This is a genomic window from Colwellia polaris (genome assembly GCF_002104515.1).
GTDB lineage: Bacteria > Pseudomonadota > Gammaproteobacteria > Enterobacterales > Alteromonadaceae > Cognaticolwellia > Cognaticolwellia polaris.
In genome coordinates, this window is record NZ_NBOE01000004.1 from 173,015 (window position 1) to 230,685 (window position 57,671).

Sequence of the window (57,671 nt, forward strand, 5' to 3'; positions counted from 1 at the left end):
ATATAAAATTTGAAAATGAAAATATCGAACTACTTGCCGGATTAAGAACATCTAGATTTATTGATGAAGTTAAAAACGATACTCAATTAATTGAGAATCCATTTCTTGCAGGATGGATTGCTGAATCTTTTATAGGGTGCTTGATCTGTGAGGCGGTACTGTCGCAATGTACAATAGAAGAAGCCATTTTAGCTGTCAGTAAAAAGAACACAAGGATACCTTTAGTTGATGTACCGCATTTAATATTTCAAACTCTTAGCTTTGAGGAGTCAGAAAGTAGCGATCAAGACTTACAGCTAAAGTTAAAAGAATTGCTTTTGAATGAAAGTGTTGTTTTAGGGTTACTTGAGTGGGCTAAAATCCTGTGGAGTAAGCCCGATGATGATTGGAATGATTGGTTAAATATCACTTATAGCACTACGTTAGGTGCTGCGCTTCAACAAACTATATACCAGATATGCCCTGAGGCAGGAGAAGATTCATTAATTGTTGACTTAGATGTTGGCCCAACACAACAAGCAAAGGTGCCAGAAGACACTCTTGAAATATGGGTATCAGAAACTGATATTGGAGGAGGAGGTATATTAGAGAAGTTTCAACGTGCATACTCTGAAAATCCAAGACGATTTTATGAGTTATTGGAGTCTAACTTACGGCCTTGTGATTATGAGGTAATGGATTTTAATTTATCTACATTATTGAGTGATATAAATGAAACCCCAACCTTTGCTCACCTTTTTCATTCTATAAGAAGTTCAGAGTCCCATGAACAATACTTCAACAACTATAAAGAATTGATCGAACAATGCAATTCGAAGGGACTAATGACAAATCATTCACTCTTGTCAGCTATTAATACAAGAATTTTAAAAGCAGGTAGCAATGAAAATAGTGATAAGTTACTGCATTTGTTGATATCTGAATGGAAGCAGCAAGAATTAAGGTTAGGTATTGAGTTACCACAGCGTGTTTTTACATTTATTAAGAGCTTGAGTAATGACTTAGACAAACTCATCGGTGTGTCAATTGATACTCAGCGTTCAGAGCAACAATGGCGTTTCAATTTATTTAACAGTCTAATGTGGCCTAGAGGCTATGAAGTTAGAGACAGGTCTTTGACCTTTTATAATCCGTTTTCATATGCTAAATCTACAGAAAAGCTATTATTAAAAACATTTTTGCAAGCAGGTGCTCAAAGGGTAGAGCACGGTTCTAACTTGTGGTTTGAAGACGTTCATGCAGCTCTGAGAGTAGATGGTCGATGTGATTTGATTATCGACAAGGGCATAGAGATGAAAACCGCGATATCAAAATTAATAGCAGAACCTGTAGATACACAAGGATTACATTTTTACCCAAGAATCAAAGGTGTAATTAAAGAGCAGAAAAAGTTAATTATTATGCTGGAAATAGCTGAGGCTATACAATGAGTCAAAGAAGAATATTCAAATCAAAAATGTATAGAAAGCAAGAAATTAAAGATGTTTTGAAATCTATTTTTGTATCTGAAGTTATCCAACCAAGCCCTATTCTTTGGATAGTATCTCCTTGGATTTCGGATATAGAAATTATTGATAATACATCTGGTAACTTTGATTTTATTGAACCAGCATGGGGTCATCGTAATATTTATTTATCAGAAGTTATTATTAAATTTTTACAAAACGGTGGAAAAATAAATATAGTTACTAGTAATGATGAGCATAATAACTCCTTTATAAAAAAGGTAATGAAACTATCTGATTCTGAAGGCGAGCAACAAAATATCCGAATTAAAAAAGTAGAAAAACTCCATACAAAAGGTATTTTAAGTAATTGCTTCTATTTACATGGTTCGATGAACATAACCTTTAATGGAATAGATATAAATGATGAGCAAATTAACCTTGAGACATCTAAAGAAAGTATTGCAGACGCATCTTTAGCTTTCAAAAGTTTTTATAAGGGAATGTTATGAACCTACCCAAAAAACATGATTTTTTAGAGATATTTTTTGGTGTTGGTAATCAATTGAAATGGATTGATATTGTTACTAAAAGGCTTCCTAAATCGTCAACTGATAAATTTATTCCTTGGGTTAATAGTTATTTAAATGGCTCTAAACTCATTGTTATTCCTAGAGTATATGAGAGTGGAGATACTTTTTGGTATGCTATGGCTTCTGACTCAAAAAAATTCGTGGAACTTAGAGAGTTATTAAATGCAGCAGTAGGTTGTTCATACTCTGATTTTAACGGAATACCATACAATCTAGACTTATCCGACCCCATTGAAAATGCAATAGAGTGTTACTTTGGTAATTCAGTGTTTCGTTTTACAACCAATTCCTTATCATCAAGTTCAACTGACAAAGCCGACATTATAGATGCTTTATTACTAATGAATCAGCAGTCTTTAATTAAGCCTCAAAGTACGAGTCATTTACAAAGAGACCGAGGGTTGATTTTAGGTGATATAACAAGCGCACTATATTTAAAAGACTCTGTGAAAGCCCTGAGTTATCTTGGAGAGTTAAGGTCTTCAGGTGGCGTAGGTTATCAAAATGAGTTATTTATTGAAATTCGCGCTTTCGATTGCTCAAATCAATGGGATAAAATATTTAAGCATAATGATTTCTCACAACTTGTTGATTTACCTCGACCAGCGTTGGTAACGGAAGCTTTATTAAAGGCTATTTATAATCATCTTTTTTTGTCCTACGAACTTAATAATGATTTTGAAGGGCAAATAGAATCATTCAAATCATATATTAAAAAGGGAAATCAAGGCTTATTTCGAGTATTAAAAAGCATTAAATCCGCATCATCTCTCAAAATGTGGTTGCTTTGGTTCTTACTCGAAGATCAAGGTGATTTGAAAAAATCTGAAAAATTGATTCAATCGGTAAGAGGTTTAAATGATACTGATCATGTCTGGATTCATAGGTTATTAGAAAGGATTAGTCCTAAGAATGTAACAGAAATTCCATTAAACATAATTCAGAATCAGGAGTTTTTAGAAGAAAGGAGTCTTGTGGTCAGGGCTGAAAATGATCCTTTGCAGTTCTTAAGTAATTTGACTAATGAAAATGTAAGTAAAGAGGTTGCTTCATTGTCATTAAAATGTGCTTGGTTAGTTGGGACTCTAGACGCAGCAGTTTTATGTGTTGATTTTCTGAACAAACTTGATGAATTTGACTTATCACATATGCTCAAAAACGCTGTGTTTTCGAAGTATTATTCAGAGATAACAAACCTGATTCCTAAAGATGGTATTAATATCTTAAATTGGAATGATTGGATTAAAAAAATCATTGAAGATATAAATTGGTCCTCATGTATCAATGTTGCCGAGGAGGGTTCGACGACTTGGTCAGCAGCATCATTTGATTTAACCTTATTTCGTAACCAAGTTTCTGAAATAATTAATTTAAAGTCAGAGTTAGCATCAAAGAACTTTAGGACTGTTGTACCGTATATATTAAATTGGGTTGATGAAAGTGAAGGTATTATTAGTTATAAGGAGTTATGGTCTTCCATTATAGAGTTTTTAGCTCTTGATGATTTAAACTCCAAAGAGGATATTTTTCTTGCACAAGAAATTTTACCTAGGTTTTTAAACTGCTCTATTACTTCTATTGAATATAGCGAAGTACTGGAGTGTTTAAATATTTTATTAGAATCTACCGGGGCTGAAAATATTGATCAGAGGATTGATATTTTAGAGTTGTTAGTAGTTAATAATTGTTATAACCAAGAGAGTAGAAACGCATTATTCAATAAAACATTTAACATATTATGTATAAACCCTACTCGATATCAAATTCATGAGTGGAGCTTATTTTTACTAATAGCTGAAGAAGGGCATCTAAAGTTTGATTTGCCTAGTGTTATTACAGAAAATACACTGTCAGAACGTGATACATATCATTACACAGTTGACTTAAATACTTATAAGATAGGTATATACACGTTAACTGAATCTGTCGGTCTAAGGGTTAAGAAGCAACTCCTGAAATTATTCCCTAAAGTAAATGTGCAACTAAATTCAGATAAGACATCTACTACATCATTAGTCGCTTTAGCAAGAAATGCAGATTTATTTATATTTTCTTGGAGAAGTGCTTCCCATTCTGCTTATGATGCTATTAAAGCAGCACGCGGAACTCGCCCTTTAATTCAACCTGAAGGAAAAGGTAGTTCAAGTATGCTTAAGGCAATATTGGACTTTGATTGATACCTATTGGGTAGAGTGCTAAGTAATAGGGTCCTTGAGATTATTCTTCTCAAAAGCTTCTAATCTTTCACCACATGAACCACATGTTCCACAGGCTTTTTCTTGTCCTTTGTAACATGTCCATGTTTTTGAATAATCTAGATCCATTTGAATGCCATCCTTGAGAATTCCTATTTTATCAGTTTCTAAATAGGGAGCATGTACATGAACAGGTTCAAAGTTTGCAACTTTAGAAGCTTGATCCATTACCTTTACAAACTCAGGTCGACAATCTGGGTAAATCATATGATCCCCAGAGTGAGCACCATACCAGACACCCTCCGCTTCAATATCTACAGCGTAGCCAATCGCTAATGATATTAAAATCATGTTACGGTTGGGTACAACAGTAGATTTCATATTTTCCGCCTCATAATGGCCGTCAGGAACGTCTATATCATCTGAAACAAGTGACGAACTTGTAAAAAGACTTGATATAGTTTTTATATCTAAAATTTTATGTGGAATACTAAGCTCATTACATACTTCTTTTGCGCATATTAGCTCTTTATTGTGCTTCTGGCCGTAGTCAAAAGATAAGGCATATACATCAAAGCCTTCTTTTATTGCTTTGTTTAAAACAGTAAAAGAGTCCATACCACCTGAATATATGACAACAATTTTTTTCATGTGTTTAGCCCCAAACTTCTACTCTATATTTACGCATTAGGTAATTAGTCAGCTTTTGAATGTCTCTAGCGATATTTTGTAGTTCATTCCACTTCACTTTATCTTCTGAGCCGAAATCCCAAAAGCCATTTGTCCAATGGCAAAATGGTTTCATAGCTTCTAAATCTGCTTTAAATTGCTCATAAGTAACAATTTTATCCCGATCACTTGTATGATATCTATCAAAAATTGCATCCATCAAGTGGCCAAGTGCTGTCATGCCAGCCCCATGCATTAACCGAGAGTCTTTAGGCTTTTTTCCCCAAGCTTCTGGAAATACGTCTCTTACAGCACCCCAGTAATTTGATAAAACCTCTACCATTTTTTTATCATCACCTTTACCCGTAGAAGGATCTCTATAGTTATACAAGGCTCCCTCTGAGAGACTAGCTTCAATTAGCTTTAAGATCGAGTTATCTTTTACAACTCCAGCAGGGTTCGTTGCAGTTTGAATTATTTGATAAAAAGGAGAAGACTTTTGATGGTTTAAATCATCAAGTAACTTGGCAGGGAACCTTCTTTTTTGTAGCCCCGAAGAAAGTTTAGTCTCTGTATAGGGTAATAACTCATAAATTAATCCTTTTGGTAAAGGCTTAGTTGAGTTAACCAATATAAATTGTTCTCGCTGTTCTTGGGCATCATCTGTTATGAAAGCACTTACCGGCATTTGGAATGTATCAATGTCTGCTGCTCTTAAAGCAGCAGCTCTTTGCTGACCATCTACAATTAGTCCGGGCTTTTCATCTTCATTTTCGACTAAAGGGATCTTTAATGTTCCAAATTTAGTACTATCTTTAGATGTTAAAAAATTAGTATTATCTTTAGATGTTAAAAACTTAACATCTGTACTAAAAGCGATCACTAAAGCATTTGGGATCATCGGATTTTCTGACTCTAAATAGCGTTGAATATCTCCAATGTGATTTGACACTTCGGGTCTTTGATATCCAACTAATTCATCTTCATGACGCTTTACCCGAGAAATAGAAGCGATCGACTGTATTTGTTTGCCGTTAATAGCAAAGCTAAAAAGTGCTCTTCCGGGGCCTTGTTCTATTTTAATTGCGGGTACTTCTATATATTTCATTTTGAGTCCTACTGAATTTTCTTTAATTCTTCTTGGAGTTTTTCATAAGCAATGTAGAGGTTATGAAATCCTCTTCTTCGATTTCTAGCTGCTGCTCTTTTTAATACAACATGAATCCCTATATCTTGACAAATATCACATGGACACTTTTTCCAAGGCTTATCTGTTAAAACTTTATCCATCAATTCGATTCTGGAAGCTTTGGGGTTGTAGATTTTTTCATATTTGACTAAAGAGTTTAAAACTATGTCTTTTGATGTCGTTCCTTTATCAAATGCTATTACGGCATCTAGACATTCTCTTTCAAGGTCAAATGCCTGATTTTGATTAATAGCTCCAGTTTGTACTAATTTTCGCATATTATTATTGGCATCAACCTGAGGCAAACCTATTGATGTATAGTCTTCACCATGTGTGTGGTAGTTAAATTTGTCATCTTTTAAGCCTTTCATAAGAGGAGATGTACTATCAAATGATGTGACGCCAAAATTTGAAAATTCAGTTATATGGTTTAACCTGTTTATGCCTAAAAGGTGAAACTGAGTATCGTTGTTCCTAATTTCATTCACGTGTTTAAGAACTGATAATATTTCAGGGCTTTTTAAGGGGATCATGCCTCCTAATGCGATAGTGCGATATCCCATTTTTTGTAACGCTTTTACTGATTCTGCATAAGACTCTGGACTCCACCCATGTGCAACACCATATGGAGTGAAATGAAGTCCTTTATTGGATTTTAAGAATTCCTCTGCTAGTGTAAGAGTAATATCTTGCCTTCTTTTGCATTCAATTAATTGCTCACCCGTTATTTTTCTTTTTGGTGTTTCAAAATCAAATATAATATGATCCAGTGATATGCCATGGGTAAAACCAGAATTTGAATAAAACTCATTAACTTCATCTATTGTATATAGTGGTTCATACTCTTTAGCGTAGCTAAAAGCACCACAGTCACCCATAGTTTGATAGAACTTAGGCAACCTAAAAAATTTGTATATTCCTTCACGGAAAAAACGTTGTCTTTGGGCGACAGAATACCTGCCTTTCACACCATTTAAGCCATCAACTACTGCTTTAGAGACGAGAATACCATCGTAAACTGGTTTACTAAAAAGCTCATGTGCGTATTTGTCATCTCGTTGAATAACACGATGTTCGTTGTGTGTCTCTTTCTCAAAGTCGAAAGTAGGATCTACAAAGTCGTGGCTATCAGGGAAATAAAATTTTACTTTTGACAAACTAAATACTACCTATAAATTTTTGATCAAACTTTGCTTCAATAAATTCTTTATATAACTTACCAAATCGCTTTTGTTCACACGCCATCCCCTTACTTCTTAAAGCTCTCAATAGCTTAGAAGCGGATGACTTATTGATCCCCGAACTTTCTAATTCTTCTGTAATGAAATGAAAAACGTCTTCATCCGTCATTTTTTTTCTATTGAACTTCTCAGCGGGGGGGGAATTTTTGAGTAATTCATTGTACAAATTTTCCACCTGAGGGGCTACTGCTCTTTCAAGGGTTAATCTTTTCATAATGTAGTTAGCTAATCTGATATTTAGGGATATTCTACTTCCCCCTAAGTGCTTACAGAAATTGTCTTTTGCTTGAAAATAGAAATTTTTTAATGATGGATTTAAGTTTTGTTTACTAGAAAATATAAATGTATTTTCTTTATGTACAATTCCACTAGAGACCAGTTTTTGTAATTCAGGCTCTAAAACCTTTAAATAATTAGGAGGAACAACTATGAAAAATAAATCAGAAGTATGCTTTTTATAAAGACCTTCTATTGGACCATATTCCTGACAACCATTTGTTTCCTTTATATTGATCTCATTCCACCAACTAATATTTTTTTCTGCTAGGTTCTCACCAGAAAAAAATTTTGAAACAGAATTTTCATTGTTACCGTTAAAGGTTGCATTGTAAGAGGAGATTTCCTTCTTAGCAGATATTAAGCCATATCCAGCAGACACAACCCAGACAGGGAAAGCTAAATTATATATCTCATTCACTTTAGACCAATGATCACCAACATAAACATCTATAGCAGCAACTAAGTCTTTTTGGCTTTGTAATTTATAAAACCAGCTTTTAGTGGGCGAACAAGACTCTTCATTGATGTCTTTAATTTTAACATCATGTTTTAATTTATTGGATTTACTGCTGGTGCAATTAGTAATCAAATGGATTTTCAAAAGTTAATTGCCTTTATAAACTACGCCACATGTACAAGTTTCCATCAATTCAATTGCAGAGAGTTCTGATAATGATGGTTTTAACTCTTCCCAAATCCATTTTGAGATTACTTCGGCAGTCGGGTTTTCTAGCCCTTTGATATCGTTAAGGTAGTTATGATCTAACTGGTCATAAATGGGTTTAAAAATTGACTTTACGTCAGAAAAATCTATAAACCAGCCTGTATCTTTATTTACAATTCCCTCTAAATGAATTCTAACCTTATAAGAGTGACCATGGAGTCTCCCACACTTATGTCCAGCAGGAACGTTGGGTAATTTATGTGCTGCTTCAAACATGAAGTCTTTGTAAATAGCTGTCTTCATAGAACTTTCGATATTTTCTCACTGTTAATATAGACAGCATTGTACACTAGATTTTTGGCGTCAGCCACTACTATCGATTGTTTAATCTTTGGAGGTTGATATAGTTAACAGGTCACAAAATCGATTGGTGAAAATATGGAATTTGAACATAAAAAAGTACTCGCTAAAATTATCTTAACTTTGCAAAGTGATCATCATGGTTGTAAAGAAGAAGCTATCAATATTGCAAAAGAAGCGCTTGGAATCGAAATTGAGCATAACTCAATACGTGAAATGATAAATATAGTAACTGAAGAGCAAGTTGGAAATTTTCTAGATTTGATATAAAGGATTTGTAAAACATGGAAGTACTTGAAATTGATATACCGTTTGAATATCGCTTTAAATGTTGGTTTTGTGGGGAGGACTCACATACTTATATAGAAGTGAATCATTCTGAAATCAATGGAGGACTCAGTCTGATTTCTATACCAACTTGTGATGAATGCCAATCATACGGGTGTCACCTATCGGTTATTACTTTAGATGAACTTAGGCCACTTATTAAAGATAAAATTATTATTCGAAGTAGTAAAGAATTATCAATAGGAGCAAATTGGACAGAAAAAGAATTGACGGAATCTGATTTTACTGGCAATGCCTTTGAAGGGTTTAAGAGAAGTGGTTGGGAAATGTTTCTTATTGCTAAAGAAAGAGTTAATTTCAAAGCATGGGATTTATGTATTGACGGTATACCGATTTCTGAAGTTGTAAATGAAGAAATCTTTGAATTCGATGGGCTTACATTTTCCAACTTTAATAGTATGTTAGATTATTTAAGCAAAACATTTTTTTTAGATAAACCTTTTTTAAAACGAGTGCTGACTTTATATGGTAATGATAGAACAATTGAAGCTGTCAAATTTTGTAGATTAGTACCGCATGAAACTGAAACAGAACGTGAAATAGCATTTGAAGACCTTGTCGAGTCTTTCCGAGAAAAGGATGCCCTCGCCTTAAACAATAAGATACTTGATAAATTAGTACTATACGTAGATATTGATTCTATAGTGCCTGTTCAACTTAAAAATAATACTATACCTGCTCTATCTATCCAATGGGCAATGCAAAACGGCGTTATTAATTTTGAAACACTGGATAGATTAGAAGATAATTTTTTTGATACATTTTCATCCGAAGGCGATGAAAAAGCTTTTCAGTTATTTAATGCTTTAGAAATATATTTAGATAAACGCTTATCTTCTCTATCATGGCGAAAAAATCAAGATCCCAACTTTGCTCTTTGGGAGTATGTTGAATCTCAATGTAAATTAATTAGAACTAGAGGTAATAAGTGAGTATAGAAAAAAACTATCGAGCGATCCTTGAAGAAATTGGCGAGGATGTTAATAGAGGTGGTCTCATAGATACACCTAAGCGTGCAGCAAAGGCTATGGAGTTTTTAACTCAAGGGTATAACCAAAATATTGATGATGTCGTAAACGGCGCTTTGTTTGATTCTGATGCCGACGAAATGGTTGTGGTAAAAAATATAGAATTATATTCAATGTGTGAACATCACATGCTCCCTTTCATTGGGAAGTGTCATATTGCCTATATTCCAAGTGGTAAAGTTTTAGGATTATCAAAATTTGCTCGAATTGTTGATATGTATGCGAGACGACTGCAAATTCAAGAGAATTTGGCTAGAGAGATTGCTCAAACTATACAAGATATAACAGGATCTATTGGTGTTGGTGTAATAATTGAGGCACAACATCTATGCATGATGATGCGTGGAGTGGAAAAGCAGAACTCCTCTATGACAACATCAGTAATGCTGGGTCAAATGAGAGAGAATGCTTCTGCGAGACAAGAAATGTTATCACTGGTCAAATCCTGAACATTTCTAATATTTGTGAAATGAATTAGTAATCTCATATGACTATGTATTCAAAAGATAATTATTATATTTACGATGAACGTGGAAAGATTCAACTCGACAAAGTTGAGTCTCTTTTAAGAAAATCTTATTGGGCTAATGAAAGGGATATAGACACCATTAAGTTATCAATCAATAACAGTGTTTGCTTTTCTCTTTTTTACAAAGAGATGCAAATTGGCTTTGGCAGAGTCGTTACAGACTTTGCAACAGTCGCATATTTGTCTGATGTAATTATTGATGTTAAATATCGTAGGAAAGGCCTTGGAAAGTGGTTAGTTGGTGTAATGCTAAACGAACCAAGATGGGCAAATATTCTTCAAATTCTTGTTACAGATGATGCACATTCTTTTTATGAAAAATTTGGTTTTACTAGCAATAAACAACTAATGAGTACCAAAGTTACTAATATTTAGATGAATTATTAAGCTAATCTTAGTTAGAACTGGTTAAGTTAACTCTCTACACTTTTTCGCTCAATAAACATATTTAAAAACCATAATGTTTATATATCAGGTGCTTAATAAACATCTGACGAATTATTCTTGAAAACCTTAGCCGATAAATACATAATTAAATATGTAAGCTTTAGACCCCAGTAAAAAAACATCACACCTCTATATTCTCTACAGAAAACTTAAATTAAAAGCGGTAAGCTTTTGAATTTTAATAGGTTCATGCTATTGGAAACTTTCTAATGGTACTGAAAACACCACTTTCATTAAAAATCAGCCCATTCGCTTATGTATTAAACAATAAAATCTTGCGTTTACTCTAGGCCTGTATACAATAACAGTAATACTGTTTAAAAATACAGGCTTAACCATCAGTCGCTTAAGGAATGAAAATGCGCCCTTTAACACCTAGACAACAGCAGATATTTGATCTGATCAGAGAGAAAATCGCCGATACAGGTATGCCGCCAACACGTGCTGAAATTGCGACTAATTTTGGTTTTAAGTCAGCCAATGCCGCAGAAGAGCATTTGAAGGCACTGGCGAAAAAGGGCTATATAGAGATGTTGCCTGGTACATCGCGTGGTATTCGCCTTGCAGAAGAGTTTATGGAAGAAGATGGTTTACCGCTTGTTGGGCGTGTGGCTGCCGGCGAACCTATATTGGCGCAAGAGCATGTAGAGCAACATTATAAAATTGATGGTAGTTTATTTCATCCTGCTGCAGACTATTTATTGCGTGTTAATGGCGAAAGCATGAAAGACATTGGGATATTAGACGGTGATTTATTAGCCGTGCACCAAACAACTGATGTGCAAAGTGGCCAAGTTATTGTAGCCAGGGTTGAAGACGATGTAACCGTTAAGCGCTTTAAACGTGAAGGCAACGTGGTTTATTTGCATGCTGAAAATGAAGACTTTGAACCTATTAAAGTGGACTTACGTTCGCAGCAGTTCAATATTGAAGGGTTGGCAGTCGGTGTAATTAGAGCTGCCGATTGGATGTAATTGTTATAAAACGTTAAGTTTTTCGATAATTTTAAATCCTGCAACTTTAAATCTTACAATATAATACAGATTAAACTCGTTTGTTTTGTTGAAATCATTCGGTTTAATCTGTTTTTTTTATCTATTTTTCCCCGTCATTTTTATCTTATTTTTGTTAACGACTAAAATACACATTTCACTTTAAATTTTCGTGTGTTGTAGGTTTTTTATACAGCTTTGTTGTGGTGTTGATTATTTATTATTCAGTGTAAAAAAAGCCAGCTGAACAATAAATAAACATTCAGTATATCCTTTTAGAAATGGACCTTTCACTCAGTTTAGGGTTATTACTCTATTGTATTTATTGGTTTTTATTTTCAATGCTTTTGAAATTTTAAATTGACCCCGATCAACTTTTAAGTAATTCTAGTCTAGAAAACGTACAAATATAACAATAGGGCGTACTTGACCGTTGTCGAATAATACGTCACTTAAATAATAATAAATGTATGAGTAAAACAGCCGGGATTTATGATAAAACCGTGTTGTTTTGCCTTAAAAGGGTGAAAGGAGATGTCGAGTGAAAAGACGTAACCTAGGTTTGTTGTTGCTAGGGGGCTTGTTGTCTAGTTCAGCTTGGGCAGATATGCCCCTGAATTTGACCAAAGGCGTTACGGATGTCAGTAGAGACGTATATGATTTACATATGCTGGTGCTCTATATCTGTACTGCTATTGGTGTTGTAGTATTTGGAGCCATGTTTTGGTCTATGGTATTTCACCGTAAATCAAAGGGCTTTAAGCCAGCAACCTTCCATGAAAGCACAAAAGTTGAAATTCTCTGGACGGCAATCCCTGTCGTCATACTAATCGCTATGGCTGTTCCCGCCACGATAACGCTCATTGATATGGAAAATAACGATGATGCCGATTTAACTATTCAAGTTACCGGCTCACAGTGGAAGTGGCATTATAAGTACTTCGATCAAGATATCGAATTCTATTCCGTACTTTCTACACCGCGTGAGCAGTACGAAAATCAAGATGGTACTTCAGCCGATAAAGGCGAAAATTACCTGCTCGAGGTTGATCGCCATTTAGTGATTCCTACTAACAAAAAAGTACGCTTTGTTATTACCTCTGATGATGTTATTCACGCTTGGTGGGTGCCAGCATTTGCAGTTAAACAAGATGCTAACCCAGGTTTTATTAACGAAGCTTGGACTAAGGTTGATGAACCCGGTATTTATCGCGGTCAGTGTGCTGAGCTATGTGGTAAAGATCATGGCTTTATGCCGATTGTTGTGGAAGTTAAGTCTGAAGCAGATTACGCCATTTGGCTTGACGAACAAAAGCAACTTAAAGCTAATGCTGCCGCTGCTGAAGCTGCGTCATTAAATGCTTCTGTACCTTTAGAAGAGTTAATGCAACTGGGTGAAACCACTTACACAGCTTATTGTGCGGCTTGTCATCAAGTGAGTGGCCAAGGTTTACCACCAGCATTTCCAGCACTTAAAGGCAGTGCCATTGCAACTACAGGCCCAGTTAGTGAGCACATAGATATTGTGTTCAATGGTAAAGCGGGCACAGGTATGCAAGGTTACGGCAAGCAACTTAGCTTAAAAGAAATTGCTGCAGTGGTTACCTACGAGCGTAATGCTTGGGGTAATAATACTGGCGATGCGGTACAAGCTGCTGATGTTAAAGCTGTATCGGGCGGTGAAGATGCAAGTATCTTAGGCGCTGTTGAAGATGCCGTTGAAAATGTTACAGAACAAGTAACAGAAGTAGTTGAAGAAATTATACCTGCCGAAGATTTAGCCAAGGTTTATAGCGAAGCTGAATTAATGACCATGGGTGAAGAAGTTTACATGAATGCTTGTGCTGCTTGTCATCAAGCAAATGGAACAGGCATGGCACCGGTATTTCCTGCACTGGTAAATAGCCCAATTATTAAAGGTGACGTAAAAGTACATCTCGACATGGTATTGAATGGCAGTAAGAAAAATCCAGCGATGGCGGCATTTGCTAGCCAATTAACTAAAACGCAAATTGCTGCGGTTGTAACTTATGAGCGAAATGCTTGGGGTAACAACACCGGTGATTTAGTCCAGCCAGCAGATGTTGCTGCTAGCGCGAAGTAGGGAGGCGTTAAAATGACTACAGATGTAATTAATGATCAATCAGAACATGATCCACATGACGGTGATCACCATGATCATAAAATGACCGGCCTGAAACGCTGGTTATATACTACTAACCACAAAGACATCGGGTCGATGTACTTATGGTTCTCATTTATTATGTTTTTAACTGGCGGAGTTATGGCGCTGGTTATCCGCGCAGAGTTATTTCAGCCCGGTTTACAAATAATTGAGCCTGACTTCTTTAACCAAATGACGACTGTACACGGTCTTATCATGGTTTTCGGTGCAATAATGCCAGCCTTTACAGGATTAGCTAACTGGATGCTACCTATGATGGTAGGTGCGCCAGACATGGCATTGCCACGATTGAATAACTGGAGCTTTTGGATTCTCCCATTTGCGTTCGCTATTTTATTGTCGACTTTCTTTCTAGAAAGTGGCGCGCCAAATTTCGGTTGGACCTTCTACGCACCATTATCAACAACTTACAGCAACGGTAGTACGGCACTGTTTGTATTTGCGGTACATATTATGGGGATTTCCTCAATAATGGGCGCAATTAATATCGTTGTTACCATTATGAATATGCGTGCGCCAGGTATGACCTACATGAAAATGCCATTATTTGTTTGGACATTTTTCATCACAGCATACTTATTAATCGCGGTAATGCCGGTGCTCGCGGGCACGGTAACTATGGTGTTAACCGATACGTATTTTGGTACCAGTTTCTTTGATGCCGCCGGTGGTGGTGACCCTGTAATGTTCCAGCATATTTTCTGGTTCTTTGGTCATCCTGAAGTTTACATTATGATTTTGCCTGCGTTTGGTATTGTATCTACAACTATTCCTGCGTTTGCGCGCAAACCACTGTTTGGTTATAGCTCTATGGTTTACGCAACGGCATCGATTGCCTTCTTATCGTTTATTGTTTGGGCGCATCACATGTTTACCACAGGCATGCCACTATTTGGCGAACTGTTTTTCATGTATTGCACCATGTTAATTGCCGTACCAACGGGTGTTAAAGTCTTTAACTGGGCGGCAACTATGTGGCGTGGCTCAATTAGTTTTGAAACACCAATGCTATTCTCTATTGCCTTCGTGATTTTGTTCACTATTGGTGGCTTTTCTGGCTTGATGCTAGCGATGACTCCAGTCGATTTTCAATATCATGATACTTACTTTGTGGTCGCTCATTTCCATTATGTATTGGTTACCGGTGCGCTTTTCTCTATTTTTGCAGGCGCATATTACTGGTTACCAAAATGGACTGGCTACATGTACAACGATACCTTAAGTAAGTGGCATTTTTGGTGTTCACTAGTTTCAGTGAATTTACTGTTTTTCCCTATGCACTTTTTAGGATTAGCGGGTATGCCTCGTCGTATTCCTGATTACGCTTTGCAATTCGCTGACTTTAATAAATGGGTCAGTATTGGTGGCTTTGCTTTTGGACTTTCACAGTTAATCTTCTTGGTATTGGTTATCAAGTGTATTAGAGGTGGCGACAAAGCACCGGCGAAACCTTGGGATGGTGCAGAAGGATTGGAATGGACAGTGCCTAGCCCTGCGCCGTATCACACGTTTGAAACACCACCAAAAATTGATTAATTGGAAATAAAATGACTAACGGCGAATCGCAAAATAAGTTGTCGGAACAAACACAAGCAAAAACACATGATGCATCAGTGAAAAAAACAGTTAAAAAGCTGATGCTCATCGTTTTTGGCATGTTTGGTTTTGGTTTTGCGATGGTACCGTTATATGACGTGTTTTGTGATATCACAGGTTTAAACGGCAAAACGTCTAATGTGGCAGCAAGTTACAATGCTGTATCGGTAGATACCGAACGTACGATTACGGTGCAATTTTTGACAAGAACCGCCAAGGGTATTCCTTGGCGGTTTGAGCCAATGATTAACGAAGTAAAAGTACACCCAGGTGAGCGTAAGGTCGTAAAGTTTTACGCGAAGAATGAATCGGTTAGTAATATTGTTGGCCAAGCCGTGCCGTCAGTATCACCGGGTCGGGCTGCGGTTTATTTTCAAAAGATTGAATGCTTTTGTTTTAATAATCAGCCGCTAAAAGCCAGTGAAGATGTTGAAATGGGTTTGCAATTTTATGTTGATGTAGACTTGCCAGACGATGTTTCAACCATCACGTTATCTTACACCTTATACGATATTACAAGCTCAGTTGATTCTTAAGTGCTTGGCACTTAATTGAGGGGAACAACAATGACAACCAAAGAATACGAAAGTTATTACGTACCAGCGCAAAGTAAATGGCCAATAATTGGGGCGATAGCGCTGTTTTTAATTGCCGTGGGTGCTGGCAATTATGTTTCAAATTTAAATAATCCTGAAGCTAGCGGTGGCGGTTGGGTTTTACTGGCCGGTATTGCTTTGATTATATATATGGTTTTTGGCTGGTTTAACAATGTTATTACCGAGTCAATGGCTGGAAAGTATAGTCATCAAATGGACAACTCTTTCCGCCAAGGTATGAGCTGGTTTATTTTTTCAGAAGTGATGTTTTTTGCGGCATTTTTTGGTGCCTTACTTTACGCCCGTACTTTTTCAGTACCGTGGCTTGATGGTGCAGGAAACAATGCAGCAACGGCAGCCATTTTATGGCCAGACTTTACGGCAACTTGGCCGTTAATTAAAACGCCTGATGGTACTGAAACCACTGCTATGGGTTGGTATGGCTTACCATTAATTAATACTATTTTGTTGTTAACTTCTTCAATTACAGCACATTTTGCTCATGTTTCACTCGAGCAAGAAAAACGTGGATTATTGAAGTTTTGGTTAGGACTCACCGTGGTATTAGGTGTCGTATTTTTGTTTTGCCAAGGCTTAGAGTATGCACATGGTTATGCTGATGAAATGAAGCTGTACTTAGATAGTGGCATTTACGGTAATACCTTTTACTTGTTGACCGGCTTTCATGGTATGCATGTAACCTTAGGGACTATTATGCTATTGGTTATGCTGATCCGCGTATTTAAAGGACATTTTACCCCGAAAAACCACTTTGCGTTCCAAGCCGCAAGTTGGTATTGGCATTTTGTTGATGTAGTTTGGGTAATTTTATTTGTTTTTGTTTATATCATTTAACGTTATGAATAACGGCAATGTTATGCAGCCCGTGTAAGTGTTTGAAGGTACGGTAAAGTAATCCGTACCTTCAACTATTTAGAAAGGGCGAGGGTTTGGGGTGATAACCCCAGTGTATATGCCAAGTACTAGCAGTAAAATTATCACAACCGATGTTATTACCCTGCGACCAATAAACTTAGACATAGGTGGCTTGTCAGGATCATTTTTATTCATAATGAACAATGCCCTAAATAAGTTGTAAATCATAAAGGCTAGTAAGCCAACAACAATAATTTTAATTAACACAGCATTCTCTCTTTTATAGTCTGTTTTTAGTTAGTGAACATGCGGTAGTCTATGAATCTGGTATCAATTCAGCACAAGTTAAAGCAACTTAATTGGCTAATGGTTATATTTACCATGCTAGTATTTTCATCATTAATCAAGCTCGGATTTTGGCAAATTGAACGGGCACTTGAAAAAGAGCAACGCCAAGAACGTATACAAGCATTAAGTCAGCGTGATGCTCTCTCATTAGCCCAAGTAAAAGCACTTGAAGGCTTACAAGATGGCATTAACGATTTACCGATTAAGCTTACAGGTACTTTTGATGCTGAGAAAGTTTTCTTACTTGATAATCAACCCGACAAAGGGCGATTAGGTTATCGGGTGTATCAAATTATTGTAAGTAATGGCGATACCATATTAGTGAATTTAGGCTGGGTGCAAGGGTCTATAGACAGAAATGTTTTGCCTGAAATAACACCGGTAACCGGACAGCACACAATCTCAGGCCATATAAGAGAAATTGAAGTGGGCATTCAATTACAAGCGCAAAACTTAACTGATGCAACATGGCCTTTGCGAGTACAACAAATTGAATTAGATAAATTTTCGGCATTAATCAACAAGAAACTATTGCCCTTTGTTGTTTACTTAGATACAAAAGAAACACTGGGTTATAAAAAAAATTGGCAGCCCATCGTAATGCCACCTGAAAAGCATCGAGGATACGCTTTTCAATGGTTTAGTTTGGCATTGGCTTGGATCAGTTTAATGATTTGGGCAGCGATAAAAATGACTAAGCATAAATAACTAAACGAATCATAAATATACATTAGCAAGTAGAGTAGAAAATACCGACATTAAATAATAAGAAAAAAAGGCTGAGTTGTATGAGTTCTTCAGAGTTAAATAAATCGCGCCGCAGTATGCTAATTCTCTTAGCGGTATTTATTATCCCCGTTGTGCTAGCTAAATTAGCATTAAATCAACAATGGTTTAATTATGGTGTAACTAACCAAGGGCAGTTAATTGCTAATGAATTAACGTTGGCAAAACTGGGATTGAATGTCGACGACTTTGAGCATCAATGGTTAATGTTGTACACCTTACCTGCGCAGTGCGATGTACAGTGCGAAAAAGTATTAGTTAGCGTTAACAATACTTATATTGCACTTGGTAAAGAAATGCCACGCGTAAAACCCGTTGCTTTAACTCAAGCGGGCTTAACGACGTCGCAAGCAGAAAAAATTAATAGTAAAAAATGGCATATTCAAGCTATGCCAGCATTAGCAAAAATAGAAATAAAGCAATCTCAAGTACTTATTGTTGACCCTTTAGGTAACGTTATTTTAAGCCATATACCGCCAAAAAGTGATAAACAATTACCGCAGTTTGGTAAGTCGATATTAGCTGACTTTAAGAAGTTATTGAAATATTCGAGGATTGGCTAATATGAGAACGCAAAGCTCGTCTGACATTAAAAAGCTGGTTTTTGTTAGTATTCTATTAGCTATAGTAGTGGTTAGTTTGGGTGCTTATACTCGTCTAACACATGCAGGGCTAGGCTGTCCTGATTGGCCTGGCTGTTACGGTTTTATTGACGTGCCAAAAACCAGTGAACAAATTACTCTTGCTGAACAAGCATTTCCCGATCGCCCAGTAGAGCAGCAAAAAGCTTGGAATGAAATGATCCATCGTTACTTTGCTGGCGCTTTAGGCTTATTAATTTTATTGATTGCACTATTATCGATAAAACGACGTGCTCAAGGCGGCCCAGTGCGTTTACCTATTTTGATATTATTGGTGGTGATTTTTCAAGCCGCGCTAGGGATGTGGACCGTGACTATGATGCTTATGCCTGTGGTGGTAATGGGGCATTTACTCGGTGGGTTTACCACCTTATGTTTACTATTTTTATTGTATTTGCGCTTGAGTGCTCATCGAGTACCCGGTGGTGATTTCGCTTTGAAAAAATATGCTAAGTTTAGCGTTATTGGCATTTTTATTTTAGCTGGGCAAATTAGTTTAGGTGGTTGGACATCGTCAAATTATGCGGCGTTAACATGTACTGAGCTGCCTATTTGTCAAGATGGCTGGATTCAACAGCTAAATTTTGAGCATGCACTAGACCTTATTCCGCCAGAAAAAGACAGTTACGAATTTGGTCACTTAGATCATGCATCGCGTTTAACCATTCATGTTATGCATCGTATTGGTGCTATAGTAACTACGCTTTATTTAATGTGGCTTGCTATCAGTATATATCGTAACGCTCAGTCGCCATTTTTTAGAAATGCAGCATTGAGTTTAGGTTTTATACTTAGCGTACAAGTAGGTTTAGGCATAAGTAATGTTTGGTTTTCTTTACCGCTGAGCGTTGCAGTTAGTCACAATGTGGTAGCGGCAATGTTAATGATGTCATTAATTAGTATGACATACAGTTTAAAACGGAAAATTTAGGGGCATAGTATGAGTCAAAGTAATACGGTAGAAGCGAGTCATAGCGCACCTAGTACGCCAGTTTGGCGAGATTATTATGAAATAACCAAACCCCGCGTAGTGGCATTGTTGGTATTAACGGCATTAGTAGGTATGTGTTTATCCGTACCGGGCGTTATTCCTTGGCAAGTGTTAGTACCATCGATGATCGGTATTGGCTTTTTATCGTCAGCTGCTGCTGCCATAAATCACATTGTAGATGAACGAATAGATAAAGTGATGGGGCGCACCTATAATCGCCCATTGCCTAATGGCCGACTTACAGCTCGCAGCGCTACTATTTTTGCTATTAGTTTAGCTGTTGTAGGCTTTGTTGTGTTATACAGCTTAGTAAATCCACTAACAGCTTGGTTAACTTTTTCCGGTTTAGTGGGCTATAGCTTTATATATACAATGTATTTAAAGCGCGCTACACCACAAAATATTACTATTGGCGGTTTAGCTGGCGCAATTCCTCCTTTATTAGGTTGGACAGCCATGACCAATGAAGTGCATCCTAATGCCTTATTGTTAGTGCTATTAATCTTCACTTGGACACCACCACATTTTTGGGCTTTAGCCATTCATCGTAAAGACGAATACGCTAAAGTTAACATTCCGATGTTGCCAGTAACTCACGGGGTAAATTTCACCAAAACTCAAATTTTACTGTATACCGTACTATTGTTTGTTGTTGGTTTATTGCCTTATCTAGTTGGCATGAGTAATTGGTTATATTTAATTGGCGCTGTAGTTTTAAACTTGGTGTTTTTTGCTTATGCTTGGAAGTTAAAGTTTAATGCCGATGAGGAAACTGCCATGGACACCTTTAAATTTTCGATTGTACATTTAATGGCGTTATTTATTATTTTGTTACTTGATCACTATTTATTACCGGTGACGGGCTAATGAATAAAATTGTTACGGTAATAGTTGCACTAGGTGCGCTTGCAGCAGGCTTAGTATTATTTAGTCAACTAAATCAAAAATCACCAGTTGAATTTGCTTTACATTATCAACAAGCTAGAGATGTAAAAGCATTTGAATTAACTGATCACCTAGGCGAAAAGTTTAACAATGAATCGCTCAAAGGTAAGTGGAATTGGGTATTTTTTGGTTATACATCGTGTCCTGATGTTTGCCCAACAACGCTACAAGAATTGAACTTTATTTACGATGATTTGCAAGCGGTAACAGATAACAACCAAGTACTGTTAGTTTCTGTTGATCCCATGCGCGATACACAAGAAAAACTAGCCAGTTATATTGGTTATTTTAATCCTGAATTTAAGGCCTTGTATGGCGATCATGGCATGTTATTTCCATTTGCCCGAAACTTAGGCTTAATGTATGCGATAACCGAACCCGAAGTTGATTTACCAGCAAATAGCGATGCCATAGAAAATCACGGAGCAACAGTATCGAATTACTTGGTTGATCATAGCGCTTCGTTAGTGTTAATTAATCCTAATGGCAAAGTTGAAGCGATATTTAAACCTAAACAAGCCTTAGGTGCAGTGCCTGTGATTGAAGGTGATAAGCTGGTGAGTGATTTTGCAAAAATAGTTGCTTTGTACTGAGTTTAGCTTCAACGCAGAAAAGTAAAATTGAGCTCAGCCCTTATCATTGTTTTCAGTGAAAATGGCTGAGCTTATGTTTATTTTGATAGATAAAGTACGGGATAACTTGTTACATAGCCAGTAATCAAGCTAAGTTATCTAGCCAAGTTATCTCGCCGTTGTTATAACGGATACCATTCACGATTTTCCTTAAGAATAAACCAAGGTTTTGAAAACCAATAATAACGTCCTGGCTCACTTATACTCGGTGCAGTACAGTTGCAACGTACACGGCCTGGCTTTAGAGGCGCGCTAAAATTAATAACAAAGGTTTTATCATCTTGCCATTCGATTTTTTGTCTACCTAGCCCTGAAATATAGCAATGCAGTTGGTCTGGCGAGAAATCCTCTTCCTCAACAGTCATGGTAATTGAAGTTGCTTGACCTTGTTCAAAAATGGTTTTCAAGTTGTCGCCCTTTAATTGAATATTAAAAGGCAATGATTCTAACTTGTCACGTAGGCTTGAAAGTTGGTCATACGGTTGTGATGCAGGGAAACGTGGAATACTGGTTAGGTCAGTATGTACACCAACAGCGCCTGATTGTTGAGAAAAAGCGACAAAATTATTATCACGTACCCATTGCTGAACTTCAGGACTAAATTCACCATAAGGGTAAGCAAAATAACGCCAACTTTGGCCGGTTTCAGCTTTAATAATTTCTTCAGCGCGTAATAAGCTTTCTGTATTTTTTGCTAACCAAGCTTGGCTGGTTACGCCGTCTGGTATACGCGCTAGTGAATCATGCTCCATGCCATGATTGGCAATAATTACCCCGTCATCAGCCATTGCTTTTAGTTGTTGCCATGACAGAAAGTGTGAAGTGTTTTGTCCAACAATGCCGGGATTTATAAATATGGTAAAAGGAAAGTTATGTTTATCTAGTATAGGTTTACCATTGGTTAAAATATCTATGTAGGCATCATCGAATGTGATCACCACCGTTTTGTCAGGTAAGGTCTTTTGCTGTTGTATAGCGTCCATTACCGTCGATAGAGCAACAACTTTAAAGTTATTGTCTTGCAAATATTGCATATGCTTTGAAAATTGCTCGGGCGAAATACTCGTACTTGCTGGCGTGTCTTCACTTACATGATGATATTGCAATATAACAGTAGCAAAACTAGAGAAGTGTAAGCACAAGCACAATGCTGCCAAGAGACGGTATTTCATGGTAATCTTCCTGCAAAATAAGAGACATTAAAAGCACAGGTAAAATAGCTTTTTTTTCGCTATAGATACAGCCCAATTCATAACAAAGGTCAGTTTTTTTGAAATTCAATGATATAGAACAGCATAAACAACTGTTCGTACTTGCGTTACCGATGATTTTATCAAATATTACCGCACCATTATTGGGGTTGGTAGACACCGCGGTTATCGGGCATTTATCTCATTCTTATTATTTGGGTGGCAGTACAGTAGGTGCGATGATTATTACAGTTATTACATGGCTGTGTGGTTTTTTGCGTATGTCGACTACCGGACTATCAGCACAAGCATTTGGTGAAAAAAATGACCAAAGAAACTGTTTGATTTTACTCCGTGGCATTATTGTCGCTTTTAGTATTGGCTTAACCGTTATTTTACTGCAAGGTGTTTACCTTGATGTAGCGCTAGCACTTGCCGGTGGCTCCGAACAAGTGCAATTTTATGCGAAAGAATACAGTGCTATACGCATTTGGGGCTTACCTGCGGCTTTAGCAAATTTAGTCATTATGGGTTGGCTACTTGGTAACCATCAAGCAAAAGCCGTAATGTGGCTCATTATTGCCACAAACTTAATAAATTTAGGCTTAGATTTATTGTTTGTTATGGGCTTTGGCTGGCAAGTTAAAGGTGTGGCATTTGCGACACTTATTTCAGAATACAGTGGTTTGCTTATTGGTTTAGCCTTTGTATTTAAAAACTTTCAGCAAAAGTTTATTGGCTTGTTTAGCAGTTTTCAGCACTTATTAAGCGAGGTAGCTGAGCGCTCAGCTTTACTTAGCTACTTTAAGCTTAATCGAGATATTTTAATTCGAACTTTATGCTTAGAAGTTTGCTTTGTTTTTATGACCTTCCAAGGAGCAAGGTTAGGTGATGACGTTATAGCTGCTAATGCCATTTTAATGAATTTTTTATTGTTAATATCGTTTGGGCTAGATGGAATTGCTAATGCCGCCGAAGTCATGGTTGGAAAAGCAAAAGGTGAGAACAACCAAAAAAGCATGTTTGTCAGCGTAAATATTGCCTTGTTCTGGACTGGAATTTTTGCCCTTTGCTACAGCGTGTTATTTTATCTTGCTGGCCGATATTTCATTTTAGCTATTAGTGATATAACTGCCGTAGTTGACTATGCTCAGCAACATTTATTCTGGATAGTAGCGCTGCCATTATTGGCGTGTTGGTGTTATTTATACGACGGTGTTTATGTAGGTTTAATGCAAGCACATATTATGAGAAACAGTATGCTTATTGCTACCTTTGGCTGCTTTTTCCCCGTATGGTGGTTATTACAAGATTACGGAAACCATGGGCTGTGGGCGGCATTTTGTGTGTTTATGTTAGCGCGTGGCGTAACTTTGGCTTGGCATTATCAACGTAATAAAAATGCATTTTAACGACTTTAGGGGTTAAGGGTTTTAACGCTTTATTATACTACTTGTACTTTATGGCTTGGTGCGATTAAAAATATGATACAACCGATTAGCAAATAACCCGACATAACCATAAATAGCCAATAAACACCCACAAGCTAAAATAATAAGACCTATTATTTGCCAAATATGGCTGTAATAAAGGCCTAGAAATATAAAACAAGCGCCAATAATAAAAAGGCCAAGTCCTCTGAGAAAACGCTGCATTGAACGTTGAGGATCTTGGCCAAGTTTTTCTAATAATGACATTTGTAACGAGTGCTAATTGTGTTTAGTAATAAGAATGCTCACCACGTTCGTGTTCAGTCATATCTTTAACACCTTTAATCTCATCACCCATCATGTCGATTAACTGTTTTTCTATGCCGTCTTTAACCGTAACATCAATTTGAGCACAACCATTACAGCCACCGCCAAATTGTAATACCGCATAACCGTCATCGGTAATTTCCATTAAAGTACATTCACCGCCATGGCCAGCCAATTGTGGATTTACTTCAGACTTTAAGAAATAATCAACACGTTCAAATAAAGGCGCGTCATCACCTACTTTACGTAGTTTAGCATTTGGCGCTTTTAGGGTTAATTGAGAACCCATTTGGTCGGTGGTGAAATCAATTTCAGCTTCTTCTAAAAATGATTTGCTATCGGCATCAATGTAAGCAGAAAAATGTTCAAATTTTAGTTCAATATCGTCAGCTTCAACAGCGTCAGCTGGACAGTACGATACACCACATTCTGCGCTTGCTGTGCCCGGGTTTACAACAAAAACGCGGATACTTGTACCTTCTGCTTGACCAGAAAGTAGTTTTACAAAATGTTCTTGTGCAGTTTCTGAAATGTTAATCATCATACTAGTTTACTCTCACTACTGGGTGGAACTTTTTACAGGCATTGAATTTTCAATACCCGACTATTTTACTCAAGTATCTTCATTTTACTCTGCTCTGTCGTTTGGCGCTAGTCCTAGATGGCATAATTTATACAGCTAAAATTTTAAAAATTATCTAACCAAAAGATAAACCCTTAATTCTGAGAAGAAAACTAGTTCAAACGCCATAATTTTGTTATTTTATCAGGTAACTAATTAAGGAATGCTCGTATGTCGTTATCGCTGTGTCGAATTGTAATTTTTTGTTTATTTAGTCTCTCGTTTACTGTTTTAAGTGCCAGCGTAAGTACGTATTTACCCAAAGGTAGTGATTATCAGCAAACAATACCTACGCCAGAGTCTGTATTAGGCTTTGGTATCGGTGAACGTCATCCTCGCCATGATCAAATCTTAAGTTATTTACATCAAGTAGCGGCAACTGCTGATCGCGTTAATATTGCTGAAATGGGCCGAACCACGCAATTTCGTTCACAAGTATTACTCACTATTTCTAGTCCAGAAAACCTTAGCAATATAGATGATATTCTAGCAAGACGCTCAGACATAGCGGCCTCATCTAAAGATCCTATTGTTGTTTGGCTTGGATACAGTGTACATGGCGATGAAATAAGTGGCACTAATGCTGCCATGGTAGTGGCATATCATTTAGCCGCTTCACAAGATAAAGCTGTGGCTGATATGCTCGACGATACGATTATCGTGATAGAGCCCAGTTTAAACCCCGATGGTATGGACAGATTTGTAAATTGGGTAACAACCCATCGCGGTATCTCGGAAAATTCGGATCCAAATCATATTGAGCATCATCAATCTTGGCGCACTGGTCGTACTAATCATTTTGGCTTTGATTTAAACCGTGATTGGTTGTTGTTATCTCAAAAAGAGAGTCAAAATCGTTTACCCTATTTTCACCAATACCAACCCAATGTCTTGGGCGACTTTCATGAAATGGGCGCAAACGGTAGTTATTTCTTTCAGCCCGGTATTCCAACGCGAACTCATCCATTAACACCAGCCAAAAATACTGAATTAACGCAGTTGTTAGCGACTTATCATGCTAAAGCACTTGATACGCAAGATCGTTTATATTACAGCGAAGAAAGCTTTGACGACTTTTATTACGGCAAGGGCTCTACTTATCCTGACATTAATGGCGGTATTGGCGTTTTGTTTGAACAGGCAAGTAGTCGAGGCCTACAGCAAGATACAGTGAATGGTTTATTAACCTTTGAGTACGGCATTCAAAATCAAGTATTAACGTCGTTATCAACCATTGAAGGGGCATGGAAAAACCAAGCGAAATTCAAAGATTATCGTCGAGACTTTTTTAAACAAGCCCAAAAGCAAGCCAGTGATGAAAACTTTAACGGTTATATTTTTACTGAAACACAAGACAATTACCGCTTAAAAACTTTTCTAAGCAAGTTGCAGCAACATCAAATTAAAGTTTATCCGCTCAAGCAAGATTACAAACGCCATGAACTCACCTATATCGCTGAACAAAGCTACTATGTTCCATTAGCACAGCCTCAGTATCGTGTAATTAAAGCCTTATTTAATCAAGATAAAAACTTTAAAGATAATACCTTTTATGATGTCTCTGGTTGGACATTACCGCTAGCGATGAATATAAAGTTTGATCAAGTTAGCAGCACTTGGGGCTTAAAAACTCAAGATAAGCCTTGGCGAGAAATGGTGGTAGAAACAGCCGAATTTGATAACTCTGCTTACGCTTATGTATTTGAGTGGCATGAATTCTTAGCCCCAAAACTGTTACACAAAATTGCTCAAGCTAACATCAAAGCAAAGGTGGCTACTAAAGACTTCTCCGCGGCAGTTAACGGCGAAGTTAAAACGTTCAGCCCTGGTACTATTATTGTACCTGCAGGGATTCAAAATGTTGAAAATTGGCGCAAAATTTTAGCTGACTTTGCTACACAAAGCCAAATACCACTGAACGCTTTAGTTACAGGATTAACCACCAAAGGCATTGATATTGGTAGCAGCTCGTTTCGTCCAATATCAGCACCGAAAGTATTGTTAGTTGGCGGTAAAGGTGTATCTCAATATGAAGCGGCTGAAATGCTTTATTATCTCGACAATTTACTAGAAATACCGGTAACTGTAGTTGAAATGCAAAGGTTAGCGGCCATTGATTTAGCCAGTTATAGCCACATTATTATGGTTGACGGTAAGTACAAAGCATTAAGCACTCAGTTCGTAGGTAAGTTTGCCTCATGGATGGCAAATGGTGGCGTTATTTTTAGCCAGAAAAGTGCAGCTAAATGGCTGTCGTCGAATGAGATCTTAAAAATGGATTTTGTTAGCAAAAACCATATTGACCAATTGTTTGACACTGAAAAGCTCACTTATGGTGATAAAGAAAAACTGTCGGCTAGAAAACGCATTGCCGGCGCAATTTTTCAAGCCGAACTTGATATTAGTCATCCACTTGCCTTCGGTTATGAACAAAGTGATTTACCAGTATTTCGTAACAGTACAATCATTATGCAGCAAACAAACGAGCCTTTTATTACCGTTGCAAAATACAGTAAAAGCCCTTTATTAAGTGGCTATTCGGATAAAAATTTAGTTAATCGTTTAGCAAATAACCCAACACTTGTTGCTCATAATGTCGGTAAAGGACGCGTTATTGCGAGTACAGATAATTTAGTTTTTAGAGGTTACTTTTTAGGTAGTATGAAAATAGTGGCAAACAGTCTATTTTTTGCGAAAGCATTTAGTGCAACCTTAGCAGAGTAAGCAGAACGAGATATTAGCCAACAGGAATGGCGATACAAATACTGAGGAGTGTAATATGTTGCACTCCTTTTTTTTTCAATATTTTACAGATTTCATTCGCTGTGGTGCCTGTCGTTACTACGTCATCTATTAAAATAATATTTTTTGGTAAATCGTTAATGTGCTCAAGATTGACACTAAAAGCATTTTTTAAATTCTTACGGCGTTCAAATCCCGACTTTCCTACCTGATTTTCAGTACATTTTTCTCTCGTTACTACACTAGCCTGATAAGGGTATTCAAATTTTTTAGCGAATTTTTGAGCAATTAAATGTGCTTGATTAAAGCCGCGAGTTTGCCATTTTTTAATGTGCAACGGCACCGATATGACTAAGGTATTAGTAGGAGTTAAATCGACATTTTCAACCACTAATAAATTATGCCAATGATTAATAAGTAATTGACTTAACAGCTCAGAAAGTTCTGTTTTATATTGATATTTTAACTGACTAATCCAAGTGTCGAACGGCCACACATAAGGCGCGATAGCGACAAGATGGTCAAAATTATTTTTTGGAATAAGTTTTGTTACCGCAGGCCAAGTAAGCAGATCATAAGGCAAATATTGATAATTAAAATAAGGTAAATCTGCTTGGCAAAACTGGCAAAGTAAAGGGTGAGTTTGGCAATCATTACCACATAAAAGGCAGCAGCTTATCTTCAGTCTAAAGCTTGAAAACTGTTGGTGTAGTGTTAAAGCTAAATATTTTAGTATTGTCCTGTTTAAAGTATTGCCAAATTCCATTTTTAGCATCCATTGGTTAAACTATGCGCCAACCCGTTGTGGAGATTATAAGGCGTGATAAATAGCATGGCACAAAGATTAAAAATTGCGAGTAAAGGGCATGGCATTCCATTAGTGTTTATTCATGGTTGGGGACTTAACTCTGCGGTTTGGCAGCCTTGCCTGGCGAATTTACAAGCAGACTTTGAAGTTATTACGGTTGATCTTCCCGGTTTTGCCAGCAATAGCGCAATGCAACTTGAGCAATATTCTTTAGTTGAAATAGCGAAAGAAATTATCTTGGCTGTGGGAAAACCCGCCATTTATGTCGGTTGGTCTTTAGGCGGATTAGTGGCTAGCCAAATAGCGATAAGTCATTCATCACAATTATTAGGACTGGTAACCGTTGCCAGCTCACCGCAATTTGTTGAACGCGATAATTGGCCGGGGATTAAAGCAAGTGTGTTGGCTTTATTTCATCAACAACTGGCGCAAGATACCACAAAAACCATCAGTAACTTTTTAAAAATTCAAGCCATGGGCAGCCCGCATATTCGCCAAGATATTAAAACTATTCGTGAATTAGTGATGCAGCACGAACAACCCACTCAGCAAGTGTTAGATAACTCATTAAGTTTATTAGAAACCTCAGATATATCTGAGCAGTTACCTGGTATTCATCAACCATTTTTACGATTGTATGGCAAGCTTGATGGCTTAGTGCCTAAGCAAGTTATTAAGCTAGTCGATGAAATTGTGCCAAGCAGCCAGTGTTATGTATTTGAGCAAGCTTCTCATGCACCCTTCATATCTCACCAGCGTGAGTTTTTAACGATATTAAAAAGCTGGGTTCTTAAAAGTTTTCCTTAAAAAATACTCAGTTTACTTTTTGGCTGTTTTGGTTAATAATTAAACAGGTAACTAAAGGTAATAATTTAGGAGTTTTCATGGAAATTCAATCTGCTTTTAATGCCGGCGTGCAAGGCTTTCAAAAAGCTAATGAAAGTGCTTATAAGGCTGCCGAAGAAATAGCCACCAATGTTGGTATTACACCTGAAACTTATGGCATAGGTGGGCAAAGTAGCAACCAAGTTGCAGGGGCTACACCCGAAAGTTTAAACACCACAACGAATCTTACACAATCTGTGGTTGATTTACACGTGGCAGAATTTCAAGCTAAAGCATCTGCTAACGTAATTGAATCAGCAGATGAAAACCTTGGCACATTGTTAGACGTGCGCGTTTAATTACTATGAATATCACGCCGCAAAGCAATCAACTTCCATTACCAACTGCTGTTAATTTGCAGACCGATAGCTTGCGCCGTGATAACCAACAAAGAGAAATAATTACCCGGCCAGAACCTTCTAGCCAATCAGCCGCTGAAAAAGGCGTTGCTTCAGATAAAGAGCGAGGTCGTACACCTGCTCAAAATAATCAACAAGTAGACTTCGCGAGTTTACGTAAACAAGCAGAGCTTGCTAACGATGTTATTGGCAATGGCTCAGGCCGTAATGCAGGTAACAATGAAAATTCAGAGCAAGGATCAGATCAAGAAAATAAAGATAGTTCTGCCGATTCAAAACAAGGTCAAAACGCTGCAACTGATTCGCAAAAATCTGATGCTGAAGTCTTAGCAGAAAAAGAGATTATTCGCGATTTAGAACTTCGTGATAAAGAAGTACGAACCCATGAAAGAGCCCATGCATCTGTGGGTGGTGCACATACTGGCGCACCAACTTACACGTATGAAACTGGGCCTGATGGCAAAAAATATGCTGTTGAAGGAGAAGTCTCTGTAGACTTAACTCCCGTTGCTGGTGACCCGAAAGAAACCATTGCTAAAATGAAGCAAGTACAGGCTGCTGCTTTAGCACCTGTAGATCCATCTTCGCAAGATATTAGGGTTGCGGCATCTGCGGCAAGTATTATTATAGAAGCACAGTCAGAGTTAATTAAAGCCAATGCAAACGCTGACAATGAAAAAGATGAACGTAGAAGCGGCGATTTATATCGCAACCAAGATTTACTGCAAAGTGATGAGAGCTTTGCAAATAATGAAAGTAGTAAAGCGTTCGATCTACAAATCGAGCAAACTTTATCAGCACAAGAAATTATTGCGCCAAGTCGGTCTTTAGCGGTAGATCAAAGGGCGAACCGAATTGAACAATTTTATGCAAATATTAATCAAGCATACGAAAAACCAACAAGTCATCAGTTTGAGTTAACCGCTTAACGCAAATAAAAACTTTAAAAATTGCCTTTAAATATCAGTTTCAATAAATAAAAAGCCTGCAAATGCAGGCTTTTTTGTTTTATATGTTTTTCTTGGCTATTAAAGTTATTTAAATACCAAAATTCTCACGATATTTTCTGATACTTACCAAACTATCAACCATGTCAGGTTGCTCTTCTAAGTAGCTGATCACGTCTGCTAGTGTCACGATAGAAATTACTTTGGTATTAAAGTCACGTTCTACTTCTTGAATAGCAGAAAGCTCAGCTTGACCTTTTTCTTGTCGGTCTAAAGCAATTAATACACCTGATAACTCAGCGCCGTGTGCTTGAATAATTTCCATAGACTCACGAATGGCCGTTCCTGCAGTGATTACATCATCAACCAACATTACTTTACCTTCGAGGGCCGAGCCGACTAAACTACCGCCTTCACCGTGTTTTTTTGCTTCTTTACGGTTGAAACAATAAGGCATGTCGATATCGTAACTATCGGCAAGTGCTACTGCTGTGGTTGTGGCAATCGGAATACCTTTATATGCTGGGCCAAACAATAAATTATATTCTATTTTTGAATCTTGTAATGCCGCAGCGTAAAAACGCCCTAAACGGGCTAAGTCACGACCTGTATTAAATAAACCAGCATTAAAGAAGTACGGGCTTGTTCTACCCGACTTTAATGTAAACTCGCCAAAACGTAATACTTGTTTAGCTAAAGCAAATTCAATAAATTCGCGTTGATAATCTTTCATTTTCAGCTCCTAAATTGTTTAGTTTAAAGCGGTTTTTTGTATGTCGAATAACTCGTTAATACTGTTTTTAGCTAATGCTAACATTGCTTGCATTTCGTCGAAGCTAAAAGGCTCTTCTTCTGCTGTACCTTGCACTTCAATTAACTTACCTGTTTCAGTCATTACCACATTCATGTCGGTATCGGCTGAAGAGTCTTCAACGTAATCTAAGTCAGAAACCGCTTCACCTTGGTAGATGCCAACAGAAACAGCAGCAATCATGTGTTTAAGTGGGTTACTATTAATAATACCTTTTGCGCGCATATGGTTTAAAGCATCAACTAAAGCAACACAAGCGCCAGTAATTGAAGCGGTGCGAGTACCACCGTCAGCCTGAATTACATCGCAATCAACAGTAATGGTGTTTTCACCTAAAGCGACTAAATCAACTGCTGCGCGCAAAGAGCGAGCAATTAAACGAGATATTTCTAATGTTCTACCACTTTGCTTGCCATTGGCCGCTTCACGACGCATACGCGTGTGAGTAGAGCGAGGTAACATGCCATATTCAGCTGTGATCCAGCCTTTACCTTGGCCTTTAAGAAAACGTGGAACACCCGTTTCAACCGTTGCGGTACAAATAACTTTGGTGTCACCAAACTCAATAAGTACTGAGCCTTCTGCATGAGCTGTAAATTGACGAGTAATAGTTACAGGACGAATTTGCCCTAAAGTTCTGCCGCTTGGACGCATGTTACATTTCCTATCGTAGTATAATTGCTGCGCATTATAATCGTTCGACTGGCAATTTGACATAATGACCTAACAAGTATTTTGAAATATAGTTAATTAAACTAAGGTCATACTATTAAGCGTTTGTTGTTATTACCCTTAAATGTTATCGAAATTGAGAGTGTGTATGAAATTTCAGTTGTTTATTATCTTATTTTTAACCAGTGTATTTATGGCTAAATTAGCCAATGCGCAACAACCAGCGAGCCAAGTTACTAGCTTGTCAAATAACTTACCTTTGTACAGCAAAGTTTATGACGACAAGCGCGATCCCTTTAAAGACGCGCAAGCAGCTATAATGTTAGCTCAGCAAACCCAACGAAATGTATTAATTGAAATTGGCGGTAATTGGTGTACATGGTGTCATAAAATGGATGCGTTTTTAGAAAAAAATCCTAATATTTATCAAGCCTTACATAACAACTACGTATTGTTGAAAATTAACGTCAGTGACACTAATGAAAACGAAGCCTTCATGAAATCATTGCCGCCAGTGCAAGGTTACCCTCATATGTATGTATCAACTAATACAGGCCAAATGTTACTGTCAAAAGATACTGCCGAGCTACTTGATGACCTAGAATATTCTGCTGAATATTGGTTGAGTTTTCTAGATAAGTGGCAGGTTAAAAATAATAAGGACAACGTACATGAAACCAATACAAACGGCTAAAGTTCAGGTGAGAAAGAAACTAACGAGTAAAGCGCTTTCGCAAATCACCTCATTTTTTGACGAAAGCTTTAGCACGCCAATATGGTTACAAAAAAAAGTGTCACGCCGTAGTGCTTTAAAATCTGCTGCGGGTGCTACTATGATTGCCGCCACGCCATTAAGTGCTTGGTCAGCAATGGCTAATGAGCAACTAACGAAAGTATTGCAAACCGATCCTTGGTTAACGCTCAACGCCGTACTTGCACACTTGTTGCCTGAGTCGCCAACCGGTCCAAGCGCCAAAGAAATTCAAGCAACGCAGTATTTATACAATGTTGTTTATCAACAACCCACCGATAACGCCGAAATTGAATTTATTTACAAAGGTGTAGGTTGGTTAAACGGTTTTAGTCAAAGCCAATTGAAAAAAAACTTTGTTATGCTGACACTGCAAGAAAAAGAAACAATATTGCGAGCAATAAGTAAGTCGCGTGCAGGAGAGAATTGGTTAAGCAACTTAGTGGGCTATATTTTCGAAGCCATGCTGTCACCGCCAAGTTACGGCGGCAATCCTGATGGTATAGGCTGGCAATGGTTAGAACACCAAGCCGGTTTCCCTTTACCGCCTATGGGTAAACGATATTACGAATTGCCGGGGCAGCAAGCTATTTTCAGCAGCAATACTAAGTCGACAAGTAAAACCGCACCTGTAAATAAAGCCACTACAGTGGTAAGTCATCAACATTATATTCGTTCGCAAATAGGAACTAAAAAAGCATGAAATATGATATTTGTATCGTAGGCAGTGGTGCAGGCGCATCACCCGTGGCTTATACCTTAGCAAATGCAGGCGCCAAGGTTTTAGTACTAGAAAAAGGCGCTTGGTTAACCGAAAAAGAATTTTACAAAGACGAATTAGCCATTAGCTTACGCGATGTATACAACCCTAAGCTTGAAGACGAACAGCACGTTATTGAAGAAGAATACGAAAACGAAGCTGGCGAAAGCTTTTGGCAAGGCGAGGCAACAAGTGAGTCAGGTTGGAGCTTTTGGAATGGCACTGTAGTTGGTGGCTCATCAAACTTTATGAGTGGCTATTTTCATCGTTTAAAGCCAGTAGATTTTCGCTTAAAATCTGAATTTGGCGCAATTGACGGAGCAAATGTCGAAGATTGGCCGTTAAGTTACGAAGAGCTAGAGCCTTATTATGCACAAGTAGAAAAAGTGGTAGGTGTTTCAGGTCGAGTTACAAAGCATCCGCATCAAGAGCCTCGTTCAACAGATTTTCCTTACCCTCCGGTTGCTGAACACGCTATATCTTCTTGGATAGATGAAAGTGCAGAAAATATCGGGTATCACGCCGTACCTGTGCCAAGAGCAATATTGTCGCAACCGGCAATGGGCAGAAATAGTTGCGAATATTCAGGATATTGCAGTAGTTATGGCTGTTCGTCAGGCGCAAAGGGTAGTGGCAGAGCCGCTCTGCTAAACCACGCAGTAGCTACCGGAAATTGCACCATTACACCCCATGCAAAAGTTTACAACATTGCCACAGATAGCCAAGGTGAAATATCTGGTGTGCATTACTATGACAAAGCTGGACGTAAAAAAGTGGTTCAAGCCAAGTATTACGTTGTGGCTTGCCAAGCGGTTGAAACATCTCGTTTATTATTAGCATCAAAAGGCGAAAAATTTCCAAACGGATTAGCTAATAATTCAGGCAATGTGGGTAAAAATTTAATCTTTAGTGGTGGTGGCACTGGTCGAGGAGATTTTTTCTATAAAGATTTAACGGCCGAGAAAAAAGCACAATTAACCCAAGTAGGGCCATTTATAAACCGTGCTTTGCAAGACTGGTATCAAATTGACGATAAAGCCTTTACTGGTGTTAATCGCAACGGCAAAGCCAAAGGCGGCACGATAGACTTTTTGTTTTATCAAAACCCGATTTCACGTGCGCAAAGTACAAAATGGCAATACGATGAAAACCAAGGTAGCGAACAGTTAATTTGGGGTGAAGAGCTTAAACAAAGCATGAAAACTGAATTTACTACCTATAAAACATTACGCTTTGAAGTATTTAACGATTGGCTACCCAACGATAATTGTTTTGTTGATTTAGATGAAGAAGTTACCGACAAGTGGGGTGACCAAGTGGCTAAAATACGTATTGGCGCGCACAACCATGATTTAGATGTAGGTGAATACTTAGCTGAAAAAGCAGAAAAACTGTTAAGCGAAATGGGCGCAAGCAACATAAGATCTTCAATTAGCAGCTCGCCAGCATCAAATTTAATGGCTGGCGGTTGTCGTTTTGGCGATAACCCTAAAACCTCAGTACTGAATAAAAATTGTCAAACCCATGAAGTTGATAACTTATTTGTTACCGATGCGTCATTTATGCCAACCGGTGGCAGTGTACCTTATACATTTACCATCTATGCAAATGCATTTCGAGTGGCAGAACATATTCAAGCACGTTGGCAACAAGCAAACGCTTAATATCGTATATAGCGAGATTATCACTGCATAATCTCGCCGTTTACACGCTATTAGTGTAGATACCAAGTATCAGCTAGGGCATAATTCATCACAATATTAATTTTAACTCTTTAGGTAATTCTATGATCCACAGCATGACAGCATTTGCGCGCTATGAAGTAAAAGGCGAGTGGGGCAATGCGGTTTGGGAAATTCGCTCTGTAAATCAACGTTTTCTCGAAACTTACTTTCGTTTGCCTGAGCAATTTAGAAGCATAGAGCCAGTATTGCGCGAGCGCTTTCGTAAGCAACTTAATCGCGGAAAAGTTGAATGTAATTTACGTTTCAATGCTAACCCAGGTGAAAAAAGCAATTTATCGATGAATACAGCGCTTGCAGAGAATTTACTTAAGCATGCAAACTGGATCAATGAACAAACGCTAAATAGCCAAATTAACCCACTAGAAATCATGCGCTGGCCTGGTGTTATGGAAGCCGAAGAGTCAGACATGAATGCCATTCAAGCTGAAATTCTTGCCGGTTTCGACCAAGCATTAAAAGACTTTATAGTTGCCCGCGCTGATGAAGGCGGCAATATGAAAGCGCTAATCGAACAGCGTTTAGACGGCATAATTGAACAAGCCGAAATTGTTAAAGGCCACATGCCTGAAATTATTCAATGGCAACGTAAACGCATTACCGACAAGTTTGCTGATGCAAACATCGAACTAGAATCATCACGCGTTGAGCAAGAACTGGTATTACTTGCGCAAAAAATGGATGTCGACGAAGAAATTGACCGTCTATTTAGCCACGTCAAAGAAACTCGCAGCATTTTGAAAAAGGGCGGAGCACAGGGTCGTCGCTTAGACTTTATGATGCAAGAATTTAATCGCGAAGCGAATACCTTGGGCTCTAAATCTATCAATGCTGATATTACTAATTCAGCGGTAGAGTTAAAGGTTTTAATTGAACAGATGAGAGAGCAGATCCAGAATATTGAATAGTGTTTTTACTTTATATACTCATAAAAATTGTAAAATTTAGTATTTTGTTCAGGGGGTTACTGTTTCGGGAAGAGCATGTTCCTGTAGAGTAATCCCCCATTTTCAATGGCGATCTGTAGTAGATTAACAGTGAAATAGTCCATAAACACAAAAAGTAGAACCTTTGCCTTTCACGTGATTAAATTGTTTTATATTCTATTCTTCCCATTCTTATTTACACAAATAGGCGCCAACACGTTCTTTATTCCAAGTATTAAATTTATTGCCCATTTTCCCTAAAAAGCCATGATACCAAGTGCCGTTTTTATGGTAGATGACGTGATCACTCCCACCAGTACACTCTACTCTAAATGATGGAACATTGCTGACTCGCCCGTTACTCACAATTCTTTTTATCTCACGCTTGTTGGTAGGCGATTTACTCGTCGAATTTGAGGTATTCGATGAGCTAGCTGTAGAGGTACTTGATGATGACCTGCTTGGCGCATCACTATAGCTATTTGTTCCAATTTGAGAAGGCTCTGGATAAATTAATGTGGCATATTTAAACTCAGAGCGTGACCAATGAGTTCGAGAGACAATTTTATTAAAATCACTTTGTGAGTTCATAACCTGAGTGAATTTTTCTATTCGGTTAATAGCAGTTTGAGGTAATTTGCAACTATAAACATCGTAATGATTAATTGCTTCAGACGCGCCTCTCATTGCTTGAAAGAAAGAGGCACTATCTCGGCTTGAGGTTGCATAGTTATATTCACAAATGCCACTAAATGAAGTGCGGAATGATTGCCCACCAGCAGAAAGTCTTAAGCTAAATGTATTTTCTGATGAATATGCACTGATGTTATAGGGCAAATGTTTAACGACATATTGATATATAAGGCGATTTCGAAATTTTTCTATGTCGAGGTTTAAGTTGAGTTTTGGTAGTTGAAGTATTTTCTTATAATAAGCCTGGCTATCACAACGCTGTTGGCATTTTGCTAGCACGGTGTTAAAGAATTTAGGTAAGTCACTTTCAAAGCTAACGGCATAATCAAAGTATTTTTCAACAATTTCATGATAGGGAAAATGTTTCAACACATAATTATATTCAATCGATTCGAAAAAGTTTCTCGCTTTACTACCAAATCCGTTTGTTTTCACTAGGTTTCTATAGGTGCTAGGTTTATCACAGTTTGAACAAGTACTTAACACGCTATCGATAAAATAAGGAATTTCACTGACATTAGTTACTAGTAATTTTTGATAGCGATTTGATAGTGATTTATTCACCCAACCTGCACTAATACTAGGCTTGAAGATGTATTTGTATTCAATTGATGTTCGGGGTAAGCCAGCAACAATATTTTTACCATAACCAGGTAACTTGTGAAATTTAGATATATATTCGCGGCGATCACACAAGGTACACATCGACAGTACTTTATCGAAAAAAACAGGTAGGGATGAAATATTATTTACTCTATTTTTATAGTAAGTTTTAGCGATAAGTGTTCCAAATACTTCATTTTCAGTATTGTCTTTTTGCATTGCTGATTTTATTAAAAACGTTGATTTTCGATGATATTTAGGTGTTGATATGTACTTAAAAAAATTCGAACTTTTTAAATTTAATGAATACACCTTATCAAGTAGTCTTTTAGGAATACGTTCAACCAATCCGTATTCATTTCTCTCAAAATGTAGTGCATGAAGGCTATTTTTTTCATTATTAGTTAACCGCTCATCGGTCAAAATCTCTTTGTCTTTTAATACATACTCAATGAGGTAGTTAGACAATGCCATTTGTTTTTGAAGGTTTAGGTTTTTGGTGATTTCGTTGAAATATATGTCTTTGTCATTTCCAATGATGAGGTCAACACAAGACTCAACTTTATGTTGCTTTATACACAAGGTATGAGGAGAATTACTCTTTATTTTAGTTAACTTGGCTTTTACTTCAGCTAAATTAAGCTTTTTCGCGTAGGGGGCTGTTGGCGATAAAAGTAAGATCAAAGCCAAAATATAGACGTAATGTTTAAGCATTAAAAATTTCTACTCTTCAATAGCGTTTAAACGATAAGAGAAAAAAACACGCCGTGTCCAGTTGCAATGAATCACCTCATTCTCAACGGGGTCATCTAAGTTGCATTGTGTTTGATGAGCAAGGTATAAATTTCCTTCTTCTTGATATAACCGTGTGCATGGTAACCAACTGAACTCTTCTTTAGACGTTACATTAACAGCAATACAAATAACTGGCTTTCCCTTGAGTTCTTGTTTGGTAGGTTCAAAATCTTGATAAGGAGAAGGACTGTCGTAATTGAAAGTTGCTTGTTTAATAAACCAAAGGCCACTAGTGAAATTTTCGTTATCTAATTCTTGATAAAGCAGCGTACCATCTTCCATAAAATAAAAATGTTCTAAATTTGAGGTGAGGCGCTGGTTTACGATAAGGCGCTTTAAGTCATTCTTATTATCTATTAGTGTTTTTGCTAATAAATGTGATGAAAATAACGACAGTGCTAAAAAGGAAAGTAATAATTTCATAGCATAATTTTTCTGAGGCTGAATTTAAGATAGAGAAAAGAGCTAGTTTGTTTACCAGCTCTCACTTAAGCTAATTTTACAAAAATTAACCATTTCGTTCTTTTATAAAGTCATCCCAATTAAATTTACAGTAACGGCCAAACTTCAAATAATCAGAGCTTTGTGGTTTGAATTGCTTATTACTCCATGCGTAGTCACAATACATATTAGCTAACAATACCAAACTCTGAGTACTTTGAGGCTTATCAAAGTTCTCTAAATGTGCTGCTCTTAACTTGTCTATGTTCAAGTTTTTGCCTGCACGTTGGCCATAATATTTAGTGACCGATGTGTTACCACCGCCCACCGCCCAACTTAACAAATCACTACCATCAGCATCTTTGGCAAAGAATACTTTATCTGTTAAATCATGAAAAAACTCATAGCTAATGCCGCTATACGCTGCTCTCATATAGGGCGTAATTTGGTTATAGTCAGCCTTGCTTGCCAACTTAGGCGTAGCTATTTTTAAAAACCTAAAGGTGCCAGGTTGATTACCTTGAGCTGCTGCATGAAAAGCAGTTTCTCCATCTTTATTCTTTAAACTAATTTTTGCGCCATTTTTTAGTAAGTATTCAATTGTTTTGTCTTGCCCTTTGAAAGCAGCCATCATTAAAGGTGTATTACCAATATCGTTTCTACTGTTGATAACATCATTACCTTTTTCTGCAACCAGCGCTTTTATGCCATTAACATCGCCTTTGGCCGCTAAACCATGAATACCATTGCCTGGCATAACACTTTTTAAGCCTGCTGTGGCGCTATTAAGTAATTCTGACGTGCTTTTGCAGCCAGTAGCCAACAAAGACAAGACTACCAATATTAAGAATTTATTCGTTTTCATAAGGATACCCTCAAGTTATTTGTTTTTTAGTTTGATGTTTAGTGCTTCATAGACATGAGGGATATACTTGTTATCCTTAGAGTCTGATATGATAAATCGACCTTCAATTCCTTTGAGCTTAAAGCTAGAAACAAAGAATAGGCTTCTAGTTCCTGTTCCTCTATGCAGATCGTCTGTTTTTAAGTATTTTAAGGTCACCTCTTCGATACTAGGTTTACCCGCGGTTTTCTTTCCTATCGCCGTTATTAGTGCTTCGCTGATATCTAATTTAAAAGACATGCCTCCTCTATCACGATAGGAGTTATAGCCTTCAGCGATTAGTTCTGTGCCAAAAGCGAACCTTTGGTCTTGGTTTTTCAAATGAGGGGTTATTTCTTTTGATGCGATATTTACGGCCAGTTTTGTTGAAATGGTATAAAGACCAAATAGAGGTTCAATATGTTCCCGTGTATCTGAATGAGCAACCCTCAACCAGCCTTTTTTATTAAATGATGTGGGTATATTTAAGTCTTTGACTTTAACTTGCGAGTCTAAAAGCTCTTTTTGGGAGTAAGTTTTCTTAAACTCAGTAACTTTTGCTTTGTGCTTTTTCAATAAATCATCTAAAGCAAATTCATTAATGCCTTTATAAACTAACCTTGAACAAAAAGCTCCTAAGCATATATATTCAGCTGATAAGGAAAACCCTTCTCCATCACCATTTTGGGCGGTATAAGCAAAGATATTATCAATCTCTGAAAAATACTTTAAATCTTTAACAACGGGGGCGCTTTCGTAAGACTTAATTTGCTCTGCTCTTTTTTTCTTTTTAGCAACTTCTTCTGCTTTCTTTTTAGCTAGAGATTCAGCAATACGATCTTTGATGGCTTGCTTTCTTGTTAGTTCTTTCTCTTTACCGTCACTATCTTCTTCTGCAACATTGAACGTCCAATAAGCGCCATCGTAGTACCAACCGTAAAAATCAACTGCAACGTGCGGTGATTTTCTGCTGCCTTTACCTGCTTCTTTATACGATGCCAACTGACAAAATTTATACGCTTCCTTTTCTGTATCAGGCAGGGCAAATAGGTACATGTTCTCTTGAAGTTTCTTGTAGCTCATACCATCCGCTTGAGCGCAAGACCAACCTTGGTCAAGGTATGTTTCTTCGTTTACAGCTCCTTTACCATTATTATCAAAAAACTTACCGTTAAATGACATTGCATCAGCAAAGTATTTTATTCTTACGTTTTTGTCTGGCTGCTTTTCACCGAAAACAATAAAGCCTTCAACTTCATCCATTTCGATAGTTGTATTAGGCTTACGTAAGATATAATTAAATCGCGGGGCCTTTATTGCTTCGCTCATACTAATACTTGAGCTATTGCCAAAAAACACCATTTTCGTATTTTGAATCTCTCCTTCTCTATCAAGCTGAACTAAATCGCCATTTGTTAGGCGAGCATATACACCATAAGTTTCAGGGACTTCAGGTTCACCACAAGCAGTCAACCATAAGGTTGCTATAAGTGGGGCTAGTTTTTTTATCATTACGATAGGTTCCTTGTCTGATTTATATTTTAATTATTCACCTGAACTGATGAATTTTTCTTCTATTAAAACATCAAGATAAAAAATAAACCTTCCTTTAATCGCGCATTAAAAAATAATTTATTTTTTGGAAAAATTGGTGCGTTTTTCTTAGCTAGTGAATCGCTAAGGCGTTTGCCAAATTAAACCATCACTTTTTTAACTGACTGAGATGATGGCAAAACCTAAACCATTTACCCCCGAGCTATTTGAAATAAGAGTTAAGCATGCAATGGAACGACTTATTGCTGATAAGCAACCTTTGATTGGTGAGGAAAGAGGGGATATTCGGGTTACTGACATCGCTGATATTTTTAAGGTAAATGTGGCTACCTTTCGCCGCTGGTGTATAACCTATGTCAACCAAAGTCCGAGTCAGTATTTAGCAAATTATCGAATTGAAAGGGCTAAACAGTTACTTAAACAAGGGGTTAAGCCTTCAAAAGTGTCTGAAATGTTGGCATTTGGTGAGCATAAAATATTTTCAACCACATTTAAGCGATATCAAGGGAATACACCTTCAGAGGTTATGAAAATGCAATTTAGTACTTATTCGCCCAATCATACAGCATCGAATAAAAAGGGACTGTAAAAAATAAAAAAGGCTTTAGCTATAGGCAGATTGGTATTTCAAATGCATATGCGGGGAGTCAAACACCTGAAGTAACCACCATATGAGTGGCCATATTTTAACCTTGTAGGATGTTTATCAGGTAGTCATTAGGCTATTTGTTAGAGAAATATTCCTTGGTATCGTGATGGTTGTAGTCATCAGGGTATAAGTATTATTCGTAGCTAAAAGTGAAGTTGCTAATTATTGTTATAGCGAGTTTATTAGATAGCAGTAACCTTGTGTGAGAAGGCTACTGCTAATTAACGTATTTCCCCTTTCGGAGTATGTGTTGTGATACAACGCTAGGGGCTACTATCGATAGATGAAAGTTTGTTCACAAGTTTTTCAAACCTTGCCAGATATTGGTTGGTAGGAGCAGACATTTTTAACATTGCTATGGCCTGGTTCAAGTAGTTAAGAGCATTCGCGTTATCTTCAACTTTTACTAAGGTTTCACCATATCCTCCTAATTGTACAGCTCTGATATATCCTTGAATGTTTAGGTTTTCTGTTGTCTTTAATGATTTTTTGTGCCACTCAATAGAGGTTTTATATTCGCCAATATCTCTATTGTTTGCAGCGATATTATGATAAATCACTGCCAATGCAATAGAGTCTTTAAGGTCTTCTCCTTTTAACGAGTTCAGTGCCATCATTGAATACTCCAATGCTTGTTTAGGCTTTTTTAAATCTCGCCCATAAATGGTGGCAATATTGTTGTAAGTTGCATGAACTCTTGGGTGACCTTCAGGTGAAATTTCCTGAAACATTTCAGCGGCTTTCTTTAAGTTTGTTAAACCCATGGCGAAGTTACCAAGCCCAGCTTGCACAGCTCCAAACTGTTGTAAATGTAATGCTGTTCGTGGATGACTGACATCCCCATACATACGAATGTCTAAATCAACTGCTTTTGCAAAATATTCAAGTGCTTCTTCATTTTTTCCTTCCATCATGAATGAGCTACCTAAGTTACCAAGCACCGTTGCCACCATAAAATTATCGATTGGTAACAATGATTTATATCCACTAAGAGATTTTTGATAAAAACGTCTGCTTTCTTGATAAGTTCCACCTGAGTGCAATGCTAATCCCATTAAATTATAAGCTTCATAAATAATTTTTTCGGTATTGGCATTATTGATGCTGTTTTCAATTGCTGTTTTTGCATCACTTTTTCTGCCTGAAGATATATAAACTTGTGCAAGTTCATTTTGCGCAATATAAAAAGACTCATCATTTTTATCAAATAATGGAAGCGCTTTATTGTATAACTCTTCGGATTCTTTCAGTAAACCTCGCCCTTGATAAACCTTAGCAATAGCCTTAAGTAAATGTGCTTTAACTTTTGGACTTTTATTTACGCTTTCAAGTGCTTTCTTACTACTGTTATCAATAAGTTCTTCAACAGTTAATACGCTGTTTTTATCAATATCTGAAGCATCAAACATATCAGTTAAAAAAGACGTAACTTCTTCGCTTACTTCAACTTGCTCAATGAGCTTTGTATTGCTGCTATATAGCGAATAAGAGCTAATAGCAATGGTAATAATGAGTGATAATGAAATACTTGAGACTAGTTTATTTCTTTGAAAAAACTTTGAGATTTTGTACATCAAAGTATTGCTGTATTCGCTAATAGGCTGTTTATTAATAAATTTAGTGATGCTCTGTGATAACTCGAAAGAAGATGAATATCGCTTTTCGATATCACTTTCAGTTGATTTTGAAATTATTGCCTTAACTTCATTGGGAATGACCATATCCGAACCGAGCATTGCTGTGAGGTTTTTACCAAGAGCATAAACGTCACTCGTAGTTGATAACTTATTTCCTGCCAATTGTTCAGGGCTAGCGTAGTCTCTGCTTACAGCTTTTAGGTGGTTATATTTTTGTTCATTTTTTAAAGTATTACCATTCATTGTGCTGTTGATATTTTGAGCGATACCAAAATCCATTAATTTGGGTTCACCTTGTTTATCAACTAGGATATTCGATGGTTTAATATCTGCGTGAATGACCATATGTTGATGAGCAAACTGTACAGCCTTACAGACTTTCTTAAATAGTTTTAAGCGTTCTTGGAACCTTAGCGCATTTGCGTTGCAGAATTGATCAATAGCAATGCCATCAACATATTCCATCACCATGTAAGGGAGATTGTTTTCTGTTTTATCAACCGTATATATTTTGGCGATATTTGTATGATCTAGGTTAGCTAAATGCTGTGCTTCTTTTTGTAAGAAATCCTCACCTGCTAACGCTGCAATAGAAGGATAGACAAATTTTATTGCAACTTTTTGTGCTAATTGACCATCATTGCGTTCGCCAAGATATACTGCGCCCATTCCGCCTTGGCCTAATTTTCTAGTTAACTTATATACGCTAACTTGTGTGTTGATTAAATCATGAATTATATTGTCATCAACTAGTTGTTCGGCCTGTTTTCCGATGAGTTGCTTAAAGGTTGTTTGTTTTTTATTTTCTTCATGCGCGGTAATTAAGGCGGTTGTTTCAGTATAAAATTCATGTTCACTACTCATTAAAATAGATAGTTGAACTGCCATGTTATCTTCATCAATTGCCAGTAAATGTTGAAATAATGCTAGTGGAGTATCAAAGTTCATTGTTGTTCTTATTATTTTTATTTTATCCGTTTAACACTGGGTGCGTAAGTAAGCTTTTGCAGCTGAAAGTTCACTATAAATGGTTGATTTTTTTAGTGTCAGCTCAGAGCCAATATCTTCAATATCATAACCTAAAAAGTAATGTAGTAAAGCAACTTGGTATGATCTAGGAGCGATCTTAGCTAGCTTAGATAATGCACTATCGAAAATAATATAGGGCTCAGGATCTTCTGATAGTGAAATAAACTTTGCTATATTTTCGCTGTTATTCGACCTTTTTTGTGCACCTTTAGCTTTTAAATCGTCGAGCAACATCCATCTTACAAAAGAGGCTAACGACAGAAAAAACTGCTCTCTATTATCAAAAACTTCTTTGGGTGGAGATAATTGAACAAGCACCTCGTGCAAAAGTGAGGTAGTGTTGGGTAGCTGCTCTAATATGCTATGAGATGAAGCTTTATAAGTAATTTGCTTTTTAACTATACCCTTTAGATGATAGTAAATAATACTTCGTAGCTGATTCGCACTTTTTAAATCATTATGAACTATCCAGCTATTTAACAACTCGGTAACAGGTTCGTGTTGTGCAGTATCTATTGTCATATTATTCTCTCAAAGCAATAAACTAATCGATTATTCGTGTTCAATTAAAGCTAATGACTCAGCAATATGATAAATATTTTTATAATCATACTTGATGGTATCAGGCCTTTTTTCTTCTAAATCTGACCAACTTAATAAGCAATCGTGGGTTTTCATTGCTTCGTTTTTTGATTCTCCATATCGCCAATTATTGACAATATGAAATGCATTCCATCTATTATGTTCAGTTTTTGCTAGCGCATGAATTCGATGGGTGAGTTGCTCATTATTGAGTCCCGTTTGTTTTTTAATAAATTTCATCCAGCGCTGAATTAAAGCCATGTTTAGATCTGAAAATTCATTTAAATACGGCAAATAGTCCAAAGCTTCTTGTTTTGTTGCATCTGAATCATCAAAGGTGATCGTAGGTATTGAGCCACCTAAAACTAATAGTTTCATGGGAAAATGACGTTTTTCAGTAAAGTTTGATTTACGCTTAAAAAGAGGTTGGTTAACCCAATGTAGCCACTGAGTTGAGTCTACTGTTTCTTGGTCGTGTTTTTCTATTAGAACGGATAATGCGTCAGGCGTTAAAGCACTTAAGCCGAGTTCTGTTTTTGCATAAGTGTTATGGCTTCGCTGCGCAAGTACTTCGCTGTTGCTATCTAATAGTTGGTTGAAACTTAATACTTTCTTTAAAGCGCCGAATGATCTTATTTGTTGATGCTCTATATTGTGATTTAAGGCGTTGTAATAATGAAATGTTGTTGTGTTATCCGTTGTTTTCGACTGCGCCAAGGTGCACATATCATATAAGCGTAATATGCTTTTTAAGGCGATATTTTCATCTTCATCACTGACAATAATATGATTAAAATTCGACGGGTTTTGAAGCTGCTGTTCAGAGCTTACAAAAGTAATGTCCCATAAATCTAAGCCTTTACCATTACAATGCTCAAACACTTGATGATGAGTAATAAAAAAGTCATTGGGCTGAGTTGATAAAACCGTGATCTCGATTTTTTTATGATTACAAAAGTGAGCCAAAAGCAACAGCTCTCTGAGAATAGATTCTCCTATTTCACCAAAACCTGAAATAAGCACACTTACCGGTTCGCTAGTAATAGAGCTCGTATCTGTGTTTTCTCCTAGCCCCATAGATTGCACTAAGTCGATAGCTATTTTTTCGCTTAAGTTAAATATATTAATTAACAAGCCAGTAGATTGTTTTTTAATATTATCAATTGAATAAAAAGCGCTAGGTTCAAAGAGTTTGTAGCTCATTACATTGTCTATTCCAATATGACAATGAAGCTCAGGTTTATAAGGTGACTCAACTAAGGTTTTTAAAATAGCTAAATTAGTTAAGTCGCAGCCTGTTATAGCGACCATTGCTTTTGCGTTTAAAATAGCGGCTTTTAATTGAATAGCGATATCTGAAGCATCGCCCAGTATCAGAGTAACTTTTTTCTTTTTATACTGAGTAATTAATGGATTGCTATGATCTTTCTCTATAATAACGACTTTTTCTTTTTTATTGAGTAAATCATCAATTAAATAGGCGCTCTCGCTATTTAAGCCGAAAATAATGTAATGATTTTTGTAATATTTAACTAATATGTTGCTTTTAAACCAGCTACCAGCGGCAAAAAAGGTTGCAAATGCAATAGAGAAAAACACAGTGCAAACCGCAGAAAGTCTTGCTGCTGAAATTGCCCAATGCTTTAATGCTTCATCGGCAGGGGAAGAAATTAAAGAAAATAATTTAAATGTACTGTAAAAAACATCAAACCAACGGGTTAATTCTGGGTGAGAGATATTGTTTTTAACAACATATACCGAGCTAAAACCATAAATTCCTAAGGTAATCGTAGCGACCACAAAAAATGCTAAAATGATAATGCCTCTAATACTTAGCGGGGCAGATGCACTTTTATTAGCTTTCATTAAATTTCCCTTTATTTATAACGTTTATAATATTCAATTTTTATATCAACATGGCCAAACAGAGTTTATTCACTGGTAAAGTGCGCGCAACCTCTGTCTTGCCATTGCTGCGCTGATAGTGCGGGTAAAAAGAATGCTCTTCTTTCTGCTGGCGTTAGGCAGCTTCTATTTATTGGTAAGCTGTTAATTGCTTGTTGTTCATAGTCTTTAATACTAACCATTTTTTTATCAGTTTTTTTATCAGTTTTTTTATCAGTTTTTTTCAGCATTTTTTGGAAAATGGGGGTGACTTTTGCGGTAGGAAAGCGAGCGTTAGGTGTTAAATACTCTGTAGTAACAATACTCTTGCTATCATTTGAAAATTTAGAAGGTAAATCTTTAGTCACTTGTGAAAAAGTCTCAATTTTCTCCATGGTATTTACATCCCATAAAACGCTGGTATTACGCTCGGGGTTAACAGTACTCGATGTTGTTAATAAATATTGTTGATCACTGGAAATGCTAACATCCACCAGAAAAACATTATCTAAAGAGTGTCTTTTTAACATACTTGGTTGTTCGTCTTTAAACTTCCAAACAGCAACATAGCTACCATCTATAAAAATTGCACCATTACCGTCAGGGTGGAAAATAAAATCTCTTATCCAGTGTCCATCCGAATAGAAAAGGGTGGATAAATTTTCAACAAAATCAGCAGAGAATAAGCTTAATTTCTTAGTATCATGTTGCACTAATATTTTGTCGTCAAAAGGGCTGAAAATAGCTATTTTGGGGTTTACTAAATCAGAATATGTTGCCTCGCGCTTACCGGAAATAAGGTCAAATAATATAACCTCAGAAGGTAAGTTTTGTTTCTTAAGGTCTGAAGAAAAATAGTCAAAGGTTGAAACTAACAGTACCTTTTTGCCTGCTTGGTTAAACTCATAAGAGGGTATTAAATTATTGCTAGCTATACTTTTAGTCACCCCTGTTAGTAAGTTTCTATGTTGTAACACTTCGTTTTTAAATGCCTGTTGTTCTTGCGGTTTTTGAAGTACGTAAATTATGCTATCGCCATCAGGTGAGAATTTAATATCGCGATAGAGTTCTCCTTCAAATATAAATTCATCAAGCTTTTCTCCTGTTTGTAAATCATAAACCAATGCTTCACTTTCGAATTTATTGTTAACTTCTCTGGTAATTAATAGTTTATTCTGCTTCGGAAAAATATAACTTTGTAGTGTGTTTTTACCAAAATCAAATTCGTGTATTACGGTATTTTTTTTAATATCCCATATAAAATGTTTACCATTACGTTGGCTAACAACAACAAATTCATTATCAAAACTGTAATGTATATTTTTGATAAAGTAAGACTCTTTTTTCAAAAATAATGGACTGTTTGCCTTACTCGTTAGTGACCACGATACTATTTTCTCGCCAAAAACTGTAAAAAAATTACCCTTGATAATGGTAGAAAATATGTCAATTAAGTTTGTTGCTTCCAAGCTATGATCAATAACTTTAATTAGTTCATGTGATTGAGTTGACCAGAGTATGCTTTTTTTGTCGTTAACAGACGAGGCTAATACCAAGTCGCTGCCAGGGCTATAGCTGGCATAAGAAAGGTGACTTTCGTTGAGCTGATAACGATGCAAAATTTCTCCAGTGGCTATCGACCACTCTACAGCTTGATTACTATAATCTGATAACGTTAGCAGTTTTTTGTTATCTTGACTGAACTGTGCACTTAACAACTTAGACGATTTTTCAGATATTTTAATGGTTTGGAGTATTTCTCCTGTATCAGCTGACCATATCGCAACTTTACTTCTGTCTATTTCACTAAATATCATTGCTCCGTTTGGACTAAAGTGTGCTTTTAAAGTGCCACGGTTACGCTTAGTATTAATATCAGAAAAATCATTAATAAATTTATGCTGAATAAGTTCACCGGTTTCTAATGACCATACATAAGTGCCGTGATTTACTGCCACGCTGAGTATTTTTGTGCCATCAAGGCTGAAAATAGGCTTTATCGGGATAACATTTTTTATGCTGATAGTAGTGGTTTTTTCTGCGCTCTCAGCGTCAAATACATCTATATAGCTAGTAACGGCGCTCTCAGCTTTGCTTTTATTAGTTTGTAACCATGCGGGGATTGTTTTTTCGGGCATTACAGAGGTAATGGCCAGCAAATTTTTAACGGGATGAAACGCAACGCGATTTAATTGCCTATCAGGGTAATCAAACTGCTGTACTTGTTCTCCTGTTAATACTGACCAAACGTCTACTGCCTTTGCACTTGTGAAAATAAAGCGGCTATCGTAACTAAAGTCAAAATTTAATATTCTTGATTCAGCGGTGATTTTAGTCACAGGCTGGCCATCATCAAGTGACCATATAGTTAATGTTTGATTTTTTACCATCGCAACATAGCGGCCGGTCTTGTCAAACTTTACTGAATGTCTCGATAGTGGGTGTTGGGCATTAATGTTCATAAGCCGATTGATTTTTTTTAAGGGCTCATGGAAAGACAACTCTATGCCTTTGAGCAAAGGCCTATCACCGCCATACAGGCCTGGAATAGCATTTAACGATAATAGTAATGCTGTGTCATATTCCCCTTGCTCGCTTTGGTTTTTCGACATTTGAGTAAGAAATTCACTCTGTAAAACCAGTGCACCATTTTTTTCTTTTATCGCAAGTTGTTGTTGAAAAATAGCTTCCTCTTTCTGAAAATAAGCAAACACACCAGCCCCAACAGCCAAAATAGCTAATATTGCAACAGCAGCTAACCAACGTCGCAGTTTTTTTGCTTTTAAGCGCTCTTGCTCTAATTGATATTCTTTATCACGTTGAGTAAGTTCACCTAAAGGAACACCTAAAATTCCGGCGATGACTTTCAGTAACATTAAATGCAGTTGTTGTTGATAGGCATTTACCTTTGCAGTGATTGACTTTTTATCAAGCTGTGTGGTGTTTTTTAGGTGCTCGCGATAAGCGGCCGGCGTAGTAAAGCCTTGCTCGGGTTTACCATTATTATTTATTCTAAAATCTGCAGCGATTGGCTCCGCGTGCTTATCAGTAGCATTACCTTCTTGATCGTATTCGTACTGTAAAGGAACCGGAAAACACTCATCTGCTTTAGTAAAGCCTAACTTTTGTTTACCTTCGTCCCAACTGGTATTGGGCTCTCCATCTATCATGGCAGCAATGATGTGCTGAGAGTTGCCTAATTTTTTGAAATAATCTATTTCGTCGGCAACATACGTTGATGCTACAGCTCTAGGTGAACATAAAACAATTAATAAGTTTGTTTGCTCTAATGCACTAACAATTGATGTACCTAAATCGGCATGCGCAGGCAGTTCTTGCTCGTCTCTAAATACGGGATAAATACGAGGGGGAATAGTATCTCCTCGGCTATTTTTCTGCCCGACTAAATCATTTGGCACTTCATAAGTTTCAATGGCTTGGTGTAGCCATGTAGCCCACTTTCTACCTTGTGTTTTATTATCTGCATGGCGGTATGAGATAAACGCGTGGTATTTGAAAGATGAATTTTTACTGTTTGCCATTGAAAAGCCTGTTGTCGTTATTTGAGGTTCATTATTTTTAGGAAGGGAGGAGTGCTTATTTGCATGTAAAACTTTATTTTTTGCCCACGAGGGAAAATGGCCAGTAAAAGCACGTTAATAGCTAAAGAAACTCTCTCACTAATTTCAGCTTTAAATATGGCTACGGCATCTGTAAAGCAGCATAAATTAGTGCTATTAAAACAATTATTTTGCACTAATCTGCAACTAAAGAAGCCCATACTTAATTTTACTTTCACTTTACTCCACAGCTTGCATATTTTATTTTAATTCTGTACAACCTTAGCACAACTGATTGATTTATCACCATGATTTTTTAATTGGTCCGTTATATTCGGCGTAAATTCTTATAGCTTTGTTGTGGTTAATACTGCTGTAAACCGTTTTATAACACTTAGCGAACTTGGCTTATTTGTTCATTGTAAAAGCGAGTTATTTTTCAATATGCGTATTCGCTATTATGATGCACAAACAATTACTGTTAGCTTTTATAACCAGTTAAAAATGATTAGCTATGGCATGTGGGCTTGCCTTTGATTCGTTTTCTTTGTCTAAACGGTATACATAGAAACTTAACCAGTGTAATTAAACATATGAATATACATTTATTTACTGAAAGCAAACCACCAGAGTCATATAATCAAACCTATTGGCTATGCTTAAAGCAACGTATGGCTTGGCTATTGCAGAATTGGTTAAATAAAAGCGGCGATCCGTATTTATATTTTGATCTATTAAAAACGCCATTATTTATAAGTGATGAAGTAGCGTTTAATTCGCTTTTTTCGGGAGAGTTTTATCATCAAGAGCAATTCGTTAGTCGCTTTATTGATGATTGTTATTGGATTATTTGGCGAGTTACACAAGGCGATACCACTTACTTTTTTTTCTTGCGTGCAGAAAATTTTTATAAAGGTAGTATGTTAGACCAATATACTTTCCCTTATCAGTTTGATAAAACTCAATTGATTGCACAACGTGAGCAAGTAGAAAACTTGTTAATCGAGTTAGACCAATATGGTGCAAAAAGCCAGTCATTATTGCCCTTTCAAAAGCCAAATAATAGTGCTGATAGTTCAGCTGTATACGCTCAACTCTCAGAAAATAAACCGTCAGATATGCCGCAATGTAATCAGCATGAAAGCAGGTTTTTAACATTACACCGTGACAAGTTAACTTATCAACTGCCTCTAATTGAATTAAATAAACAATTAATTTATCTGAGTAAAATAGATAATGGACAATGGCAACAAGATACCTACATAAAAGCGTGGAATTTTGCTAGCAAAGCACATTGTAAACAGTTTATACCTGGTAGCGATGTTCCATATATCAACCATGTTGGCCTAGTTGCCATGGAGGTTATATCCGCACTTGCACAGCCGCAAATAGATAAAATGTTACATTACCAACCGATTAAGTTTCAAAACCTTGCGGTGGTTTGCGCGTTATTACACGATACAATTGAAGACACTGCAGTTACATTTGAAGATATTAAAACTGCATTTAATCAATATGTTGCTGCAGGTGTTTTAGCGTTAACCAAAAACACTAATTTAGCCACTAAGCGAGATCAAATGATCGATAGCTTAGCGCGTATAAAAGCGCAACCTTTAGAAATAAGCATGGTAAAAATGGCTGATAGAATAACTAACTTACAGCCACCGCCAGCTCACTGGACAAAAGATAAAATAAGGAATTATCGTAACGAGGCGCAATTGATTCTTGAAACGTTAGGTACGAAAAATGAATATTTAGCACAGCGGCTAAAAGAAAAAATTGATAACTATCAACAGTATTGTTAAATAAGATCGCCTAACATCAACCAGGTAATTGAGGTATTCAGTTTTCACAAAGGGTTTTTCTGTTGATAACTATATTGGGGAGGTATTAGTGCACATAGAACGAAAAAATAGCTTGCTAGCACATGATTTGAACAACTTGGTTTTAAATAAACAGCCAAAAAATAAACAGCATTTAATGCCCAATAGCAAATGAACAAACCAGTAAATAAAGACAAAATAAAAATAAGTGCAAAGCGAAAAGCTAAGCTGATAGGGAAAATATCTTACATATCACCTTGTACGCAAGCTGATATAAATCACTGGTATCGACGCAATACACTGGTATTTTCTACCTTACTCGTCGTCTTTATATGGTTAATTTATGCCGCTTTAAGTCGAGAGACACAGTTTCAGCGTTTTAATCAATTAAGTCTTATGTGGACTGATAATTCAAATGTATTTGATTTAATTGCATTTATAGCGAATTATTTTGTAGCAGAACTGATTTTGTGCTTTTTTACTTACTTTTTGATTAAAAACTTATTTGCTCAATGCCCAATCAAAATTGTTGGTGAAAAAGGTTTTGCTTTTGTTGGCGTAAAACGAAACTATACCGTTACATCTGCAAATATCGCATTGTTCTCATCAGTTAAAAGAATGACGATAACCATTCCTCGAGGGGGTATTGGCAAACACTATAAATGGTATGGCGATAGTCGGTTGAGTGTGTTTGATTACGCTTATCACCCTTTTTTGGAAAGTACTCATTTTATTCACGCAGTGCTCGAAAGTTGGCACAAACATCGAATATTAAAAACGCTTTAAGTGGCAATGAAAACGGAGTAAACATGAAAGTTATATTCTCACATGGCAAAGAAAGTGGCCCTTGGGGTAGTAAAATAACCCAACTTGCAAACATAGCCAAAGCGGCAGGTTTTAGTGTCGATAGTATTGACTACAGCAATATAGTAAGCCCCGATGAGCGGGTGACAAAGTTGAATACTTATTTAGCAAGCGAGCTTGAACCTTATATTTTAGTCGGCTCAAGCATGGGCGGTTACGTTTCATTAGTCGCATCATTAAGTAACCAACCACTGGGCGTATTTTTATTGGCGCCAGCTTTGTATATGCAGGGTTATCAGCAGCAAAGTTATAATACTAAGCTTAACAATATTGAGATTGTACATGGTTGGTCTGACGATATTGTGCCCGTAGCTAGCTCTATAAAATATGCTCAGCAAACGCAGTGTTCCTTGCACCTGATTGATGGCGATCACCGTTTAAACTCATCTATTACACAAGTTATCGCGTTATTTGAATCGTTTTTATTAACAACTAAAGCTCACCATGGTTAAGAAAGGTTACTAGTATAATTATTTGATGTACAGAGTTTATTTTTGCTTTCTACGCTTTTGTTTTTGTTTATCCAGTAAAAAAGATAGACTTATATTTTCAATAAGGATGCCTTCAAAATGATCACATTATCCGCAGAGCAATGCCGTGTTATTGGCGTAATGTTAGAAAAAGAGACCACCACACCAGAGCAATATCCACTGTCGGTAAATGCTATAACCGCTGGCTGTAATCAAAAAAGTAACCGCGAACCTGTTATGTCGCTTAGCGAAAATGATTGGCAAAACACGGTAGATGAACTGGTACAAATGAATCAGCTGATGGTTGACCAAAAAGCGTCAAGCCGAGTAAATAAATACTTTCATCGCTTTTGTAACACCGAGTTTGGCAACTTACAATTTACAGCGCAACAACGCGCGATTATTTGCGTATTATTTCTAAGAGGCCCGCAAACACCAGGAGAATTAAGAACCCGCACCAATCGCTTAGCAGATTTTGCCGATGTAAATGAAGTAGAAGTAGTATTACAACAACTGCAAAACCTAAATAACCAAACCTTAGTGCAGAAGCTTGAGCGAGAACCCGGTAAACGTGAATCTCGTTATCTACATTTATTCTCAGATCATGATGAAACCCACTCAGTAGCGGCTAACATCAGCACACCAACAGGTGATACAGAGCACAAAGCAGATAACACAAACATAGCAACACCATCAAAAAGTGAGCACGCACTTACTCAAAGGGTTACGGTTTTAGAACAACAAGTCGCAACATTAACCGAGCAAGTGGCTTGTTTGACTGAGTTGCTTGAGGATAAGTGATGATTGTTTGATGAAAAGAGGATTTTAATTTGAGTTATTTTATCTTTTGTAATGCATATTGTACCTACAACAATATAAAAAATTAAAATGTTAATAGGGATAAGAATTCGCCATGGAACTGATGTCATATAATTGATAAAACAGTGAAAGTAATTTTTAAATTTATGTATATTAAATGAATCTGAATGAGACCATACTTCAAATTAAATGCTAGAGTAAATTTTAAAAAATTTAATTGTTTTCTCTATTTATATAATTTAATAATGAAAAGAGTAACTAAATGATTAAAAGTTCATTCTCCAGCTATATCAAAGCAACAAATGTTGCTGGTAGCCAAAAAGCCATATCGTATATTCGGGCTATAGATATCTTGAATCAGTTAATAGCGAATGAGTCATTTGGTTTTGATGACTGTAAAAATGTTTGGATGGTTTCTTCAATAGATCGTTTAAACGAGTTATACACTTTTGTGCTTCGGCAAAATAGAATTCAAGTGAACAACCTATGGCATATTGAAGGTATTCCAAAAAGTTACTTGGCAAATGGTTTTTGTTCTGCGGCTTTAAATTGTTTGATAAAATTTTTAGTAGAATTTAGGTTTGAACAAAGACTCTTCAGTAATATTGATCTGGATAGTCAGGCAGTTACTGAGGTAAATTTGGATTACCCTAGCTATTTATTGGATGGTCTTGAAAAATACGAAGGTAAAGAAGTTGTAAGGGAAGTTACAACGCGCACTAATCAAAATGTATTTAGGAAAATAATACTAAAAATCTACAATAGTACTTGTTGTATTACGGGGTTAAATATTCCAGAGGTTAATATTGCAAGTCATATAGTCCCGTGGGTCGAAGATAAAAAAATAAGATTAGATCCCGCTAATGGCCTGTGTTTATCAGCAACCTATGATGCCGCTTTTGATAAACATTTAATTAGTTTAGATGAAGACTATCGACTCATTATTAGTAAAAATATTAATGATTTTTTTACTTCAAGCAGTGTAGATGAGTATTTTAAGAAGAAGCAAGGAATGAAAATAGCCTTACCATGTCATTATCAGCCTAAGCAAACTTATTTAGAGGTACACAGGAGCAATTGTAACTTTTAAAGCAATCATTGGTGCGGGTCGCTAGATAACAATCACCTTTGCGCTATAACTTATTTAACAGCTACAATAGCTTTATCACTAGGCCAATAAAAATATTCTCATGAACAATATCATTCCCGAGTTAAGTAAATTCAGTGCTGAAAATAAAAAGAATAAGCCGTCTAGTACCTTGTCTTCTTTGTGGATAAAAATAGAGAAACATCAAAAGCGTAATGCTAATTTCACTAAAAAAAGAAGTAAGTTGTTTGAGCAATTTAAACAGCAAGCCCAGCCTGCTGAACAAAAGTTAGCTGATGCTATTACTGCGCAAGTTGAGCATTTAATACGCTTTCTGTCCAAAAAATCATTAACCGATAAGCAAAGAAATGAGCTGTTAGGTTGGGTTTCGGATGATATCGATTATTTAGCTACACATCTTTTCTCTGAAGGTATTGATGTTGCTGATTTACGTGAACAAATAAATACAGAATTGACACTATTGACTGAAAGTTTAGACCAAGCGGTAGATGAAGAGAGTATTGTCGAGCTAGCTAACATGTTAGATGAAATGTTTGACGGTGAAATGCAGTTTAATCGCGAGGAGCTAATTGAGATAATTAAAAATCCTGCTCTGATCCAAGAGCATGTTCAACGTTTTCACGAAAAAATGAATGAAGAAGAAATCGAGAAGGATGACTATAGCGAAGAGTTTGATCAGGGCTTTGAAGAAGATTTTGACTACCAGTACAATAGAAGTTTTTCGAAAAGAAACAGCAAGGAAGAGCTAGGTATTCTTGAAAAATTATTTAAAGGCAGTCAATTAAATAAAATGTATAAGCGCCTTGCCGCTAAGTTACATCCGGATAAAGAAAGTGATGCCACTAAAAAAGCGATTAAGCATGATTTAATGCAGCAGCTTGCCAGTGCTAGAGAAAATAAAGATGTGTTTACACTGCTAACGCTTTACCACGAGCACATTGACGACGACTCTTTCAATTTTGACGCTGAAACACTAGCGGCAATTGAAGCTTTGCTATCGAAAAAGGTCAGTGAATTAAACGCTGAACTTAAGGCGCTAAAGTCGGCCGACACGCCTGAAGCTATTGTTTGGGAACATTTTCATGGTAGAAGTAATAAAATAACCACAGAGAATATCGTGATACATGCCGAACGGTTAGAAGATGAAGTGATGTCTATTAACCAGTTTATTGTTAGTACTTCAACGTTAAAAGCACTAAAGACTGAGTTAAACACTCGCATTAAGCAACGCGAATCGTCACCTTTTTTTAACTTTGATGATGACTTAGAGTCAATGCTAGGGGTGCCATTTTAAGCGTGCCATTTTAGGCTGTTTAGCTAGTATGTTTGTTATGCTTAAAGTCGCAACCTAGTCGGTATTATTTACTGGCTAGTTTGCCCGTTAACTTGATGGAATAGGCATGTGAGTTGAATAAAACACTCAAACTTATAACCATTATTGATTATTATTTGATTGTAAATCCTAGCACACTTGCTTATTGCGAATGCACCAAGCCCACTGAAAAAGTAAAGGGATTAGCATTGTAATTAGCATAGGATTGCTCTGCGCCGTTTTGAGCTTGTCTTTAGTCTTTAGATAGGCGACCTAATCCCTTGTCACCATCGCCATTACCATCATCAACTCGAAATAACAGCTTATAAGTTGTTTTTATGAAATACAGCTTATATACTGTTTTTCATAATAACAGGTTATAGGTTGTTTTTAAGAATGAAAATTAATTACACTATTA

Annotated in this window: 54 protein-coding genes (2 of these 54 running past the window's edge); 34 read left to right on the forward strand and 20 right to left on the reverse strand. The window is 36.8% G+C overall.

Annotated elements, in window-relative coordinates:
- The 3 genes in view from dpdJ to dpdD are tightly spaced (each overlapping or abutting the next) and all read left to right on the forward strand, a layout consistent with a single transcriptional unit that may run on beyond the window.
- On the forward strand, window positions 1-1,430 hold the final stretch of the coding sequence (gene dpdJ, locus B6A32_RS09130) for a protein DpdJ (protein ID WP_233131364.1). The gene continues 3,196 nt to the left of window position 1, outside the view; 1,430 of the gene's 4,626 nt are visible here — the last part of the coding sequence; the start codon falls outside the window, past its left edge; the stop codon is at window positions 1,428-1,430.
- A complete protein-coding gene (dpdK, locus tag B6A32_RS09135; RefSeq protein WP_085303174.1) occupies window positions 1,427-1,957 on the forward strand; it encodes a phospholipase D-like domain-containing protein DpdK in 531 nt (176 codons plus the stop codon). The genes dpdJ and dpdK overlap by 4 nt, the downstream gene beginning before the upstream one ends.
- Complete coding sequence (gene dpdD / locus B6A32_RS09140; RefSeq protein ID WP_085303176.1) at window positions 1,954-4,215, forward strand: protein DpdD; 2,262 nt, start codon at window positions 1,954-1,956, stop codon at window positions 4,213-4,215. Before dpdK ends, dpdD begins: the two co-directional genes overlap by 4 nt.
- A gap of 18 nt (window positions 4,216-4,233) precedes the next feature.
- Here the strand turns inward: dpdD and queC are convergent, their stop codons facing one another.
- From queC to queD, 5 genes are read right to left on the reverse strand one after another with little or no spacing between them, the layout of a single operon-like run.
- On the reverse strand, window positions 4,234-4,884 hold the full coding sequence (queC, locus tag B6A32_RS09145) for a 7-cyano-7-deazaguanine synthase QueC (RefSeq protein WP_085303178.1): 651 nt from the start codon (window positions 4,882-4,884) through the stop codon (window positions 4,234-4,236).
- Between the two features lie 4 nt (window positions 4,885-4,888).
- Window positions 4,889-6,010: a DGQHR domain-containing protein DpdB gene (dbpB, locus tag B6A32_RS09150; protein ID WP_085303181.1), complete on the reverse strand. Its 1,122-nt coding sequence runs from the start codon at window positions 6,008-6,010 to the stop codon at window positions 4,889-4,891.
- Between the two features lie 8 nt (window positions 6,011-6,018).
- Complete coding sequence (gene dpdA, locus B6A32_RS09155) at window positions 6,019-7,248, reverse strand: tRNA-guanine transglycosylase DpdA (RefSeq protein ID WP_085303183.1); 1,230 nt, start codon at window positions 7,246-7,248, stop codon at window positions 6,019-6,021.
- Between the two features lies 1 nt (window position 7,249).
- Window positions 7,250-8,212: a hypothetical protein gene (locus tag B6A32_RS09160; RefSeq protein WP_085303185.1), complete on the reverse strand. Its 963-nt coding sequence runs from the start codon at window positions 8,210-8,212 to the stop codon at window positions 7,250-7,252.
- Window positions 8,213-8,215: 3 nt separating this feature from the next.
- A complete protein-coding gene (queD, locus tag B6A32_RS09165; protein WP_085303187.1) occupies window positions 8,216-8,578 on the reverse strand; it encodes a 6-carboxytetrahydropterin synthase QueD in 363 nt (120 codons plus the stop codon).
- A gap of 135 nt (window positions 8,579-8,713) precedes the next feature.
- Here queD and B6A32_RS09170 point away from each other — a divergent pair, with 135 nt between their 5' ends.
- The 9 genes from B6A32_RS09170 (at window position 8,714) to B6A32_RS09210 (ending at window position 17,211) form a co-directional block, all read left to right on the forward strand.
- Entirely contained in the window at window positions 8,714-8,905 is a 192-nt protein-coding gene (locus B6A32_RS09170) for a hypothetical protein (RefSeq protein ID WP_085303189.1), read from the forward strand.
- 14 nt (window positions 8,906-8,919) lie between these two features.
- Window positions 8,920-9,915 (forward strand): hypothetical protein, encoded by a 996-nt coding sequence (locus B6A32_RS09175; RefSeq protein ID WP_085303191.1) that lies wholly within the window; start codon window positions 8,920-8,922, stop codon window positions 9,913-9,915.
- Entirely contained in the window at window positions 9,912-10,460 is a 549-nt protein-coding gene (folE, locus tag B6A32_RS09180) for a GTP cyclohydrolase I FolE (RefSeq protein WP_085303194.1), read from the forward strand. The genes B6A32_RS09175 and folE overlap by 4 nt, the downstream gene beginning before the upstream one ends.
- A 38-nt stretch (window positions 10,461-10,498) precedes the next feature.
- A complete protein-coding gene (locus B6A32_RS09185; protein WP_233131365.1) occupies window positions 10,499-10,915 on the forward strand; it encodes a GNAT family N-acetyltransferase in 417 nt (138 codons plus the stop codon).
- Between the two features lie 431 nt (window positions 10,916-11,346).
- Window positions 11,347-11,961, forward strand: coding sequence for a transcriptional repressor LexA (gene lexA / locus B6A32_RS09190; protein ID WP_085303197.1), 615 nt, complete (start codon window positions 11,347-11,349; stop codon window positions 11,959-11,961).
- A gap of 625 nt (window positions 11,962-12,586) precedes the next feature.
- A complete protein-coding gene (gene coxB, locus B6A32_RS09195) occupies window positions 12,587-14,083 on the forward strand; it encodes a cytochrome c oxidase subunit II (protein ID WP_085303398.1) in 1,497 nt (498 codons plus the stop codon).
- 12 nt (window positions 14,084-14,095) lie between these two features.
- Window positions 14,096-15,700 carry a cytochrome c oxidase subunit I gene (gene ctaD, locus B6A32_RS09200; protein ID WP_085303199.1) on the forward strand — a complete coding sequence of 535 codons (1,605 nt, stop codon included), beginning with the start codon at window positions 14,096-14,098 and terminating at the stop codon, window positions 15,698-15,700.
- Window positions 15,701-15,711: 11 nt separating this feature from the next.
- Entirely contained in the window at window positions 15,712-16,296 is a 585-nt protein-coding gene (locus tag B6A32_RS09205; RefSeq protein ID WP_101685938.1) for a cytochrome c oxidase assembly protein, read from the forward strand.
- Window positions 16,297-16,326: 30 nt separating this feature from the next.
- Window positions 16,327-17,211, forward strand: coding sequence for a cytochrome c oxidase subunit 3 (locus B6A32_RS09210; protein WP_085303201.1), 885 nt, complete (start codon window positions 16,327-16,329; stop codon window positions 17,209-17,211).
- A 78-nt stretch (window positions 17,212-17,289) separates the two neighbouring features.
- On the opposite strand, the gene B6A32_RS09215 is transcribed toward B6A32_RS09210, so the two are convergent.
- Window positions 17,290-17,499 (reverse strand): DUF2909 domain-containing protein, encoded by a 210-nt coding sequence (locus B6A32_RS09215; RefSeq protein ID WP_085303203.1) that lies wholly within the window; start codon window positions 17,497-17,499, stop codon window positions 17,290-17,292.
- A 51-nt stretch (window positions 17,500-17,550) separates the two neighbouring features.
- Between B6A32_RS09215 and B6A32_RS09220 the strand changes: the two genes are divergently transcribed.
- The 5 genes from B6A32_RS09220 (at window position 17,551) to B6A32_RS09240 (ending at window position 21,536) form a co-directional block, all read left to right on the forward strand.
- On the forward strand, window positions 17,551-18,288 hold the full coding sequence (locus tag B6A32_RS09220; protein WP_085303205.1) for an SURF1 family protein: 738 nt from the start codon (window positions 17,551-17,553) through the stop codon (window positions 18,286-18,288).
- Window positions 18,289-18,368: 80 nt separating this feature from the next.
- Window positions 18,369-18,929: a hypothetical protein gene (locus B6A32_RS09225; RefSeq protein WP_085303207.1), complete on the forward strand. Its 561-nt coding sequence runs from the start codon at window positions 18,369-18,371 to the stop codon at window positions 18,927-18,929.
- 1 nt (window position 18,930) lies between these two features.
- Window positions 18,931-19,938, forward strand: coding sequence for a COX15/CtaA family protein (locus tag B6A32_RS09230; RefSeq protein WP_233131366.1), 1,008 nt, complete (start codon window positions 18,931-18,933; stop codon window positions 19,936-19,938).
- 9 nt (window positions 19,939-19,947) lie between these two features.
- A complete protein-coding gene (cyoE, locus tag B6A32_RS09235; RefSeq protein ID WP_085303210.1) occupies window positions 19,948-20,865 on the forward strand; it encodes a heme o synthase in 918 nt (305 codons plus the stop codon).
- Window positions 20,865-21,536, forward strand: a complete 672-nt coding sequence (locus B6A32_RS09240; protein ID WP_085303212.1) for an SCO family protein — start codon at window positions 20,865-20,867, stop codon at window positions 21,534-21,536. Before cyoE ends, B6A32_RS09240 begins: the two co-directional genes overlap by 1 nt.
- A 161-nt stretch (window positions 21,537-21,697) precedes the next feature.
- On the opposite strand, the gene B6A32_RS09245 is transcribed toward B6A32_RS09240, so the two are convergent.
- The gene (locus B6A32_RS09245) at window positions 21,698-22,747 is read right to left on the reverse strand and encodes a polysaccharide deacetylase family protein (protein WP_085303214.1); all 1,050 of its coding nucleotides are present in this window, start codon (window positions 22,745-22,747) and stop codon (window positions 21,698-21,700) included.
- Window positions 22,748-22,845: 98 nt separating this feature from the next.
- Between B6A32_RS09245 and B6A32_RS09250 the strand changes: the two genes are divergently transcribed.
- Entirely contained in the window at window positions 22,846-24,177 is a 1,332-nt protein-coding gene (locus tag B6A32_RS09250) for an MATE family efflux transporter (RefSeq protein ID WP_233131367.1), read from the forward strand.
- 48 nt (window positions 24,178-24,225) lie between these two features.
- Here B6A32_RS09250 and B6A32_RS09255 read toward each other — a convergent pair whose 3' ends face one another.
- Both B6A32_RS09255 and nfuA read right to left on the reverse strand, forming a co-directional pair.
- On the reverse strand, window positions 24,226-24,462 hold the full coding sequence (locus tag B6A32_RS09255; protein ID WP_085303216.1) for a hypothetical protein: 237 nt from the start codon (window positions 24,460-24,462) through the stop codon (window positions 24,226-24,228).
- 22 nt (window positions 24,463-24,484) lie between these two features.
- Window positions 24,485-25,063: a Fe-S biogenesis protein NfuA gene (gene nfuA, locus B6A32_RS09260; RefSeq protein ID WP_085303407.1), complete on the reverse strand. Its 579-nt coding sequence runs from the start codon at window positions 25,061-25,063 to the stop codon at window positions 24,485-24,487.
- Between the two features lie 252 nt (window positions 25,064-25,315).
- On the opposite strand from nfuA, the gene B6A32_RS09265 reads away from it, so the two are divergent.
- A complete protein-coding gene (locus B6A32_RS09265; protein WP_085303218.1) occupies window positions 25,316-27,868 on the forward strand; it encodes a M14 family zinc carboxypeptidase in 2,553 nt (850 codons plus the stop codon).
- Between the two features lie 13 nt (window positions 27,869-27,881).
- On the opposite strand, the gene B6A32_RS09270 is transcribed toward B6A32_RS09265, so the two are convergent.
- Window positions 27,882-28,652: a ComF family protein gene (locus B6A32_RS09270; RefSeq protein ID WP_085303220.1), complete on the reverse strand. Its 771-nt coding sequence runs from the start codon at window positions 28,650-28,652 to the stop codon at window positions 27,882-27,884.
- 66 nt (window positions 28,653-28,718) lie between these two features.
- Between B6A32_RS09270 and bioH the strand changes: the two genes are divergently transcribed.
- The 3 genes from bioH (at window position 28,719) to B6A32_RS09285 (ending at window position 30,867) form a co-directional block, all read left to right on the forward strand.
- Complete coding sequence (gene bioH / locus B6A32_RS09275; RefSeq protein ID WP_085303222.1) at window positions 28,719-29,501, forward strand: pimeloyl-ACP methyl ester esterase BioH; 783 nt, start codon at window positions 28,719-28,721, stop codon at window positions 29,499-29,501.
- A gap of 77 nt (window positions 29,502-29,578) precedes the next feature.
- On the forward strand, window positions 29,579-29,878 hold the full coding sequence (locus B6A32_RS09280; protein WP_085303225.1) for a hypothetical protein: 300 nt from the start codon (window positions 29,579-29,581) through the stop codon (window positions 29,876-29,878).
- Between the two features lie 5 nt (window positions 29,879-29,883).
- Window positions 29,884-30,867, forward strand: coding sequence for a putative metalloprotease CJM1_0395 family protein (locus B6A32_RS09285; RefSeq protein ID WP_085303227.1), 984 nt, complete (start codon window positions 29,884-29,886; stop codon window positions 30,865-30,867).
- A gap of 109 nt (window positions 30,868-30,976) precedes the next feature.
- Here B6A32_RS09285 and pyrE read toward each other — a convergent pair whose 3' ends face one another.
- Window positions 30,977-31,618 (reverse strand): orotate phosphoribosyltransferase, encoded by a 642-nt coding sequence (gene pyrE, locus B6A32_RS09290; protein ID WP_085303229.1) that lies wholly within the window; start codon window positions 31,616-31,618, stop codon window positions 30,977-30,979.
- Between the two features lie 18 nt (window positions 31,619-31,636).
- A complete protein-coding gene (gene rph / locus B6A32_RS09295; RefSeq protein ID WP_085303231.1) occupies window positions 31,637-32,350 on the reverse strand; it encodes a ribonuclease PH in 714 nt (237 codons plus the stop codon).
- A gap of 166 nt (window positions 32,351-32,516) precedes the next feature.
- Between rph and B6A32_RS09300 the strand changes: the two genes are divergently transcribed.
- The 4 genes from B6A32_RS09300 (at window position 32,517) to B6A32_RS09315 (ending at window position 36,529) form a co-directional block, all read left to right on the forward strand.
- Entirely contained in the window at window positions 32,517-33,062 is a 546-nt protein-coding gene (locus B6A32_RS09300) for a thioredoxin family protein (protein ID WP_198946896.1), read from the forward strand.
- The gene (locus B6A32_RS09305) at window positions 33,040-33,822 is read left to right on the forward strand and encodes a gluconate 2-dehydrogenase subunit 3 family protein (protein ID WP_085303234.1); all 783 of its coding nucleotides are present in this window, start codon (window positions 33,040-33,042) and stop codon (window positions 33,820-33,822) included. Before B6A32_RS09300 ends, B6A32_RS09305 begins: the two co-directional genes overlap by 23 nt.
- Window positions 33,819-35,543, forward strand: coding sequence for a GMC family oxidoreductase (locus B6A32_RS09310; protein WP_085303236.1), 1,725 nt, complete (start codon window positions 33,819-33,821; stop codon window positions 35,541-35,543). The genes B6A32_RS09305 and B6A32_RS09310 overlap by 4 nt, the downstream gene beginning before the upstream one ends.
- Before the next feature lie 122 nt (window positions 35,544-35,665).
- Window positions 35,666-36,529 (forward strand): YicC/YloC family endoribonuclease, encoded by an 864-nt coding sequence (locus tag B6A32_RS09315; protein WP_085303238.1) that lies wholly within the window; start codon window positions 35,666-35,668, stop codon window positions 36,527-36,529.
- Between the two features lie 210 nt (window positions 36,530-36,739).
- On the opposite strand, the gene B6A32_RS09320 is transcribed toward B6A32_RS09315, so the two are convergent.
- From B6A32_RS09320 to B6A32_RS09335, 4 genes are all read right to left on the reverse strand, one after another.
- Entirely contained in the window at window positions 36,740-38,557 is a 1,818-nt protein-coding gene (locus B6A32_RS09320; protein WP_085303241.1) for a hypothetical protein, read from the reverse strand.
- 9 nt (window positions 38,558-38,566) lie between these two features.
- The gene (locus B6A32_RS09325; RefSeq protein ID WP_085303242.1) at window positions 38,567-39,061 is read right to left on the reverse strand and encodes a hypothetical protein; all 495 of its coding nucleotides are present in this window, start codon (window positions 39,059-39,061) and stop codon (window positions 38,567-38,569) included.
- 85 nt (window positions 39,062-39,146) lie between these two features.
- Entirely contained in the window at window positions 39,147-39,944 is a 798-nt protein-coding gene (locus B6A32_RS09330) for an ankyrin repeat domain-containing protein (protein WP_085303244.1), read from the reverse strand.
- A 15-nt stretch (window positions 39,945-39,959) separates the two neighbouring features.
- Entirely contained in the window at window positions 39,960-41,474 is a 1,515-nt protein-coding gene (locus B6A32_RS09335; RefSeq protein ID WP_085303247.1) for a hypothetical protein, read from the reverse strand.
- 214 nt (window positions 41,475-41,688) lie between these two features.
- On the opposite strand from B6A32_RS09335, the gene B6A32_RS09340 reads away from it, so the two are divergent.
- The gene (locus tag B6A32_RS09340) at window positions 41,689-42,105 is read left to right on the forward strand and encodes a helix-turn-helix transcriptional regulator (RefSeq protein ID WP_158088474.1); all 417 of its coding nucleotides are present in this window, start codon (window positions 41,689-41,691) and stop codon (window positions 42,103-42,105) included.
- Between the two features lie 323 nt (window positions 42,106-42,428).
- Here B6A32_RS09340 and B6A32_RS09345 read toward each other — a convergent pair whose 3' ends face one another.
- The 4 genes from B6A32_RS09345 to B6A32_RS09360 form a co-directional block, all read right to left on the reverse strand.
- On the reverse strand, window positions 42,429-44,750 hold the full coding sequence (locus B6A32_RS09345) for a serine/threonine-protein kinase (RefSeq protein WP_085303252.1): 2,322 nt from the start codon (window positions 44,748-44,750) through the stop codon (window positions 42,429-42,431).
- 30 nt (window positions 44,751-44,780) lie between these two features.
- The gene (locus tag B6A32_RS09350) at window positions 44,781-45,353 is read right to left on the reverse strand and encodes an RNA polymerase sigma factor (RefSeq protein WP_085303254.1); all 573 of its coding nucleotides are present in this window, start codon (window positions 45,351-45,353) and stop codon (window positions 44,781-44,783) included.
- A gap of 30 nt (window positions 45,354-45,383) precedes the next feature.
- The gene (locus B6A32_RS09355) at window positions 45,384-47,279 is read right to left on the reverse strand and encodes an NAD-binding protein (protein WP_085303257.1); all 1,896 of its coding nucleotides are present in this window, start codon (window positions 47,277-47,279) and stop codon (window positions 45,384-45,386) included.
- A gap of 65 nt (window positions 47,280-47,344) precedes the next feature.
- Window positions 47,345-50,839: a toll/interleukin-1 receptor domain-containing protein gene (locus B6A32_RS09360; RefSeq protein ID WP_085303259.1), complete on the reverse strand. Its 3,495-nt coding sequence runs from the start codon at window positions 50,837-50,839 to the stop codon at window positions 47,345-47,347.
- Between the two features lie 611 nt (window positions 50,840-51,450).
- On the opposite strand from B6A32_RS09360, the gene B6A32_RS19345 reads away from it, so the two are divergent.
- From B6A32_RS19345 to B6A32_RS09400, 7 genes are all read left to right on the forward strand, one after another.
- Window positions 51,451-52,662 carry an HD domain-containing protein gene (locus B6A32_RS19345; protein WP_198946897.1) on the forward strand — a complete coding sequence of 404 codons (1,212 nt, stop codon included), beginning with the start codon at window positions 51,451-51,453 and terminating at the stop codon, window positions 52,660-52,662.
- A gap of 189 nt (window positions 52,663-52,851) precedes the next feature.
- The gene (locus tag B6A32_RS09375) at window positions 52,852-53,466 is read left to right on the forward strand and encodes a hypothetical protein (RefSeq protein ID WP_085303263.1); all 615 of its coding nucleotides are present in this window, start codon (window positions 52,852-52,854) and stop codon (window positions 53,464-53,466) included.
- A 23-nt stretch (window positions 53,467-53,489) separates the two neighbouring features.
- Window positions 53,490-53,996, forward strand: a complete 507-nt coding sequence (locus B6A32_RS09380; RefSeq protein ID WP_085303266.1) for an alpha/beta hydrolase — start codon at window positions 53,490-53,492, stop codon at window positions 53,994-53,996.
- Window positions 53,997-54,113: 117 nt separating this feature from the next.
- Window positions 54,114-54,815, forward strand: coding sequence for a YceH family protein (locus B6A32_RS09385; protein ID WP_085303268.1), 702 nt, complete (start codon window positions 54,114-54,116; stop codon window positions 54,813-54,815).
- A 280-nt stretch (window positions 54,816-55,095) separates the two neighbouring features.
- The gene (locus tag B6A32_RS09390; protein ID WP_085303270.1) at window positions 55,096-55,923 is read left to right on the forward strand and encodes an HNH endonuclease; all 828 of its coding nucleotides are present in this window, start codon (window positions 55,096-55,098) and stop codon (window positions 55,921-55,923) included.
- A gap of 100 nt (window positions 55,924-56,023) precedes the next feature.
- On the forward strand, window positions 56,024-57,235 hold the full coding sequence (locus B6A32_RS09395) for a hypothetical protein (protein WP_085303272.1): 1,212 nt from the start codon (window positions 56,024-56,026) through the stop codon (window positions 57,233-57,235).
- 414 nt (window positions 57,236-57,649) lie between these two features.
- Window positions 57,650-57,671 carry the start of a helix-turn-helix domain-containing protein gene (locus tag B6A32_RS09400; RefSeq protein WP_085303275.1) on the forward strand. It continues 254 nt past the right edge of the window, so 22 of the gene's 276 nt are visible here — the first part of the coding sequence; it begins with the start codon at window positions 57,650-57,652; the stop codon falls past the right edge of the window.

Bases quoted from the DNA above. Each gene is read 5' to 3' on its own strand.
- nfuA (WP_085303407.1), bottom strand. From the start codon at position 25,063: ATGATTAACATTTCAGAAACTGCACAAGAACATTTTGTAAAACTACTT.
- B6A32_RS09255 (WP_085303216.1), bottom strand. From the start codon at position 24,462: ATGTCATTATTAGAAAAACTTGGCCAAGATCCTCAACGTTCAATGCAG.
- B6A32_RS19345 (WP_198946897.1), top strand. From the start codon at position 51,451: ATGAATATACATTTATTTACTGAAAGCAAACCACCAGAGTCATATAAT.
- B6A32_RS09315 (WP_085303238.1), top strand. From the start codon at position 35,666: ATGATCCACAGCATGACAGCATTTGCGCGCTATGAAGTAAAAGGCGAG.
- B6A32_RS09305 (WP_085303234.1), top strand. From the start codon at position 33,040: ATGAAACCAATACAAACGGCTAAAGTTCAGGTGAGAAAGAAACTAACG.
- B6A32_RS09385 (WP_085303268.1), top strand. From the start codon at position 54,114: ATGATCACATTATCCGCAGAGCAATGCCGTGTTATTGGCGTAATGTTA.
- B6A32_RS09265 (WP_085303218.1), top strand. From the start codon at position 25,316: ATGTCGTTATCGCTGTGTCGAATTGTAATTTTTTGTTTATTTAGTCTC.
- dbpB (WP_085303181.1), bottom strand. From the start codon at position 6,010: ATGAAATATATAGAAGTACCCGCAATTAAAATAGAACAAGGCCCCGGA.
- B6A32_RS09390 (WP_085303270.1), top strand. From the start codon at position 55,096: ATGATTAAAAGTTCATTCTCCAGCTATATCAAAGCAACAAATGTTGCT.
- B6A32_RS09320 (WP_085303241.1), bottom strand. From the start codon at position 38,557: ATGCTTAAACATTACGTCTATATTTTGGCTTTGATCTTACTTTTATCG.
- B6A32_RS09285 (WP_085303227.1), top strand. From the start codon at position 29,884: ATGAATATCACGCCGCAAAGCAATCAACTTCCATTACCAACTGCTGTT.
- B6A32_RS09300 (WP_198946896.1), top strand. From the start codon at position 32,517: ATGAAATTTCAGTTGTTTATTATCTTATTTTTAACCAGTGTATTTATG.
- lexA (WP_085303197.1), top strand. From the start codon at position 11,347: ATGCGCCCTTTAACACCTAGACAACAGCAGATATTTGATCTGATCAGA.
- B6A32_RS09245 (WP_085303214.1), bottom strand. From the start codon at position 22,747: ATGAAATACCGTCTCTTGGCAGCATTGTGCTTGTGCTTACACTTCTCT.
- B6A32_RS09360 (WP_085303259.1), bottom strand. From the start codon at position 50,839: ATGGCAAACAGTAAAAATTCATCTTTCAAATACCACGCGTTTATCTCA.
- B6A32_RS09345 (WP_085303252.1), bottom strand. From the start codon at position 44,750: ATGAACTTTGATACTCCACTAGCATTATTTCAACATTTACTGGCAATT.
- B6A32_RS09280 (WP_085303225.1), top strand. From the start codon at position 29,579: ATGGAAATTCAATCTGCTTTTAATGCCGGCGTGCAAGGCTTTCAAAAA.
- ctaD (WP_085303199.1), top strand. From the start codon at position 14,096: ATGACTACAGATGTAATTAATGATCAATCAGAACATGATCCACATGAC.
- coxB (WP_085303398.1), top strand. From the start codon at position 12,587: ATGCCCCTGAATTTGACCAAAGGCGTTACGGATGTCAGTAGAGACGTA.
- B6A32_RS09175 (WP_085303191.1), top strand. From the start codon at position 8,920: ATGGAAGTACTTGAAATTGATATACCGTTTGAATATCGCTTTAAATGT.
- B6A32_RS09230 (WP_233131366.1), top strand. From the start codon at position 18,931: ATGAGAACGCAAAGCTCGTCTGACATTAAAAAGCTGGTTTTTGTTAGT.
- dpdK (WP_085303174.1), top strand. From the start codon at position 1,427: ATGAGTCAAAGAAGAATATTCAAATCAAAAATGTATAGAAAGCAAGAA.
- B6A32_RS09340 (WP_158088474.1), top strand. From the start codon at position 41,689: ATGGCAAAACCTAAACCATTTACCCCCGAGCTATTTGAAATAAGAGTT.
- B6A32_RS09325 (WP_085303242.1), bottom strand. From the start codon at position 39,061: ATGAAATTATTACTTTCCTTTTTAGCACTGTCGTTATTTTCATCACAT.
- B6A32_RS09170 (WP_085303189.1), top strand. From the start codon at position 8,714: ATGGAATTTGAACATAAAAAAGTACTCGCTAAAATTATCTTAACTTTG.
- B6A32_RS09210 (WP_085303201.1), top strand. From the start codon at position 16,327: ATGACAACCAAAGAATACGAAAGTTATTACGTACCAGCGCAAAGTAAA.
- B6A32_RS09330 (WP_085303244.1), bottom strand. From the start codon at position 39,944: ATGAAAACGAATAAATTCTTAATATTGGTAGTCTTGTCTTTGTTGGCT.
- B6A32_RS09355 (WP_085303257.1), bottom strand. From the start codon at position 47,279: ATGAAAGCTAATAAAAGTGCATCTGCCCCGCTAAGTATTAGAGGCATT.
- B6A32_RS09240 (WP_085303212.1), top strand. From the start codon at position 20,865: ATGAATAAAATTGTTACGGTAATAGTTGCACTAGGTGCGCTTGCAGCA.
- B6A32_RS09310 (WP_085303236.1), top strand. From the start codon at position 33,819: ATGAAATATGATATTTGTATCGTAGGCAGTGGTGCAGGCGCATCACCC.
- rph (WP_085303231.1), bottom strand. From the start codon at position 32,350: ATGCGTCCAAGCGGCAGAACTTTAGGGCAAATTCGTCCTGTAACTATT.
- pyrE (WP_085303229.1), bottom strand. From the start codon at position 31,618: ATGAAAGATTATCAACGCGAATTTATTGAATTTGCTTTAGCTAAACAA.
- B6A32_RS09350 (WP_085303254.1), bottom strand. From the start codon at position 45,353: ATGACAATAGATACTGCACAACACGAACCTGTTACCGAGTTGTTAAAT.
- B6A32_RS09205 (WP_101685938.1), top strand. From the start codon at position 15,712: ATGACTAACGGCGAATCGCAAAATAAGTTGTCGGAACAAACACAAGCA.
- queC (WP_085303178.1), bottom strand. From the start codon at position 4,884: ATGAAAAAAATTGTTGTCATATATTCAGGTGGTATGGACTCTTTTACT.
- B6A32_RS09185 (WP_233131365.1), top strand. From the start codon at position 10,499: ATGACTATGTATTCAAAAGATAATTATTATATTTACGATGAACGTGGA.
- cyoE (WP_085303210.1), top strand. From the start codon at position 19,948: ATGAGTCAAAGTAATACGGTAGAAGCGAGTCATAGCGCACCTAGTACG.
- B6A32_RS09220 (WP_085303205.1), top strand. From the start codon at position 17,551: ATGAATCTGGTATCAATTCAGCACAAGTTAAAGCAACTTAATTGGCTA.
- B6A32_RS09395 (WP_085303272.1), top strand. From the start codon at position 56,024: ATGAACAATATCATTCCCGAGTTAAGTAAATTCAGTGCTGAAAATAAA.
- B6A32_RS09225 (WP_085303207.1), top strand. From the start codon at position 18,369: ATGAGTTCTTCAGAGTTAAATAAATCGCGCCGCAGTATGCTAATTCTC.
- queD (WP_085303187.1), bottom strand. From the start codon at position 8,578: ATGAAGACAGCTATTTACAAAGACTTCATGTTTGAAGCAGCACATAAA.
- dpdD (WP_085303176.1), top strand. From the start codon at position 1,954: ATGAACCTACCCAAAAAACATGATTTTTTAGAGATATTTTTTGGTGTT.
- bioH (WP_085303222.1), top strand. From the start codon at position 28,719: ATGGCACAAAGATTAAAAATTGCGAGTAAAGGGCATGGCATTCCATTA.
- B6A32_RS09335 (WP_085303247.1), bottom strand. From the start codon at position 41,474: ATGATAAAAAAACTAGCCCCACTTATAGCAACCTTATGGTTGACTGCT.
- B6A32_RS09375 (WP_085303263.1), top strand. From the start codon at position 52,852: ATGAACAAACCAGTAAATAAAGACAAAATAAAAATAAGTGCAAAGCGA.
- B6A32_RS09380 (WP_085303266.1), top strand. From the start codon at position 53,490: ATGAAAGTTATATTCTCACATGGCAAAGAAAGTGGCCCTTGGGGTAGT.
- B6A32_RS09270 (WP_085303220.1), bottom strand. From the start codon at position 28,652: ATGGAATTTGGCAATACTTTAAACAGGACAATACTAAAATATTTAGCT.